Consider the following 55758-nt stretch of genomic DNA (forward strand, 5'->3'; position numbering starts at 1 on the left):
ACCAGGGCCGGGATCTTGGAGTTGGGATTGATCGCGACGAAGCCGCTGGAAAATTGCTCGCCCTCGCCGATGCGGATTAGCCAGGCGTCGTACTCGGCGTCCTGGTGCCCCAGCGCCAGCAATTCCTCCAGCAGGATGGTCACCTTCATGCCGTTGGGCGTGCCCAGGGAATAGAGCTGGAAGGGGTGCTCGCCGACCGGCAGGGCCTTGTCGTGGGTCGCACCGGCGACGGGCCGGTTGATGCTGGCGAAGTTGCCACCGGAGGTGGTGGGGGTCCAGATGCGCGGGGGAGTGTAGGGTTCGGTCATGGTGTCACGCTCCTCGATCAGCATAGATTGGTAGTTCGATCATAACCGAACTTTACGCCGGGTCTGTCCAATGGCTCGCACGCTGGCGATTAACCTGCGGCGGTCATAGGAAAACCAGGATCAGGTTCGGCGGGTGATCAGGGTCTCTCGTCGCCGCTCGGCCGGCGATCAGGCGTTCTGCTCGGTCAGCCGCTGTACCGTCAGGCTCCGGTACTGGCGCGGTGTCATGCCCTTGAGCTGATGGAAGCGCCGATTGAAGTTGGAGATGTTGTTGAAGCCGGCCTCGAAGCAGATGTCGGTCACCGGCATGCGGCTGTGGGACAGCATCTCGCAGGCCTTGCTGATGCGCAGGCTGTTGACGAATTCGACGAAGGTGCGCCCCGTGGCCTGGCGAAAGAACCGCGAGAAATAGGTGGGCGTCATGCCGAGGTGCTCGGCCGCTTCCTCCTGGCTGAAGTCGCGCTGGTAGTGATCGAAGATGAAATTCAGCGCCCGGTTGGTGCGATCCACCGCCTGTTCAGTGGCGGTGCCGGGTTCCACCGCGCCAGACAGCAGCTGGTAGCGCTCCGAGGTGGCCAGCGCCTCCATCAGCACCAGGAAATGGCCGAGACGGGTGGCGCCGCCGCTGTCGGCGATGTGTTGCAACAGCTCGCCGGCCCGCCCGATCAACTCTGGATCGTGGAATTCGATGCCATAGCGCGCCCGCTCCAGCAGGGGCGCCAGGCCACTGAGTTCAGGGAAGACGGCGGTGGCATTGTCCACCGTCTCGTCGGTGAAATTGACCAGCATGTCGCGCTTGACCACCACCTCGCCCTCGGCGATGCGGCTGATCCAGTTGTGCGGCAGGTTGGGGCCGGTCAGGAACAGGCTGCCGGGATAGAAATTGCCGATGTAATCGCCGATGAAGGCCGTGCCGGAACTGGCCACGATCAGGTGCAGCTCGTATTCCTTGTGGAAATGCCAACGCACCAAGGGGCAGGGGAAGCCATGCTCGCGGTAGATCACCGAGTGGCCACTCAGGTCCTCCATCAACTCATAGGAGGGGCTGCTCTTGCGTAAGGACTGACTCATGGGTCGACCCATCGTTCTTGTTGGCCTTGATCGTGGCCCTGTTCGACGTCCAGTACAACCCCGGGTTCAGCCGGCCCTTCGGTCCTGTACGAAAAGTGCCTGCGCTCGGTGATGCTTCGTTGAAAAAGGCCTGGATCGCCAGCCCGGTCGCAATGCTCATTTACCACTCGTAAACCCGAGCGCGGGTCCGATCCGCTTCCTCAGCCTTTTTCGCCTCGCCTGACCTTCGCTCGGCGACTTTTCGTACAGGACCTAGGATCACCGCCGCCCTGAGCTTGCCGCGGCCGAAGCGACTCATCTTGTCGAATTCGGCGTGGGAGACCGGAATGTGCTGGCAATCCAGCTCACGCCGATGCTGGCTGTGGTCCACGTCGGGGTCATGCAGGTAGACGAAATCATCGTCGCAGTCGGTGACCAGCACCCAGTGCGGTCCCTTGGCCTTGGTCAGGCGAAAGGAGCTGATCAGTACCAGCGGGAAGGCGCCTTGGTCGACCCAGTGGGCGATGTCCAGGCGCGTCCGGTAGAGGCGCTCGATGGGCGACTGCTTGACCTCGGCACTGAAGTCCTCGTGCACTAGGCGCATGACTTCCTTCTTCTCCTCGCTGCGCACTCCGTCGAGGAACAGCGGCCCGCGGGTGTTGACCTGCAGCGTCACCTGGAAGCCACGGCGCTGGGCGGCCAGGGCCAGGCCATGGGGTCCGCAGCCGCCGTGGCCGGCGGTCATGAAGATGGTGGTGGCCTCGCGCCACAGGCGTAGCTCCTCGCGACGCTCCAGCGGACGTCCGGGCTGCAGGGCGCCCATGGCCATCAGCAGGCTGGCCGGGCCACAGGTGAAGTCGGTGGTCTGGCGGTAGAAGGGTACCGGGCGCGCCTGGCCTTCGCGGGGCTGACGGATGCGCTTCTCGAAGCGCAGCGCCTGGCTGTGGTCCTCGTAGTAATCCTCCACCGTGGCGAACGGCAGGTAGCCGTTGCGCTCGTAGAGGGCGATGGCCGCCGCGTTGTCCGGTCGCACCTCCAGGCGCAGGTAGGCGCAATCGCGTTCCACCGCTTCGGCCTCGGCCGCGTCCAGCAGCCGCTGGCCCAGACGATGCCCGCGGGCGGCCGGGTCAACGGCGATGGAGTAGAGGCGGGCGAGGGAGGTGTTCTGGTGGAACAGCACCAAGGCATAGCCGGCGACCTGCTGGTCGCTTTCCGCTAGGACCAGGACGGCGTTTGCCCGGGTCAGCATCCAGTGGAAATTGCGCCGGGAAAGACGGTCATAGCTGAAGCAGCGGGCTTCCAGATCGACCAGCGCCGCCAGATCGTCCAGCCCGGCGGGCCTGAGCGTGAAACTCATCGCGAAGGATTCTCCTGGAACGGAGCGGGCAGCCTGCCATGGTTAAGCTGTGGTTAATAGCGCCCGCGTTACAACCTTTGGAGTGGTCCGGCGGCATCCAGGTTTCCGTCGGCACCCGGTCCCGTCACTAGGAGGTCCAGTGAGCAAGCTGTATATCGTCGTGGAGCGCAAGGAAGACTGGTCGTCCTACTATCCCAGCGAAGATGTCATCACCGCCCAGGAATACCTGGAGCAATCCAACGAGCAGGACAACGGCAAGCGGGTGCAGGTCATCAACCTCTGCCGCAGCCAGAAGTACCTCGGCCACGGCTATTATTGCTCGCTGCTGGCCGAAGCCCGTGGGCACAAGGTCATTCCCTCGGTCCGGACCATCAGCGAGCTGGCGCGCAAGGCCCTCTATGGCCTGGCGCTGGAGGATCTCGACAAGCTGCTGACCAAGGCCCTGGCCGGTCATCCCTATGGCAGCGCCGATGGCTTCACCCTCACGCTCTATTTCGGCACCACCGACATCGAGCCCTTGCAGGACCTGGCGCGCCAGCTGTTCGAGGCCTTTCCCTGTCCGCTGCTGCTGGTGGAATTCCGTCGCCACCGCGCCGGCTGGCACATCGGTGGCCTCAAGCTGGGCAGCATCCACAAGCTGCACGAGACCCAGGAAGACCTCTTCGCCAACGCCCTCGATCGTTTCAGCCGGCGCGTCTGGCTCAAACCCGGGCGGCGCGAGAAATACCGCTTCGACCTGGCCATCCTGCACGACCCCAAGGAGGCCTTCCCGCCGTCCGACGCCAAGGCGCTGAAGAACTTCGTGCGGGTCGGCAAGCACCTGGGGCTGGACGTAGAGCTGATCGAGAAGAAGGACTATGCGCGACTGGGCGAATTCGACGCCCTGTTCATCCGCGAGACCACCGCCATCGATCACCACACCTATCGCTTCGCCAAGAAGGCCGAGAGCGAGGGCCTGGTGGTCATGGACGATCCGCGTTCCATTCTCAGGTGCACCAACAAGGTCTACCTTGCCGACCTGCTGCGGGCCCACAAGCTGGACATGCCGGCCACCGAGATCCTCTACAAGGACAATCCCGCCCAGCTCGAAGGCTTGGGCGAACGCCTGGGCTTTCCGCTGGTGCTGAAGATTCCCGATGGCTCCTTTTCCCGCGGCGTGATCAAGGTCGAGGACCAGGCCCAGCTACGTAAGGCCAGCGCCGAGCTGTTCGAGCGCTCGGTCCTGCTCTTGGCCCAGGAATTCTTCTACACCGAGTACGACTGGCGCATCGGGGTGCTCAACCAGGAGCCGGTCTTCGCCTGCCAGTACTTCATGTCCAAGGGCCATTGGCAGATCTACGACCATAGTGCCAGCGCCACCGAGGTCAGCGGCGATTTCCGTACCCTGGCGGTACAGGACGCGCCCCATGCCGTGGTGGAGCTGGCGGTACGCACCGCCAACCTGATCGGCGATGGCCTCTATGGCGTGGATCTGAAGCAGGCGGGCGACAAGCTGGCGGTGATCGAGGTCAACGACAACCCCAACATCGACTGCGGGGTGGAGGACCTGGTGCTCAAGGACGATCTCTACGCCCTGGTGCTGGAGGAGTTCATCCGGCGGCTGGAGTCGCAGCGCGGCGGGCAGCCCTGGTAACGGGCCAGGTACGCGGCGCGGACAGGGCTGCGTCCCGTCCGCGCCTCAAGGCGCCGTCAGGCGCCGTGGCACTTCTTGAATTTCTTCTCGCTACCGCACGGGCAGGGATCGTTGCGGCCGACTTCCTTCAGCGGATTGCGCACCGGCTCCTGGGCATGACCGTGGTTGCAATGCGGGCCGTGGACGTGATGCGCATGGCCATGGTCGTGATCGTGGTCGTGATTGCAATCGGGACCGTGGACGTGTTGGTTCATTTCATGACTCCGGGGATGTAGGCGCCAGGAACGAACTGTCCCTGGCGAGAAAAATGGACACTGCGCCCGAACAGCCAGCCGGTCTTGACCAGGCCGCGCAGTCGGTAGTTGATCGGCTGGTCGCTGTCTTCCAGCATGCGCCCCACGTCCTTCACGTAGCGCCACAGGTTGGTCTGTACCGGCACGGCGAAGCTGCGCTGGCCGTGGGCCGGCACCGAGGAGTGCAGGCCAGCCGTGCCCTGGGACAGCAGCAGATCGTTCAGGTAGACCGTGTAGGCCAGGCTGCGGATGGGCAGGGCGCTGTCGTTGGGATTCTGGACGCGGAAGTGCAGCACGAAGTCCTGACTCCACAGCCGCGCGCGGATCAGTTCTACGCCGGTAAGCTCCACCTGGGGTTCGTCGTAGCTGCGCCCGATGTAGGTACAACCACCGAGGCTGCTCAGCAGAACCCCAAGCAGGGTAAGAATCAAAGCCTGGCGAAGCATGCGGCACTCCCGTTTTCTGCGCAGTTTAACGAGCACCGCTTGCTGCACAAGTCGGGGCCGCTTCGGCACAGGCTAACAAAAAAACGCTAGGTCCCGACGACTCCGTGGGCTGGACCGCTCGCGTCCGGCGTTGCATCCTGCGCCTCTCGTCGTGACCGAGGAGGTCGTCATGTCCGCTGCTCTCTACGAAATCGCCTTCCAGGGCGAACTGATCGCCGGCGCCGACGCGCAGCAGACGCGACAGAATCTGATGCGCCTGTTTCAGGCTGATGAACAGCGCATCGCCGTACTGTTTTCCGGTCGTCGCATGATCATCAAGAATCGCCTGGACGCCGCCACCGCCGAGCGCTATCGCGCCACCCTGGCCCAGGCCGGGGCCCTGGTCGAAGTGGCACCCATGGCCGAGACGGGCGAGCCGGCTGCTGCACCTGCCGAGACGCGCACGCCGGCCACGTCGCCGGTTGCTGCCGTGTCCGGCGAGCGTACCTCCCTGAATGTCGCCCCACGGGATGCGGTGATGGCCGCCTTCAGCGAGGTGCGGGCGCCTGACTTCGGGCTGGCGCCGGTCGGCGCCGACCTCCAGGACGCCGCTGAATCCGCGCCCGCTCCCCGTGTCGATACCGCTCACCTGAGCCTGGCGCCAGTGGGCAGCGACCTTGGGCCGGCCACCGAGGCGCTGCCGGTGGCCGTGCCGGATACCGATCACCTGACGCTGGTCAGGCAATAGCGACGCTAGAGATAGTCGGCGCAGCACTTCTTGAACTTGGCGCCGCTGCCGCACAGGCAGGCGTCGTTGCGACCGGGCAGGGGGCGCACGGTAGGGTCAAGAAAGTACCAGCGCCCGTCCCGCTGGACGAAACCCGAGCGCTCTTCGTGCCGATGGGCGCCGCGCCCATCCTCCCAGCGCGCCACGAAGGCGACCCGCGCATGGGCCGGATCGCCGGGCTCGGCGTGGTGCTCCAGCACCTGCAGACCCTGCCAGCGGCTGCCCAGGCTCCAGGCCGTCAGGGCCTCCCGATCCAGCCGCTGCTGCTGCGCCGGAGTGGTGGTGGCCACCAGATAGTCGATCAGCCCCAGCACGTAGGCGCTGTAGCGCGAGCGCATCAGCCGTTCGGCATCGGGCGCTGGCGTGCCGGCATGGTAGCGGCTGCAACAGTCGCCCAGCGCGCGTTCCGAGCCACAGGGGCAGGGGGCCAAGGAATCCATCTCACCACCAGTACTTGCCGAAATTCTGCGGATTGGCCCAGAACTTGGCATTGAGCCAGTCCGGGACCTGCTTGTAGTCGTGCAGATCATAGCTGAACAGAGTGACCACCTGGCCGTCGCGGGCGAAGCGCTCGCTGGCCTGGAGGGCGAGGGCATAGAAGTCCGTCGCCTGCCATTCGCTGGCCGCCAGGTCCACCAGCACGGCCAGCCGCGAGGTGTTGAAATTGCGCAGGCCGCCCAGCAGCTCGCGGCCCTGGCGCAGCGGTAGGTGTTCCAGGCAGTCGGCGACGATCACCAGATCATAGCGCTCGGCCAGCAGGGCGAGATCGTCCAGGGGTACCGAGGCCTGTACCAGGCGGCATTGGGGGTGGGCGTCGACATAGGCCTGCAGCGCGGGCAGGGGCTCACGCGCGACGCAGAGCAGGCGAGACGGCTGATGATGCGCCAACAGGCTTGCCAGAGCCTGCTGTGGGGTACGGGACGAGAATAAATTTGCCATTAAGGGAACCCTAATTAAATCTCTGTTGACTAAGCAACCAGCGTTGTCAAGACGTGTACGCCACCATTAGTCTGACAGCGCAATAAAGCCAAAGACGAGCACAACTCGCGGTACCTGGTCTATAGGAGACCCCTTCATGAGCAAGAGCATCGCAAGGACAGCTTTACCCCTCATTCTGGCGAGCACTGTGCTGGCCGGTTGCGCGGGCGGCGTACAGAAATCCGATTGGCCCGTGTGTGCGGCCGTTGGCGCCCTGGTAGGCGGCGCGGCTGGCGCCACCCAGAACGGCAACGTCGCTGGCATGGCAGCCCTGGGCTTCGGCACCACCGCCGGCGCCTATTGCTGGGTGCATGGCAAGGGCAACGAGCAGGTCGCTCGCATGGAACCGGCTCCCGCCCCGGCGCCGGCGCCCGCACCGGCCCCCGCTCCGGCTCCGCTGCCCAAGCAGGAAGTGATCACCGCACGTGACCTGCACTTCGCCTTCGACTCCGCGAAGATCAATCCGCGTGACCAGGCTCAGCTCGATGGCATCGCCGGACGTCTGCGTGGTGAAGCGGCCAGTACCCGCCTGTCGATCACTGGCTACACCGACAGCGTCGGTACCAACGCCTACAACCAGCGGTTGTCCGAGCGTCGTGCCAAATCGGTCAGCGAGTACCTGATCCAGGCCGGCGTGCCTTCCGCCAGCATCGTCTCGGTGAAGGGCCTGGGTGAATCCAACCCGGTCGCCACCAACGAGACCGCCGAAGGGCGTGCCCAGAACCGCCGCGTCGAAATCCAGATCGACCGCGAGTGATGCAAAGGCGGCGGACTTCGGTTCGCCGCCTTTACTTTTTCCAGCCACAGGCGTTATGGTCCAATCCATCTCGTTCTCCTGCTGGAATCCATGAAAACCCTGTCCCTTACCGGCAAAATCCTTCTCCTGCTGTTCTGGCTCGCTGCAGCCGCCGCTCTTGCCTTGCCCCTCGCGCGTCCCTTCCCTCAGTTGCTCGCCCTGGTTGCCCTGGCCCTCCTGCTGTTGCACCTGGGAGAACTGTTCGCCAGCCGCCGTGCCCTGCGCCTGCGTCGCCACCCCTGGCTCGACCGCCTGAGCCTGCTGGTCTTCGGCGCCTTCCATCGCCTGCCTCCGCAGTTGCCTGGCGCCTGATAAACGCCCGTTCGAAGGCTCGCGAGCTATTTCCAACGCCGTCTGGCCGACGCTTAGTAGTAGCCTTTGAACAGGCGCGTCGCCTGCGACCATAACGTGGGCCCCATCCTGACGACAGGCGCGTTATCATAGCGCCCTAGATCCATTACTGTAGATGCATACAGCGCTCGTCCGCCGGACGGGGCGCTTTTTTGCCATCGCCCGGAACCAGGCATGCTCAGCACCGAACTCAAGACCCAGATCCAGGGCGCCTACACGCGTTTCCTCGAAGCCAAGTCGCTCAAGCCACGCTATGGCCAGCGGCTGATGATCGCGGAAACCGCCAAGGGCCTGGGCGCCATCGCCCAGGACGAGGAAGGCCATCGCGAAGGTGAACCGGCGGTGGTGGCGGTGGAGGCGGGCACCGGCACCGGCAAGACCGTCGCCTATGCCCTGGCGGCCATTCCCGCGGCCAAGGCGGCCGGCAAGCGCCTGGTGATCGCCACTGCCACCGTGGCGCTACAAGAGCAGATCGTGCACAAGGATCTGCCGGACATCCTGCGCAACAGCGGCCTGTCCTTCAGCTTCGCCCTGGCCAAGGGCCGCGGGCGCTATATGTGCCTGTCCAAGCTGGACATGCTCTTGCAGGAAGGCCAGGCGCAGAACGCTACCGCCCAGCTGTTCGCCGAGGATGGTTTCAAGATCGACGTGGACGACGCGTCCAACGAGTTGTTCGGCAAGATGATCGAGCGCCTGGCCGGCAATCGCTGGGATGGCGACCGCGACAGCTGGCCGGAGGCCATCGAGGACGTGCAGTGGTCACGCATCACCACCGACCACAGCCAGTGCACCAATCGCCATTGTCCCAACTTCCAGCAGTGCGCCTTCTACCGGGCGCGCGAAGGCATGACCAAGGTCGATGTCATCGTCACCAACCATGACTTGGTGCTGGCCGACCTGGCCCTGGGGGGCGGCGCCATCCTGCCCGACCCGCGTGACACCCTCTATGTGTTCGACGAGGGCCACCACCTACCGGACAAGGCCATCGGTCACTTCGCTCATTTCACCCGGCTGAGATCCACCGCCGAATGGCTGGAGCAGATCGCCAAGAACCTCACCAAGCTGCTGGCCCAGCATCCGCTACCGGGCGATCTCGGTCGCCTGGTGGAGCAGGTGCCGGAGCTGGCGCGGGAGATCAGGACCCAGCAGCAATTCATGTTCACCGCCTGCGAGGCGCTGGGCGATTTCCGCGCCGGCGAGGACATGGAAGGCCGTGAACGTCCCCGTCATCGCTTCGTCGGCGGGGTGATCCCCGAAGACCTGCGCGAGATGGGCATCGAGCTGAAGAAGGGTTTCGCCAAGCTCACCGATCTGTTCACTCGCCTGACCGAGATGCTCAAGCAGGCCATGGACGGCGAGTCCAGCATCGGCCTGGCCAGCTACCAGGCCGAGGAGTGGTATCCGCTGTTCGGCAGCCTGCTGGCGCGCGCCCAGGGCAACTGGGAGCTGTGGACGGCCTTTACCTGCGAGGACCCGGAAGACAGCCCGCCCATGGCGCGCTGGATGACCCTGGCGGAAACGGGCTCGCTGTATGACATCGAGGTCAACGCCAGCCCCATCCTGGCGGCGGAGATGCTGCGCCGCCACCTGTGGAACGTCGCCTATGGCGCCCTGGTGACCTCGGCGACCCTGACCGCCCTCGGCACCTTCGATCGCTTCCGCATGAGATCCGGCCTGCCGCGCTCGGCGGCCACCGCCGTGGTGCCCAGCCCTTTCCGCCATGCCGAGGCGGGGGTGCTGCGGGTGCCCGACCTCAAGGCCGATCCGCGCAATGCCGCTGAACACACCGCGGCCATTGTCCGCGAATTGCCGGCCATGCTCGAAGGCGCCCGCGGCGCCCTGGTGCTGTTTTCCTCGCGGCGGCAGATGCAGGACGTCTTCGACGGCCTGGAGCGCGACTGGCGCAAGCGGGTGCTGATCCAGGGCAACCTGTCCAAGCAGGAGACCCTCAACAAGCACAAGAAACGGGTCGACGACGGTGAGGCCAGCGTGCTGTTCGGCCTGGCCAGCTTCGCCGAGGGCGTCGACCTGCCCGGGGCCTATTGCGAGCACGTGGTCATCGCCAAGATCCCCTTCGCCGTGCCGGACGATCCGGTGGAGGCCGCCCTGGCCGAATGGATCGAGGCGCGCGGCGGCAATCCCTTCATGGAGATCGCCGTGCCCGATGCCTCGCTGCGCCTGATCCAGGCCTGCGGCCGGCTGCTGCGCACCGAACAGGACAGGGGCACCATCTCGCTGCTGGATCGTCGCCTGGTCACCCAGCGCTACGGCAAGGCGATCCTCAATGCCCTGCCGCCGTTCCGGCGGGAGATTCAGTAGCGGTCATCGCGGCCATGGACCGCTCCTACAGGGGATGACGCTTCGGTAGGAGCGGCCCATGGCCGCGATGCGTGCCAAACTTTTAGCAAGGAAATCCCCATGACCGTCCACGGCTACCACGACCTGAAATTCGAATCCGTCCGCGAGGCCTTCGCTGAGTTGCTCGCAGCGGGCCAGACCCGGGGCGCGGCCCTGTGCGTCCAGGTCGGCGGGGAAACCGTGTTGGATCTCTGGGGCGGCCTGGCCGACAAGGACGGCCAGACACCCTGGCACACCGACACCCTGTTGAATCTGTTCTCCTGCACCAAGGCCTTCACCACGGTGGCCGCCCTGCAACTGGTGGAGGAGGGCAAGCTGGCCCTGGATGCGCCGGTAGCCGAGCGCTGGCCGGAATTCGCCGCCGCTGGCAAGGCCGAGGTCACCCTGCGCCAGTTGCTCAGCCATCGCTCCGGCGTCTCGGCCCTGCGTGAGCGCCTGGCGGGCGATGCCCTCTATGACTGGGCGCAGATGACCGCCGCGGTCGCCGCCGAGGCGCCCTGGTGGACGCCCGGCACCGCCCATGGCTATGCCCCCATCACCTTCGGTTGGCTGCTCGGCGAGCTGATTCGCCGCGCCGATGGTCGTGCGCCAGGTGACGCCATCGTCGCGCGCACCGCCGGACGGCTCGGCCTGGATTTCCACATAGGCCTGCCGGCGAGCGAGGACGAGCGCGTCGCCCACATCGTCCGTGGCAAGGGCGTGCTGGGCGATGCCGCGGCGCAGCGCCTGCTCAAGACCAGCATGAGCGATCCTGCGGCCTTGCCGACCCTGGCCTTCGGCAATCCGTCCGGGGTACTCACCAGCACCAACAAGCCCGAGTGGCGTCGTTTCGAACAGCCGGCGGCCAACGGCCACGGCCATGCGCGCAGCCTGGCCGGCTTCTATGCCGGCCTGTTGGCGGGCGATCTGCTGGAATGGGACACCCTGAGCGAGGCCTTGCGCGAGCACAGCCAGGGCGAGGATCGCACCCTGCTGACGCCGACCCGCTTCGGCCTGGGCTTCATGCTCGATCAGCCGCAGCAGGCCAACGCCACCTACGGCCTCGGCCCTCAGGCGTTCGGCCATCCGGGTGCTGGCGGCTCGACCGGCTTCGCCGATCCGGAGCGTGAGGTGGCCTTCGGCTTCGTCACCAACACCCTGGGGCCCTTTGTACTGATGGACCCGCGTGCCCAGGCCCTGGCCAGGGCAGTGAAGGACTGCCTCTGAGAACCTTTTCACGATCTCGCGAGCCAGAGCCAAACAAGGTCTAGGCGGCCCCACGAAAACGGCTGAGGAAGCGGATCGGACCCGCGCTCGGGTTTACGAGTGGTAAATGAGCATTGCGACGGGGCCGCCCAGGCCGGGCTGGCGGCCCAGGCCGTTTTCAACGCCGTTTGGCCGACGCGCAGCAGATCGTGAACAGGTTCTGAGGTCTGGCGGTCGCTGCGACCTTTGGCGCCAGGCGCCCGCTTATGCTTAGCTAAGCGGCTGCAGGGACCGGCAGGGTAGCGGCGCCGGTGCCATCCACCTTCCGCAGGGAGTCCGTCATGACCTCTGGCGCGCCAGCGCGCGGCACCATAGCCACCGAATTGCTGCGCGAGGCGCTGGCGGCCTACGTCACGCCCGAGCGCTCCGCGGCGGAGCTGCTCGTCGAGTTGGGCCTGAGCCCGGCCTGCCTGGCCGAGTCGCGGGTGCCGGTGGTGCTCTATGGTCGGATCTGGCGCCGCCTGGCGCTGCGCTTCGATGACGAGTTCTTCGGCATGGACCCGCGCCGCCTGCGCTCCGGCAGCTTCGCCTTCCTCTGCCGCCTGTGCCTGACCCAGCCCCGCCTGGGCGATGCCCTGGAACTGGCCCTGGGCTTCCTGAACCTCGGTTTCGATGAGCTGGAGGCGCAGCTGGTCCGTCAGCGCAGCCTGGCCTCCATCCAGCTGCGCGAGCCCGAGGCTCGGGAAAGCCGCGCCTTCACCTACTTCACCTATTGGCTGATCCTGTACGGAGTGGCCTGCTGGTTGATCGGCCGGCGCATACCGCTCTTGGCGGTGGAGCTGCGCTGTCCCGAACCGGCCTTCACCGACGACTACCGGGTGCTGTTTTCCGACAACCTCAGATTCGGCCAGCCGCAGACCCGGCTGATCTTGGCCGCCGAGGTGCTGGATGCCCCGGTGCGGCGTAGCCAGGCGGACGTGGCGCGCTTTCTCGCCGGGGCGCCGAACAACATCCTGCAGCGCTATCGCGATGCCGAGAGCCTGGCCGAGCGCCTCAAGGCCCGGCTGCGCGACTTGCCCGGCGACCAATGGCCGACCGGCGAGGCCATGGCGCAGCAGTTGCACCTGTCCTCGGCCACGTTGCGCCGTCGCCTGGCGGAGCAGGGGCAGTCCTACCAGGCGCTCAAGGACAGCGTACGCCGCGAGCGCGCCATCGCCTGGCTGGCCGATCAGGGCCGCAGCCTGGACGACATCGCCGTGGACCTGGGCTTCTCCGACGTGCGCGCCTTCTACAAGGGCTTTCGCAAATGGACCGGGACCAACCCCGGCCACTATCGCCAACTGATCCTGGCCGGTGCCGTCCCGGCCTGACTGTCCAAACCGCTCAACCCGGTTGCAGCTAAAGGTCATTGCCTGGCGCGGGGCGCGCGCTAGAGTCGATCTCATTCGATAACAACAAGATCGAGGAAGGGATCATGCAGGACTATGCCGACGTCTATGCCCGGTTCGATTACCGCGCCACCGTCGCGGCGCGCCTGAGTGGCTCGCTCGCAGCCCTCAACGCCTGCGTCGAGTGCTGCGATCGCCATGCGCTGCCGGGCCGGATCGCCCTGTTCTGGGAAGGCCGCGACGGCCAGCGGGAGTCCTGGACCTTCCTCGAGCTACAGCAGCGCGCCGCGCAATTCGCCGGTTTTCTCGCCAGCCAGGGCATAGGCCCCGGGGATCGGGTGGCCGGCCTGTTGCCGCGGACCCCGGAGCTGCTGATCGCCATTCTCGGCACCTGGCGGATTGGCGCTGTCTATCAGCCGCTGTTCACCGCCTTCGGGCCCAAGGCCATCGAGCACCGCCTGGCGGTCTCCCAGGCGCGACTGGTGGTGACCGATGCCGGCAATCGCGGCAAGCTGGCCGAGGTGCCTGGCTGCCCCGCGATCCTCACCGTGGGCCAGCGGCGCGGCCAGGGCATCGAGCGGGGCGATTTCAGCTTCTGGCACGAGCTGGAGCGCCAGCCGACCCTTTTCGAGCCCGTGCTGCGTACCGCGGACGATCCCTTCCTCTTGATGTGTACCTCGGGCACCACCGGACCGGCCAAGCCGCTGGCGGTGCCGCTCAAGGCCATCGCCGCCTTCATGGGCTATATGACGGAGGCCGTCGACCTGCGACCCAGCGATGCCTTCTGGAACCTGGCCGATCCGGGCTGGGCCTATGGCCTCTACTATGCGGTCATTGGCCCCCTGGCGCTGGGTCATCCCACACTGTTCTACGACGGCCCCTTTTCGGCGGAAAGCACCTGTCGCCTGGTGCGGGAGCATGGCATCACCAACCTGGCCGGTTCGCCCACCGCCTACCGCCTGCTCATCGCGGGCGGCGAGGCGGTCGGTAAGCGTCTGCGCGGGCGGCTGCGGGTGGTGAGCAGTGCCGGCGAACCGCTCAATCCAGAGGTCATCCGCTGGTTCGCCGAGCAACTGCAGGCGCCGATTCACGATCACTATGGCCAGACCGAGCTGGGCATGGTGCTGTGCAACCACCACGCCCTGCGCCATCCGGTACGGCCGGGAACGGCCGGCTTCGCCAGTCCCGGTCACCGCGTGGTAGTGCTGGACGAGGGGACGCTGCAGGAATTGCCGGTGGGGGTCCCCGGCATCCTGGCGCTGGATCTCGAACGCTCGCCGCTGTGTTGGTTCGGCGGCTACCTGAGCGGCCCGACCCAGGCCTTCGTCGATCACTACTACCTGACCGGCGACACCTGCGAGCTGAATGCCGACGGCAGCATCAGCTTCGTCGGCCGCGCCGACGACGTCATCACCACCTCCGGCTATCGCGTCGGTCCCTTCGAGCTGGAAAGTGCGCTCATCGAGCATCCGGCGGTGATCGAGGCGGCGGTGATCGGCAAGCCGGACCCGGAGCGTACCGAGATCATCAAGGCCTTCGTGGTGCTGCAGCCCGGCTACCCGCCGAGCCCGGCGCTGGTCGAGGAGCTGCGGCTGCATGTGCGCCAGCGCCAGGCCGCCCACGCCTATCCGCGGGAGATCGAATTCGTCACCGAGCTACCCAAGACGCCCAGCGGCAAGCTGCAGCGTTTCATCCTGCGCAACCAGGAAATCGCCAGGGCCGAGCCGTCCCGGCAAAGCGCCTAGCCCTATAGTGTGGTGTTTCAGAAGTTACCTACACAATTTTGGCGGCGCTTTTTTGGCCGCAGCGGCGGACCGTCTGGGCGGCGTTGCCACTCCTCGCCATAGCCCTGCTATGACTCGTCGCGGCGCCTAGCCCAGTCGGAACGCCGAACCGCCAAAAAATCACTCGCCAATTCTTGTGCGAACTTCTGAAACACCACACTAGCCTCGCGAGGAGACCCTCCATGCTGATCACCGAAGAACAACAAGGCATCGTCGACATGGCCCGTCGCTTCGCCCAGGAGCGCTTGCAACCCCAGTCCGCCGACTGGGACCGCACCGGCAGCTTTCCCCGCCAAGCCTTGCGCGAGATGGGCGAGCTGGGCTTCATGGGGATGCTGGTGCCGGATACCTGGGGCGGCTGCGATACCGGCTACGTGGCCTATTCCCTGGCCCTGGAAGAAATCGCCGCAGGTGATGGCGCCTGCTCCACCATCATGAGCGTGCACAATTCAGTGGGCTGCGTGCCCATCGACCGCTTCGGCAGTGATGAGCAGAAAGCGCGCTTCCTCACGCCCCTTGCCAGTGGCGAGATGATCGGCGCCTTCGCCCTCACCGAACCCCAGGCGGGCTCCGATGCCAGTGACCTGCGCACCCGGGCGCGGCGCGACGGCGACCATTACGTCATCAGCGGCGCCAAGCAATTCATCACCTCCGGCAGCCAGGCCGGGGTGGTGCTGGTCTTCGCGGTCACCGATCCGGCAGCGGGCAAGAAGGGCATCTCCGCCTTCCTGGTGCCCACCGACAGCCCTGGCTACCAGGTGGTGCGCGTCGAGCACAAGCTCGGGCTGCACGCCTCCGACACCTGCCAGATCCAGCTCGATGACGTGCGGGTGCCCGCGGCCTATCGCCTGGGCGCCGAAGGCGAGGGCTATCGCATCGCCCTGGCCAACCTGGAGGGCGGACGCATCGGCATCGCCGCCCAGGCGGTCGGCATGGCCCGCGCGGCGTTCGACTATGCCAAGGGTTACGCCCGCGAGCGGCAGACCTTCGGCAAGCCCATCGTCGAGCACCAGGCGGTGGCCTTCCGCCTGGCCGACATGGCCACCGAGATCGCCGTGGCCCGGCAGATGGTGCTGCACGCAGCGGCGCTGCGCGATGCTGGGCGGCCGGCGTTGGTGGAAGCCTCCATGGCCAAGCTGTTCGCCTCGGAGATGGCCGAGCGGGTCTGCTCCGCGGCCTTGCAGACCCTGGGCGGCTACGGCTACCTGAACGACTATCCGTTGGAACGGATCTATCGCGACGCCCGCATCTGCCAGATCTACGAAGGCACCAGCGACATCCAGCGGCTGGTCATCGCGCGTCATCTGGGGGACTAGCCGGTGGTCGCCGTCGCGTCGCACCCGGCCGGCGACGGCAGCGGCGAGCGCCTGCGTCAGGCCGCCCTGGAGTTGTTCAGCCGGGACGGCTATCACGGCGTCAGCCTGCGCCGCCTGGCGAATGTCGTCGGCCTGCTGCCCGGCTCGCTCTACCACCATTTCGAAGGCAAGCAGGACCTGCTGTTCGAGTTGATCGAGGACTACGAACTGGACGTCCTACAGCTGTTCAGGAATGCAGGGCGGGGCCGGCGATCCGCCCTGACACCCTCGAGTCTGCTCGAGGATTACCTGGTGCTGGTCCAGCGGCAACGGACCTCAGTGCAGGTGGCGCAGCATGAGTTTCGCCACTTGAATCCCAGGCAGCAGGCGCGCATTGGCACGCTCAGGCAGCAGCAGGTGCAGGCCTTCAGCCAGGCACTCGGCGGCGTTTCTCATGACCCTGGCCTGACGTTGGACGCCCTGGCCCAGCTGTTGCGGGCCATGGCCCAGGCACAGGCCGAAGCCGCCGTGGCGACTACCGAGCAGGTAGCGGTCCTGGCTGGCTTGGTCGCGGCGCTAGTGCGCCGTTAGAACCTATTCACTATCTCGCGAGCTAGAGACAAACAAGGCCTAGGCGGCCCCACGAAAATGGCTGAGGAAGCGGATCGGACCCGCGCTCGGGTTTACGAGTGGTAAATGAGCATTGCGACGGGGCCGCCCAGGCCGGGCTGGCGACCCAGGGCATTTTCAACGCGGTTTGGCCGACGCGCAGCAGATCGTGAACGGGTCCTTAGATCTTCCCGCCACCGCTTCAGGAATGGGCTGTGCCGGGTGCCTTGGCCTGCTTCTGACCTTCGAGCATCTCCACCGCGGTACGGGTGGCTTCGCTGGCCCGGATCGCCAGTTTGCGCACCTCGTCGGCGACCACCGCGAAACCACGACCAGCGCTGCCGGCCCGTGCCGCCTCGATGGCCGCGTTGAGCGCAAGCAGGTTGGTTTGCTGGGTGATGCCCTGGATGGTGCTGACGATCCCCGTCAGGCGTTGCAGGGTGGCCTGGGCCCCGGCGCCCTGCTGTTCGTACTCCTGCCGCAACCAGCGTTCTTCTTCCTGACTCTGGATGTCGCTGATGGCGCCAACCGTGCGCAGCGCCGTGCCATCCGTTGCGCGCTGGCTGTCACCACGCCCGCGGAACCAGCGATAGTCACCCGTGCGCAACCGCAGGCGATAGGAGACGTCGAAGGGCGTCTTGCCGCTGCGGTCGCCGACATGGTCGACGAAGGCCTGTACCGCGCGGTCGCTGTCTTCCGGATGGAGATGGGAAAGCCAGCTGTTGAGCACATCGGGAAATTCCGCCACCGACTCGTACCCGAGCAGGCGCCGCATCTGCGGGGAGAACCAGATGACATTGGCGGGATTGGCCGGATCGCCGTTCTTGATGTCGATGTCCCACAAGGCGTCCTGGATGCAGTCGCGGGCGATGTCGAAGCGTGTTTCGAGCAAGGCATGGGCCTGGTCGCGGCTGCGCCGCTCGTGATCGTCCTGCAGCGTACCCAGCAGCAGCGGCGGTTGCCCGGCGCTGCCAGCCAGGCGCCGGCCGTGCAGGGTGAAGCCACGATAGGCGCCAGCACCGTCTGGCAGGCGCAGGGCGAAGGTGAACTCGCCCGGTCCCTGGGGCGCGAGCAGGGCCTGGCGAACGTCCGCGCGCTCGTCTGGATGGATCAGCTCCAACCAGGCGTGCAACCGCGTCGGCAAGGCACCAAGGCCGGGGAGGTCGGCGGACCAGCGCAGGGCTGGCTCATCCCGCGTCTGACCCGCAAGCGGCGGCCTGAACTCCCAGCAGGCGCCCTTGGCCGGGGCCACCCCTTGCCAGCGTTGCTCGGCCAGGGACAGTTGCCGTTGCAGGTCCTGGAGTTGGGCGTCCAGTTGCCCGGTTTGCCGCTGTAGGTCGTTGACGTGCTGGGCAAGGTCGGTCCGCTCGGCAAGCTGCCGCGTGAGGATGCTTTCCAGGCGTTTCAGCCGGGTGTCCGCCGTCACGAGCGGTTCCAGCCTCGCGCCGGTCTCCAGGGCGTCGATGAGGAGATCGAGCTGGTGATTGAAGGTACGACTGAACAGGTCCATCGGCCACTCCTTTGCGATAGGGCCCGGTGCCAACCGTGGCGCCGGGCAGGCAGTCCTGCATTCAAGCGGTTTGATAGAGACGGCGTTCGAGCCAGGCATGGCCTTGTAGGCGGGTAGCGCGTTTGGCCAGGGCCAGCACCCCCAGGTCGACCAGCGGTTCGAGCAGGATGACGCTCAGGTAGGCACCGCCGAAGCTGGTGATCGCGATCAGGTTGCTGCTGCTGAAGCCTTGGCCATAGAGCGCCCAGAAGGCCACCCAGGCGACGATGCCGGCCTGGAAGGCGGTGGACAGGGCCAGCGCCTGTCGATACCTGAGCACGACGTAGGGCGTGCCGGGGGCGATCAGGCGTTTGGCCAGCGCCGCCGTGGCGAACAGCGGTAGCAGCAGGGTGGTGACGTTCATGCCGTACTGCGGCAGGTCGAAGGGCGCGAAGAACAGTCCCTGCAGCAACAGGCCCAAGGCCAGGCCCAGGGCGGCGGGCGCGGCGCCGAACAGCAGGAACAGCGTCGAGCCAAGGATGAGATGGACCTCGGAGACGCCGACGGGGTGATGGGGGAGCACCTCGAAGAAGGCGAACACCAGGGCGGTGGTCGCCAGGCTGCGCGCCAGCAGCGACACCAGGCCACGTTCGCGCAGCGTCGCTCCCAGCAGTTTCAGGCCGTAGGCGCCGGCACCGGCGGCGGTCAGGTAGCTCAGGCCGATCTTGCCGGCATCCACGAGTCCAGGTTCGATATGCATGACGATCTCCAGGCCGCCCAGGGGCGGCACAAGGGTTGAGGGGTGAGGGCTAGCGCGCCTGGCTGACGGCTACCGGCGCGCGACGAGGTGGGTGGTGGTGTACGGCGTGGGGCGGGCAGCTGGCATGGGTCAGCGCCACCGCCTGGCCATGGGGCGTATTGAGATAGGCCTGGCGCCATGCTTCGGTACGCTCGGCGATGGCCGCCGCCGTAGTCAGGCCCAGGCTTTCCACCAGGCGTTCGGTGGCCAGCAACCATTGCCGGTAGTAGGCGTCGTTGACGCTTTCGTTGGCGGTCGCCGGCGTCTCCTGGATCACGGCGCTGAAGATCGCCACCCAGTCCTGCCAGGCGAAGAGTCCGCTGCGGTGCAGATGGACCACCAGGGAAAAGGCCTGGGCCTGCCAGGGGCTGTCGAAGGCCGGGCCCTCGTCGCGGGGCGACAGTGGCGGTACGGGTACGAGAGTCGTCATACGGCCTCCAGATAGCTATCCCAGAGATCGATGCAGATGGAGTCAGGGCTGTCACTGCCCCACAGCTCCCGGGCGCTGAAGCGCACCGCATAGACCTGTTGCGGTTGTTCGCCCAGCCCATGGGCGACGGTGTCAGGCGTGATGAACAGCCCCTGCACCCGCTCGATGGTGCCGAGCTTGCCGCGGGCATAGCGCGGCAGCCGGGTGTGGCCTGTGGGATTGAGGTTGCGGGTGCGCACCTGATCGCCGCGTTGGAAGCGTCCCTGCTCGCCGTGGGTGGTGCGAGCCGAGGCACCACCGAACACCACTGGCTGGACCAGGTCGGGGGTCAGCACCGTGACGGGCTGGGTCGGCGGCGTCGGCTCCATCAGGCCCTGCAGTTCCTCGCGGCTGATCACACCCTTTTCCACCAGGAGCGTCTCGAAGGCATGCAACCAGTGCTCGTAGTAGCTCGATTCCAGGTACTCGCTGGGCGCCATGCGCTCGATGGCGTGGCGGAATTCGTCGACGTTGAAATAGCCGCCGACGAACAGCGAGGGGAAGAGGGCGAACACCCGCCGCTCCCAGTCGGCGTGAAACACCGGCTCGCGGGCGGGTGGGGCGACAGGGCCAAGGCCATGCATGCCGCCGAGATCGTGGATACCGTTCATGGGCTAAGCTCCTCTGCTAGGCGGTCGCTGGCGTCAGCGCCAGCCCGGTGCCGATCATGGAATCGCGGGTGACCAGGGTGGCCAGTCGCTCCTCGGTCCAGCCCGCTGTGCCGTCCGGGCGCTGCGGCAGCACCAGGTAGCGCAGTTCGGCGCTGCTGTCCCAGACGCGGATCTCGCGGTCCGCGGCGATGCTCAGGCCGAACTCCGCCAGCACCCCGCGCGGATCCATGACGATGCGCGAGCGATAGGGCGCGGACTTGTACCAGGCGGGGGGCAGCCCCAGGGTCGGCCAGGGATAGCAGGAACACAGGGTGCAGACGGTGACGTTGTGCACCGCCGGGGTGTTCTCCACCACCACCATGTCCTCGCCCTGGACCCCGGAAAAGCCCAACTCGGCGATGGCGGCGGTGGCATCCTCCAGCAAGCGGCGGCGGTATTCAGGATCGGCCCAGGCCTTGGCCACCACCTGGGCACCGTTGCGCGGGCCGATCTGGTGCTCGTAGGTATCGATCAGGGCGTCCATGGCGACCGGATCGATCAAGCCCTTTTCCAGTAGTAGCGACTCCAGCGCCTTGACGCGCAGCGCGACCTCTTCCGGCGGCTCGGTGTGGTCGTGGTCGTGATGATGCTCATGGCTCATGTTGTCTTCTCCTCGGTGCAACGAAGGCGCTTCACAGGGTTTGCCAATCCACGCTGGCCTCGAAGGCAGCGGCGGCCTGGTAGAGGATGCTCTCGGCGTAGTGCCGCCCCACCAGCATCGCGCCCACCGGCAGGCCGTCCACGGTGCCGCAGGGCAGCGATAGGGCCGGATGACCGGTGATATCCAGGGGCGCGGTGTTGCCGATCATCTCGAAGGCGCGGGCGATGTAGTGGGCCAGGGGAGCGTCGCTGGGCGGCAGCGGCTGGGCGACGATGGGCAGGGTGGGCAGCAGCAGCAGGTCGTAGCGTTCCAGTGCCTGGTCATAGCCGGCCCGGGCCCGGCGGGCCAGGTTCTGCGCCTTGGCATAGAAACGCCCGCGATAGCGCTCGAGGCCGTACTGGCCGACGAACATGCACAGCTTGAGGGTTGGCGACAGGGCATCGGCCCGCTCGCGCCAGGCGCTATGGGCATCCAGCAGGCCGACGTCGTAGAGACCCTTCCAGTTAAAGCCCATGCCATTGCCGTGCATCATCTGGGCGGTGAGCCCCTCGCAGCCGATGGGCTGCCAGAGCGCGCCGGCCAGCAGGTGTTCGGGTATCGAGACTTCCTCGATCCTGGCCCCCAGGCCTTCCAGCCGAACGGCGGCATCGCGCACCTTGGCCGCTACCCGTGGGTTCATGTTGGCCAGCTCGAAGCCCTCGCCGAGCAGCCCGATGCGCAGGCCTTCCACCCCACGTCCCAGTGCCTGGGTATAGGGCGTCACCTGGGGAGCATATTGGCGCGGATCGAGGCCATCGGTCCCAGCGATCACCTCCAGCATCAGGGCGTTGTCGGCCACGTTGGCGGTGATGGGGCCGAGGTGATCCACGGTCGCCTCGATGGGCATCGCCCCGGTGTAGGGCACCAGGCCATGGGTAGGCTTCATGCCATAGGTGCCGCAGAAGGCAGAGGGGATACGGATGGAGCCCCCCTGGTCGCCACCGATGGCCAGGTCCACCATCCCGGCGGCCACCAGGGCGGCGCTGCCGGAGGAAGAGCCGCCGGCACTGTAGCCATGTCGGCGTGGGTTGTGCACCGGCGCGGGGTCCGAGGTGTGGCTGCCGCCGGACAGGCAGAAATGTTCGCAGGTGGCCTTGCCCAGGATGGTGGCGCCGGCTTCCAGCAGGCGGGTCACCACGGTGGCGTCATGGCTCGGTACGAAGCCTTCGAGGGTGGTGGAGCCGTTCATCATCGGCACCCCGGCCAGGGCGATGTTGTCCTTGAGCGCCACGGTGCGCCCGACCAGCTTGCCCTCGGTGGCACCCTGGACTTCGGCCCGGTAGTACCAGGCGTTGAGTGGATTTGCCGCCGCGCTGGGACGATGCCCGGCACCGCGGGCGAAACGCACCGGCGGTATCTCGTCGGGCAGGCCGTCGATCAGGTCGTAGGCGTCGAAACTGGCCTGCATCAGCGCCAGGTAGTCCTGCGCCTGGGCGGCGCTCAACTGCATGTGCAGGCGGCCGGCGAGGGCCTGGAGTTGGGCGGGAGTGGGGCGGGCTATGGCCATGGAAGGATTTCCTTTGTCGAACCACCGAAGCGGCTGGGCGTTGAGGCCAGGGTGGCTGAGATCAGTCACCCTGGCGTGGTGGCTAGCACGGGCCGGCTGTTGCCGTCAGCCTGGCGCTAGAACACATGGGCGTAGCGCAGATTCAGACGGAAGTCCTCGCGAGTCCCGTTCTCCACCTTGAGATCGCGACCCAGCTGCAGCTGGAGCTGGTCCTTCGCCGTGAAGAACTTGGTGGCGGTGAAGCGGGCGTTGGTGGTCTCTTGCCGGTCGTCCTGGTCCACGCCGGCGATGCGGTTCTCACCACCCCAGTTGTGGCCGAGGCCCACGGCGAGCGACGAGGTCGCATCGGGCATGTAACGCACCATGGCCTGGGCGCCGTAGGAGACGTCCTGCTCGCGGCGTACCGAGGCGCTCCCGTAGTCGTCGTTGTCGCCATACCAGATGCTGTCGCCGACCAGGTCGACGGCCCAGTGCTCGTTGAAGTGCTTGATGTAGGCGGCCTGCAGGTCGACCTTCCAGCGGTTCTCGCCGAAGTTGAGGCCATCGTTCCGGTCGTAGCTGCCGACCGGTACATAGAGGTAGGCGGTGGCGCTGAGCGTGTCTCGTGCGTCGTTCAGGCGATACTTGATGGGCGCGGTCAGGATCAGATCGCCGATACCCGTGGTACTGCCCAGCGCCGAGGCGTCACCGTGCCCTTGCAGGTGGCCGAAGGGCAGCAGGAACTGGGGGTCGACGGTGATACGGTCGGTCAGCTGGTAGACGTGCAATAGGCGCAGGATGCTCACGTTCGACGTCAGGTCGAAGTCCGAACTCGTCTTGTGTCCCTTCGCATAGAGGGCATCCGTCGTTGCGTACTGGTAATAGAGGACGCCAATGGTGGCGCCGCTGGGATACTGTTCGTAGTCTCCGGGTGCCACCTCTACCGCAGTGGCGGACAGCGACGTCAGTACGCTGGCGAGAGTCAGGGAAAAACGGACGGCTTTCATGGCGAAGTTCCTTTTTCGGGCAAGGGAGTCCCTCGTCTACAAGAGGCAGACGGGGCTCAAGGCGTCAGGGTTTTCGTTAAGGCGTCGGGCGCTTGGCGTCGCGCAGCATTCCCGTGGCGGGGTGACAGTTGATGTACTCGAATTGCTGGCTATTGCCGTCCGAGACCGACACCTCGTGGTACAGCCGCAGCTTGGAAAGGCCGCCGATCACCCGGAAGAAGGTGGTGAAGATGCGCAGGTGGGTCGGATGGGATTCCGCCCAGCGCTCCAGCTTGTCCAGTGAGCGCCAGTGGCCGATGTCGTAGGCGATGTCCAGCAGGTTGCCGTCCAGGTCGATGTTGCGCACGAACCTGTTGCTGTAGCAGCCGAGCGCCTGACCTTCATCGCGCAGGAAATCCATGCCCGCCTGCAGTGGCGGCAGCAATTCGTTGAAGTAGATATCGCGCTCCTCCTGGCCGGCCTCGACCCAGTCCTGGCCGGAGCGGATCAGCGTCAGGTTGTCGTGGCCGCGGATCACCACCCGCCCTCCCTGCTGGGGATCGCCGGAGATCACCTGCAACTCGGCGTCGGGCTGCATCCAACTGGTCTGGGAGACCGGGAAGCGATCCCGCGCCGAGCCCCAGTAGCCGTGCTCCTGGATATCGCCGCTGATGCCATCCATCAGCGCGCCGACCCCGGGCAGGTCCTCGGTGAAGGCATACAGCGTCTCGAACTGCTCGGCCCGCGGCGCTATCACCTCGCGGAAGTAGCCCAGATCCTCGTGCAGCCGTGCATCGGCGGCCCACCAGTCGGCGACTGCGGGCGAACGCAGCCAGCGACAGTAGGCCGCTGGATCGCGCCAGTAGCCCACTACGATGAAGTTGCCGTAGCCCTGGGCATCTGCGTGATAGGTGAGGTCGTGATTGCCGGGGCCATCGGTGCCCGCGAAGCTGGCGACCAGGGTACGTAGTGCTTCTAGCGCCGCGGCGCGCCGCTCCGGGCGGAACTGCACGCCGAGGTAGGCCATGACGACCTGGGTGAGGTCTTCGTTGGCACGGGCGACGAACATGGGGTAGGGCGGTTCGTACTCATCATGCACGCGACGACTCAAGGTACGGGGGCATTGCAGGTGCTTGGCGATGGCGGATTCCATGGCGAACTCCTCGAAACACGGCTGGACGGGGTGTTACCGGCGAAGGCTCGCTCGGCAACTCAGGCACAGCACCAGGTGCTGCCAGGCCGTTACGATCAGTAGCGCCAGGGCTTCTTCAGCCACCGGTTCACCGGGATGGGCAGCGGCCCATTCGGCGGTGGAAAGAGCGGGAGCGGTGTTGATCATCTCGGTACCTGCGGCGCTGGGCTTCGCTTGGTAGCCAAGGTAAGGCGCAGCCGTCTGGCGGGCTTGTTCCAGCTGGACAGGTGCTTGACTGGGAGGGACAGCGACGCGGATCAGCGGTGGTCTGCACCAGCGCGGAACGGCGGAGAGGGGCCTTGCATGCATTGGGTGCAGCGTCAGCCATGGCTGGACGGACGCAAGAGTCGATTGCTGGTCCGCCTGGCCGCTTGCCGGCTGTGCTGCCGGTGGAGCATGGTGCGCCGAGGCCACAGCGCCGAGCGGTCTAGCCTGGGCGTGGCATGGTTGTTGCCCAATCTCGTCAGCAAAAGATCGGGTTGGTCACAACGAGGATGAGCAGCATGGCTAGCACGAGCTACTCCACTCTGGTCGTTTCTGCGGAACGGCGCTTCGAATACTGGAAGGAAGTGGTCTGCCGGCATTGCATCCCGGCGTCCAGCCGGCCCGACTCCAGCCTGGGCTTCGACGCCCGGCTCCAGGTCACGCCACTGGGTTTGCTGGACATCTGTACCCTGTCCGCACCCTTGCATCATTGGCGCCGGAGCGCCAACCACCTGCGCAGCGGTCCCGATGACGACCTCTGGCTCGGCTTCAGCCAGGCCGGGCATGGGCAATTGGAACAGGGCGGACGGCAGGCGGTATTGGCACCGAATCGCCTGTTTCTCTACGACGCCGATCAGGCCTTCGATTTCAGCCTTGGCGGCGACAACCGCCTGGTGCGCATTCCACGCTACCTGCTCGGTACCCGGTTACCGGGCGTGGAGCGACTCACCGCCACGGTGCTCGACGAAGCGCGCCCGGGCATCGTGCCGCTGCGGGAAATGCTGCGCCAGGCCGCCGATGGCTCGCCGGCACTGGAAGACGAAACCTACGCCCTGCGTTTCTCCCAAACCCTGCTCGACTTGCTGGTGCTGAGCCTTGAACTGCAGGGGTCGGAGCGGGCCGTGGCCGAGCGGGATCTCTATCCTCGCCTGATGAACCATGTCCTGCGCCACCTGAGCGACCCGCAACTCAGCCTGGAGAGCGTCGCCCAGGCGCACCACGTCTCCACCCGTACCGTGACCCGCGCTTTCGCCCGTCACCAGAAAACCCTGATGAGCGTGATTCTCCAGGAGCGGCTCCTGGCCAGCCGCCAGGCCATGGAGCAGGGGCGTTGCCGCAGCGTGTCCCAGGCGGCACTGGATTTCGGCTTTTCCGACTTCTCGCATTTCAGCCGTGCCTTTCGCAAAGCCTTTGGGGTCGCGCCCCACTCGTTGCTACAGCGGCACTGAGGCACGCTCGGGCTCGTCCAGCTGCTGGCCCGGCCGATAGGCCAGGTGATAGCCCAGGCCGACGAACACCGCGCCGCCGACCAGATTGCCGAGGAACACCGCGACGAGATTGGGCAGGATCAGCGCCCAGTCCAGCGTCCCGGCGAAGAGGGCGGCGGGCAGGATGAACATGTTCGCCACTACGTGTTGGAAGCCGATGGCGACGAAGGCCATGATCGGGAACCACATCGCCAGGATCTTCCCGGTCACGTCCTTGCCGGCGAAGGCCAGCCAGACAGCGAGGCACACCAGCCAATTGCAGCCGACCCCGGAGATGAACGCCTGCAGGAAACTGGCGGCCACCTTCGCCTGGGCGATGGCCGTGGTCTTGGCCAGGAAGGCGCCTTCGGTGAGCCCCAGCAGATGGCCGAAGCAATAGGCGACCGCCAGGGCGCCGAGCAGGTTGGCCAGGGTCACCCAGAGGAAGTTGCGCAGCACCGCCAGCAGGCCGATGCGCCGGGCGAACCAGGCCATGGGCAGCACCAGCATGTTGCCGGTGAGCAGTTCGCCGCCCGCCAGGACGGTGAGGATCAGACCCAGCGGAAAGACCATGGCGCCGAGCAGGGCGCTGAGCGACCCCCAGTTGCCGGGCAGCGTACCTATGACGTGGATGTCCAGCAGGAAGCCGAGGGCGATGAAGGCGCCAGCGAGAAATCCCAGTACCAGCAGATTGCCGATGGACAGGCGACTCTTGAGGATGCCGGCCTGGACGGCCAGGAGCGCGATTTCCTTGGGGGTATTGAGCGACATGGTGACTCGGGGAGGGACAGGGACGCGCGGACTGTAAGAAGCCACGAGAGGCGCCACAAGCTACCTCTGCCTATGATGCTCATAGCTAAATAATATGACTAATCACTGCTGCCGCTGGTCGGCGAATTCGCAAAATTCGTGACTCCACCGCTTTGCCAGCCGTAGCTTTGCGGCCACAATCTCGAAACTACTTTAAGTTCGCTCGCGTCACTGGCTCTGGCTGGGGGCGCTGGATTCCTCCGTCCTCCGGTTCGCCGATGGGAAACATTGCATGAAGCTGATCAAATCCACCACCCTGATTCTCTGCATGGGCGTTTCCGCCTGTAGCTCGTTCCAAGGCCAGGATGCCCAGACCCAGGCCGCTGCCAAGCCGGGCGATGTTCACGCCGCCACCGCTGCCAGCGGCGGTCACTGGTGGTGGCCCTTCGGCGGGGCCGACAAGCCGGCCGAGCCGGCCAAGCCGGTCGCCAAGGCGGTCGAAGCCAAGCCTGAACCCAAGGCCGTGGCCAAGGCACCGGCGGCCAAGCCCGAGCCTGCCACTGCCACCGGCGAGAAGGCCAGCCATTGGTGGTGGCCGTTCGGGGGCGAGGATGCCAAGCCGGTCGCCAAGGCCGAAGAGCTCAAGCCGGTGCCGGTCAAGGTCAGCAAGGCCTGGCTGGACGAGCACGAGCAGAAGCTGCGCGTCGCCGTGGCCGGCAGCAACGTCAAGGTCGAGCGCCGCGACGATGCCCTGGTGCTGGTGACGCCGGTGGATGGCTCCTTCAACCCGGATCGCGCCGAGATGCTGCTGCCGGTGATGCTCGGCCCGCTGTCCCGCTCGGCCAAGTCGGTCAGCGTCGACGAAGACAGCGCGGTCATCGTGCTCGGCTTCAGCGACAGCACCGGTGCCGCGGCGCTCAACGACAAGATCAGCCTGCAGCGTGCCCAGGCCGTGGCGGCGATCTTCCGCCTCAGCGGCTACAGCGGCAATCGCCTGATCGTGCGGGGCCTGGCCGCTGCCCATCCGCGCGCCGACAACGCCACCGCCGCTGGCCGCGCCGCCAATCGCCGCGTCGAGGTGCTGATCCAGCCGCGCGCCACGGTGCTGGCCAGCCTGCAGTCGCTAGCATCGCGTTAAGAACGCAAAGCTTGTCCTGGAGCAGGCGAGCGGGGCGGGACTTGGTTAAGCTAGGTCGCTGACGATCCACGTTGGAGACCACCATGTCACCGTCCCTCGCCGATATGCGTCGCGACTACACCCGCGACGGCCTGACCGAGCAGCAGGCACCCGCCGATCCCTACGCCCTCTTCGGCCAGTGGTTCGAAGAGGCGGTACGCACCGAGCAGCCTCCCGTCGAGGCCAATGCCTGCTGGCTCGCCACCGTCGACGACGAAGGCCAGCCCCATTGCCGGGTGTTGCTGCTCAAGGGCGTCGATGCCCAGGGGTTCGTCTTCTACACCAACTACGACAGCGCCAAGGGCCAGCAGCTGGCCAGCCAGCCGCGTGCCGCCATGACCTTCTTCTGGCCGGCGCTGGAGCGCCAGGTGCGCATCGAGGGGCTGGTGGAGCGGGTATCCGCCGAAGAATCCGACGCCTACTACCGGGTACGACCCCTGGGCAGCCGCCTGGGCGCCTGGGCTTCGCCGCAGAGCGAGGCCATCGCCGATCGCCATGCGTTGGAGCAGCGCCTGGCCGAGGTGCAGCAGCGCTTCGCCGACGGCGAGCCCAGCCGGCCACCGTTCTGGGGCGGTTATCGCCTCAAGCCCCAGCGCATCGAATTCTGGCAGGGCCGCTCCAGCCGCCTGCACGACCGCCTCGACTACCGGCGCGGCGAGACAGGATGGCAGCGGCAGCGCCTGGCTCCTTAAGGCTTTCGCAAGGTGCCCTCGCTACAGTCGCCGGAAACCTCCCCGGGTGCCCTGGGTCAAGGATAGTAGCGATCCGCGGTCCAGACTCGTCGGGCGCGGCTTCCGGTCTTTCAACTGCCTTTGGAGTAGCTTCATGAACAGAATCCTGCAACTCGCCGCCTCCCTGACCGCCGTTGCCTTGCTGGCCGGCTGTGCATCCGACCAATCTGGCGACGTCTATTCGCGCGATGAAGCCCGCCAAGTCCAGACCGTGCGCACCGGCACCATCACCGCGCTGCGCCCGGTCACCATCGAGGGTACCAAGTCGCCGGTCGGCGCCGGTGCCGGAGCCGTGGTGGGTGGCATCGGCGGCAGCGCCATCGGTGGCGGCCGCGGCAGCTTCGTCACCGCCATCATCGGTGCCGTGGCCGGTGGCCTGCTGGGTGCGGCGACCGAAGAGGGCTTCACTAAGGCCAACGGCGTCGAGATCACCGTGAAGGAAGACGATGGTGGCACCCGTGCCTATGTGCAGGCGGTGAACAAGGGCGAGATGTTCCGCGTCGGCGAGCGGGTACGCATCCTGACCGTCAACGGCACCAGCCGGGTCGCCCCCAACTGATCGTAGGCTCGGCTGCCGCCAGCCGAGCTGCGTGCTTTCAGACGAAGTCCGGGCGATGGCCGCTCGGTCCGAGCCCTTTGCCCTTCCAGAGCGGGCGTCCGAATCGCTAGACTGCGAATCGGATGCCCGTTTGCGTTTTCGCCCGTAAATAGTTGTCGCCTGGGCGCAATGCCGCACCCGAGGCTCGTCCTACAATCCTTTTCAGCGACCGCCGTGATCGGCAGGAGAAACCCCGATGTCCGCTTCTCAACCCAATGTGCAACGCGCCGCCTTCGATGAGGTGATGGTTCCGACCTACGCCCCTGCCGCGTTCATTCCGGTGCGAGGAGAGGGCTCTCGCGTCTGGGACCAGGCTGGGCGTGAATACGTCGACTTTGCCGGTGGCATCGCCGTCAGCGCCCTGGGGCACGGTCACGCTGCGCTCGTCCAGGCGCTGACCGAGCAGGCCAACAAGCTCTGGCACGTGTCCAACATCTACACCAACGAGCCCGCTCTACGCCTGGCGCGCAAGCTGGTGGACCATACCTTCGCCGACCGTGTCTTCTTCGCCAACTCCGGCGCCGAAGCCAACGAGGCGGCCTGCAAGCTGGCCCGGCGCTACGGCCACGACGTCAGCGGCGGCAGCCGCTACGAGATCGTCGCCGCCACCAACAGCTTCCACGGGCGGACCCTGTTCACCGTCAGCGTCGGCGGCCAGCCCAAGTATTCCGATGGCTTCGGTCCCAAGATCGAAGGCATCCGCCATGTGCCCTACAACGACCTGGCTGCCCTCGAGGCCGTGGTCTCGGACAAGACCTGCGCGGTCATCCTCGAACCCATCCAGGGCGAGGGTGGCGTGCTGCCGGCCGACCAGGCCTACCTCGAAGGCGCTCGGCGCCTGTGCGACGCCCATGGTGCCCTGCTGATCTTCGACGAGGTGCAAAGCGGGGTAGGCCGCAGCGGCCACCTCTATGCCTACCAGCACTACGGCGTGGTACCGGACATCCTCACCAGCGCCAAGAGCCTAGGCGGTGGTTTCCCGCTGGCGGCCATGCTGACCACCGAGAAGGTCGCCCAGCACTTCAGCGCCGGCGTGCACGGCAGCACCTACGGCGGCAACCCGCTGGGTTGCGCCGTGGGCGCCGCGCTGCTCGACATCGTTGCCACGCCGGATACCCTGGCCGGCGTCGCCGTCCGCCACGAGCGCTTCCTCGCTGGCCTCGAGCGCCTCAACGCCCGCTATGGCCTGTTCCAGCAGGTACGGGGCCTGGGTCTGCTGCTCGGCGCCGTGCTCAACGACGCCTGGAAGGGGCGCGCCAAGGACATCGTCACTGCCGCCAACGAAGAGGGCCTGATGATCCTCCAGGCCGGTCCGGACGTGCTGCGTATAGCGCCGAGCCTGATCATCCCCGAGGCGGACATCGACGAAGGCCTGGCACGGCTGGATCGCGCCCTGGCGCGCCTCACCCAGGGCTAATCTCCGGACGCGGGACGCGTACCGCTGGCATCCAGGGATGGATCCGTACACAAGGAGTTCTCATGCTGGTAATGCGCCCTGCGCGGGCCGCGGATCTGCCCCTGGTCCAGCGGCTCGCCGCGGATAGCCCGGTCGGTGTCACCTCGCTGCCCGACAACCCCGAGCGGCTGCGCGACAAGATCCGCACCTCCGAGGCGTCGCTGGCGGCCGAGGTGGGCTTCCACGGCGAGGAGAGCTATTTCTTCGTGCTCGAAGACAGCGCCAGTGGCGAGCTGCTGGGCTGCTCGGCCATCGTCGCCTCGGCCGGCTTCTCCGAGCCCTTCTACAGCTTCCGCAACGAGACCTTCATCCACGCCTCGCGCGAATTGAAGATCCACAACAAGGTCCATGTGCTGTCGCTCTGCCACGATCTCACCGGCAACAGCGTCCTGAGCAGTTTCTACGTCCAGCGACCGCTGCTGGACACGCCCCACGCCGAACTCAACTCCCGTGCCCGGCTGCTGTTCATGGCGGCCCATCCGGAGCGCTTCGCCGAGTCCGTGGTGGTGGAGATCGTCGGCCTGTCGGACGAGGCCGGCGAATCGCCGTTCTGGAACGGGGTAGGGCGCAACTTCTTCGACCTCGACTACGCTTCCGCCGAGCGCCTGTCCGGCCAGAAGAGCCGTACCTTCCTCGCCGAACTGATGCCGACCTATCCGCTCTATGTGCCCCTGCTGCCGGACAGTGCCCAGGAGGCCATGGGCCAGGTGCACCCGCGGGCGCAGATCACCTTCGACATCCTCAGTCGCGAAGGCTTCGAGACCGACAACTACATCGACATCTTCGATGGCGGCCCGACGCTGCACGCCCGCACCACGGCCATCCGCTCCATCGTCGAGAGCCGCCTGGCACCGGTGCAGGAGGGCCCGGCCTCGCGCGACGACGCGCCCTGGTTCCTCGTCGCCAACGATGGCCTGGAAAACTTCCGGGCCCTGGCCGCCCCGCTGCACTGGGTGCCAGGCGCAGCCGTCACCCTTTCCGCCGAGCAGATCGCCGCCCTGGAGATCGCCGAAGGCGACCGGGTTCGTCTGGTAGCGCTGTAGCCGACCCTTGCGTCTTTGGAGGTCCGATGATCGTCCGTCCCGTCACCCGTGCCGATGTCCCCGCGCTGCTGCAACTGGCGCAAGCGGCCGGCGCCGGTCTCACCACCCTGCCGGCCAGCGAGGAACGCCTGCTGCAGCGCGTCGAGAACGCGGAACGCAGCTTCCTGCAGCAGGCCCAGCCCGCCGACGCGGACTATCTCTTCGCCCTGGAAGAAGACGGTGAAGTCATCGGCATCGCCGGTATCGCCGCTGCCCTCGGCTTGCGCGAGCCCTGGTACAACTACCGCGTCGGCCTGACGGTGAGCGCCTCGCGCGAGCTGGACATCCACCGGCAGATCCCCACGCTGTTCCTCGCCAACGACATGACCGGCAGTTCCGAGCTGTGCTCGCTGTTCCTGCGGGCCGATCGCCGGGGCGGCGCGGCCGGGCGGCTGCTGTCCAAGTCACGCTTCCTCTTCATCGCCGAATTCCGTGAGCTGTTCGCCGAGCGGATCATCGCCGAATTGCGCGGCATGTCCGACGGCAATGGCCAGTCGCCGTTCTGGGAGGGGCTGGGCCGGCACTTCTTCAAGATGGAGTTCTCCCAAGCGGATTACCTCACCGGCATCGGCAACCGAGGCTTCATCGCCGAGCTGATGCCGCGCTTCCCACTCTACACCTGCTTCCTCACCCCCGAGGCCCGCCAGGTGATCGGCCGGGTCCACCCGGACACCGAGGCCGCCCGCCGGCTGCTGGAGGCCGAGGGCTTCAACTACCAGGGCTACGTCGACATCTTCGACGCCGGTCCCACCCTGGAAGCCGAAACCGCCAAGGTCCGGGCGATCCGCGACAGCCAGCGCCTGGTACTGGCCGTGGGCACGCCGGGTGACGACGCGGAGGTCTACCTGATCCACAACCGCAAGTGCCAGGACTGCCGCATCACCAGCGCCCGGGCGCGATTGGCCGCCGGCACCCTGGTGGTGGACCTGGCCACCGCGCGGGCGCTGCGGCTGATGGCGGGTGCCCAGGTACGCGCCGTGCGGCTGATGCCCTGAGGAGACGTCATGGATAGCCTGTACATTGCTGGCCAGTGGCGCCCCGGCCAGGGCGAGACCTTCACCTCGCTCGATCCTTATGCCGGCTCGGTGCTCTGGCAGGGTGCCGCGGCGAGTGCCGCGGATGTCGATCAGGCCATCGCGGCCGCGCGCCAAGCCTTTCCCGCCTGGGAAGGCCGCGGGCGGGCCGCGCACCTGGACATCCTGCAGGCCTTCGCCCAGGTGCTGCAGCAACGCCGTGCGGACCTGACGCGTGCCTTGGGCGAGGAAACCGGCAAGCCGCTCTGGGAGGCCGATACCGAGATCGGCAGCATGATCGCCAAGGTGGCCATCTCCGCCCAGGCCGAGGAGGCCCGCGGCGGCGAGCGCTCCGCCGCCCTGGTCGATGCCCGCAGCGTGACCCGTCATCGGCCGCACGGGGTTCTGGCAGTATTGGGTCCCTACAATTTTCCGGGCCATCTGCCCAACGGCCACATCGTGCCGGCGCTGCTGGCCGGTAACACGGTGGTGTTCAAGCCCAGCGAACTGACGCCGCGCTTCGCCGCCCTGACCCTGGAGTGCTGGATCGCCGCCGGTCTGCCGGCCGGGGTGCTCAACCTGGTCCAGGGCGGTCGCGCCACCGGGGAGGCCCTGGCCGGCCATGCCGGCCTGGACGGCATCCTCTTCACTGGCTCCAGCACCACCGGCGCCGCCCTGCATCGGCTCAACGCGGACCGTCCCCAGCGGCTGCTGGCCCTGGAGATGGGCGGCAACAATCCGCTGGTGGTGGCGCCCGTGGCCGACCTGGACGCGGCCGTAGTGACCATCGTCCAGTCGGCCTTCCTGTCCGCCGGGCAGCGCTGCACCTGCGCCCGCCGCCTGATCGTGCCCGCGGGTGCCTGGGGCGATGCCCTGCTGGAACGCCTGGTGACCGTGAGCAGCCAGCTCACCGCCGGTCGCTTCGACGCCGACCCCGCGCCCTTCATGGGTACGGTGATCTCCCTGACCGCGGCCGAGGCCCTGCTGCGCACCCAGGCCCAGCGCCTGGCCCAGGGCGCGCGCGCCTTGCTGGAGATGCGTCAGCCGGAACCAGGTCGCGCGCTGCTCACGCCGGGGATACTCGAGGTATCCGGGGGCGCCGAGCTGCCCGACGAAGAGGTCTTCGGCCCGCTGTTGCAAGTCCAGCGCTATGGCGATTTCGCCCAAGCCCTGACGCTGGCCAACGCCACCCGCTTCGGCCTCGCCGCCGGCCTGCTGGCCGACGATCCCGCCACCTACGAAGCCTTCTGGCAGGGCGTGCGCGCCGGCATCGTCAATTGGAACCGTCCCCTTACCGGCGCGGCCAGCGCGGCGCCCTTCGGTGGGGTCGGCGCCTCCGGCAACCATCGTCCCAGTGCCTACTACGCCGCGGATTACTGCGCCTTCCCGGTCGCCTCGCTGGAAAGCGACGCCTTGCGCCTGCCCACCCAACTGCCACCAGGACTACAGCTATGAGTCACGTCGCCCCCGTTGCTCGGGAGGTCAACTTCGACGGCCTGGTCGGCCCGACCCACAACTATGCCGGCCTGTCCTACGGCAACGTGGCCTCCCAGGCCAGCAAGCAACTGCGTTCCAATCCGCGCGAAGCGGCGCGCCAGGGCCTGGCCAAGATGCAGGCGCTGATGGAACTGGGCTTCGAACAGGGCGTACTGGCACCCCATGAACGGCCCGACATCGCCTCGTTGCGCCGCCTGGGCTTTGCCGGCAGCGATGCCCAGGTGCTGGAAAGCGCCGCGCGCGAGGCCCTGCCACTGTTGCTGTCCGCCAGCTCCGCCTCGGCCATGTGGACGGCCAATGCCGCTACCGTCAGTCCCAGCGCCGACACCCGCGATGGCCGCGTCCACTTCACCCCGGCCAACCTGGCCTGCAAGTTCCATCGCAGCCTCGAACCCAGCACCACGGCGCGCATCCTCCAGGCGATGTTTCGCGATCCCGCGCATTTCCAGCACCATGCGCCGCTGCCCTCGGTGGCCCAGTTCGGCGACGAGGGTGCGGCCAACCATACCCGCTTCAGCCGTGACCATGGTGCTCCGGGGGTGGAGTTCTTCGTCTTCGGCCGCAGCGCCTTCGATCCGCGCTATCCGGAACCCCATCGCTACCCGGCGCGGCAGACCCTGGAAGCTTCCCAGGCCATCGCACGGCTGCATGGGCTGAGCGAGGAGGGCGTGGTCTTCGCGCAGCAGAATCCGGCGGTGGTGGACCAGGGGGTCTTCCACAACGACGTCATCTCGGTGGGCAACGCCCAGGTATTGTTCCATCACGAGGACGCCTTCCTCGACAGTCCGCGCATCCTCGACGAGCTGAGCGAGAAGCTGGCACGGCGTGGCGGCCAGTTGCAGCGGCTCTGCGTACGCCGCAGCGAGATCAGCGTCGGCGATGCGGTGCGCTCCTACCTGTTCAACAGTCAGTTGCTGGATAGGCCTGGCCAGGGCGCACTGCTGGTAGTGCCGGACGAGTGTCGGCAGAACGCCGCGGTCTGGGACTATCTGCAGGCCCAGGTGGACGGCCGGGGGCCGCTGGGCGAGGTCAAGGTCTTCGATCTCAAGCAGAGCATGCAGAATGGCGGTGGTCCCGCCTGTCTGCGCCTGCGGGTGGCACTCAAGGCCGAAGAACTGGCGGCGGTGAATCCCGGAGTACGCTTCACCCCGGCGCTGCATGCCCAGTTGCTGGACTGGGTGGATCGGCACTACCGTGATCGCCTGGACCCGGCCGACCTCGCCGATCCGCTGCTGCTGGGCGAGGTCCGCACCGCCCTGGACGAGCTGACCCAGCTGCTCGGCCTCGGCTCGGTCTATCCCTTTCAATTGCCCTGATGTCCGGAGTCTCCATGAGCGACCGTCTCGATCTCATCCTCGAAGCCAATGGCGACCAGCAGCAGGAGTTGCAGGTCCAGCGCCTGGCCATCCGCCTGGCCGGCCGCGACCTCTGGCTGGAGGCCGACGGTGCCGGCGGCCTCAATATCTTCGCCGACTCCCAGGACGACGAAGACCAGACCCCGGTACTGGTACTGCGGCCCCAGGCCCTGAATGCCCTGGGCCTGTCCATCGCCTTCGAGACCTTCGCCGACGACGGCGATGAGAATCATGTCCATGACGCCGATTGCGGTTGCGGCCACGATCATTGAGTATCTAGGCACAGATCGCTCAGCGGAGTAGAGCATGGCTGCACCTGAACGTTATCGGTTGGCCCTTGGCCGCCTGCTGGACCTGACCCTGGCCGGCCGCGAGCCGACCGAGAAGATTCAATTGACCGCCGACGGTACCCGTCTCCACTGGCTGACCGAGGGCGTCCTGGAAGTGACGCCGCCGGTGGCGCGGGACAATGGCATGGACCTGCTGCTCTCGGCCGGCATCCATGGCAACGAAACGGCGCCCATGGAGTTGCTGGACGACCTGCTCGGCGCCATCGCCAGTGGTGCCCTGCGCCCGGCCAGTCGCCTGCTGTTCATGTTCGGCAATCCCGACGCCATGCGGCGGGGTACCCGCTATCTGGAACAGGATCTCAACCGCCTGTTCAATGGTCGCCATGCCCAGGCCGAAGGCCCCGAAGCCCAGCGCGCCAATGATCTCGAGCGCCTGTCCGCGCAATTCTTCAGCAAGCCCGACCGTGCCCGCCTGCACTACGACCTGCACACCGCCTTGCGCGCCTCGGCGCTGCCGCGCTTCGCCCTCTATCCCTGGAGCGCCGGTCGCCAGCATTCCGAAGCCGAGCTGCAGCGCCTCGAAGCCGCGGGCATCGAAGCCGTGCTGCTCTACGACAAACCCGGCATCACCTTCAGTGCCTACACCTACGCCGAATGCCAGGCCGAGGCCCTGACCCTGGAGCTGGGCCAGGCGCGGCCCTTCGGCGAGAACAGCGAACTGGACCTGAGTCGCCTGCGGCTGATGCTCGAGGCGCTGATCGAAGGCCGCGAAGCCGAATTGCCGCCACCCGAGTCGTCGCTGCTGCGCTTTCGCGTGGCACGCCAGGTGTACAAGTCCAGCTCGCGCTTCCAGCTGCACCTGGCGGACGACGTGGCGAACTTCTCGCCGCTGCGCCAGGGTTCGCTGCTGGCCGAGGATGGCAGCGAGCGCTGGGTCGTCGACGAAGCCGACGCCCGCATCATCTTCCCCAATCCCAAGGTCGCCGTCGGCCTGCGGGCCGGACTCATCGTAGTCCCAGCATAAGAGCCTGTTCAAAGGCTGCTGCGCGTCGGCCAAACCGCGTTGAAAATGGCTTCGGAATGCTCATTTACTACTTGTAAACTCCGCTTCCTCAGCCATTTTCGCCTTGTCTGGCTCTAGCTTGCGAGCCTTTGAATAGGCTCTAAGAGGCATTGCATGATCGACCTGCGCAGCGACACCGTCACCCGTCCCACCCAGGCGATGCGCCAGGCCATGCTGGATGCCGAGGTCGGGGACGACGTCTATGGCGAAGATCCCACCGTCACCCGTCTGGAGCAGCGGCTCGCCGGCGATTTCGGCCTGGCGGCCGGACTCTTCGTGCCCAGCGGTACCATGAGCAATCTGCTCGGGCTGCTGGCGCACTGTGAACGCGGCGATGAGTACCTGGTCGGTCAGCAAGCCCATACCTACAAGTACGAAGGCGGTGGTGCCGCCGTGCTCGGCTCGATCCAGCCGCAGCCGATCGAGATGGCCGCCGACGGCAGCCTGGATCTCGACCTGGTGCGTAGCTACATCAAGGCCGACGATTTCCACTTCGCTCGTACCCGCCTGCTGGCATTGGAAAACACCATGCACGGCAAGGTGCTGCCGCTGGCCTATCTCGCCGCGGCGCGGGCCTTCACCCGGGAGCACGGCCTGGCGCTGCACCTGGACGGCGCGCGGCTGTACAACGCCGCGGTCAAGCTGGGCGTGCCCGTGGGCGAGGTAACCCGGCATTTCGACTCGGTATCGGTCTGCCTGTCCAAGGGCCTCGGTGCCCCGGTCGGCTCGGTACTCTGCGGGGATGCCGCGCTCATCGCCAAGGCGCGGCGCTGGCGCAAGGTGGTCGGCGGCGGCATGCGCCAGGCCGGCCTACTGGCGGCGGCAGGTCTCCATGCCCTCGATCACCACGTCGAGCGTTTGGCCGAGGATCATGCCCACGCCGCGCAACTCGGCGCGGCCCTGGCCGGGCTCGGCTACCCGGTGGAGCCGGTGCAGACCAACATGGTCTATCTCGCCATGGGCGACGGGGCACCTGCCCTGCAGGCCTTCCTCGCCGAACGCGGCATCCGCATCAGCCCGGCACCGCGGCTGCGGCTGGTCACCCATCTGGACGTCAGCGCCGGCGATATCGAGGCGGTGATCGCCGCTTTCGCCGCCTACCGTCGTCACTAGTCCCGGCGACGACGTTTTTTCCTGCGCAACCGGGCGACACCGGGGCGCGGGCGTCGATATACTCCCGAACATGCGTGTCCGTTTTCCGCACGTGCCGCGTCTGCGGCGCCCGCTCCGTTCGTCTCGTCTGCGATCCAATCGGATGCCCGTCACGCGCGTCGAAAAGCCCATTGTCTGGAATGAATATGAAAAGCGCCGAAATCCGTGAAGCCTTCCTCCGCTTCTTCGAAGAGAAGGGGCACACCCGCGTCGCCTCCAGTTCGCTGATCCCCGCGAACGACCCGACCCTGTTGTTCACCAATGCCGGGATGAACCAGTTCAAGGACTGCTTCCTGGGCATGGAAAAGCGCAGCTACACCCGCGCCGCCACCAGCCAGAAATGCGTGCGCGCCGGCGGCAAGCACAATGACCTGGAAAACGTCGGCTACACGGCGCGCCACCACACCTTCTTCGAGATGCTGGGCAACTTCAGCTTCGGCGACTACTTCAAGCGCGACGCCATCCATTTCGCCTGGGAATTCCTCACCTCGCCGAATTGGCTGGGCCTGCCCCGGGAAAAGCTCTGGGTCACCGTCTATGCCACCGATGACGAGGCCTACGACATCTGGACCAAGGAAGTCGGGGTGCCCGAGGCGCAGATGGTGCGCATCGGCGACAACAAGGGCGCGCCCTACGCTTCGGACAACTTCTGGACCATGGGCGATACCGGTCCCTGCGGCCCCTGCACCGAGATCTTCTTCGACCACGGTCCCGAGATCTGGGGTGGCCCGCCCGGCTCGCCGGAAGAGGACGGCGATCGCTATATCGAGATCTGGAACAACGTCTTCATGCAGTTCAACCGCACCGCCGACGGCGTCCTGCATCCGCTGCCGGCGCCCAGCGTCGACACCGGCATGGGCCTGGAGCGAGTGAGCGCCGTGCTGCAGCACGTGCATTCGAACTACGAGATCGACCTGTTCCAGAACCTGCTGGCGGCCTCCGCCGAGGCCATCGGCTGCGCCAACGACGACGCCCCGTCGCTCAAGGTGGTGGCCGACCACATCCGCTCCTGCAGCTTCCTGATCGCCGACGGCGTGCTGCCGTCCAACGAAGGCCGCGGTTACGTGCTGCGCCGCATCATTCGCCGCGCCTGCCGCCACGGCAACAAGCTGGGTGCCAAGGGCACCTTCTTCCACAAGATCGTCGGCGCCCTGGTGGCCGAGATGGGCCAGGCCTATCCCGAGCTGGTCCAGCAGCAGGCCCACATCGAGCGCGTGCTGCGCACCGAGGAAGAGCAATTCGCCAAGACCCTGGAGCAGGGCCTGAAGATCCTCGAGCAGGATCTGGCGCAACTCCAGGGCGACACCATCCCCGGCGACGTGGTGTTCAAGCTCTACGACACCTACGGCTTCCCGGTGGACCTGACCAACGACATCGCCCGCGAGCGCAACCTGACCCTCGACGAGGAAGGCTTCGAGCGCGAGATGGAGGCCCAGCGCGAACGCGCCCGTTCCGCCAGTGCCTTCGGCGTCGACTACAACAGCCTGGTCAAGGTCGAGGGCGAGACTCGTTTCCTCGGCTACGATACCACCAGCGCCTCGGGCACCATCGTCGCCCTGTACCGCGCCGGCCAACCGGTGGACAGCCTGGCCCAGGGCGAGGAGGGCGTGGTCATCCTCGACCAGACGCCCTTCTATGGCGAGTCCGGCGGCCAGGTCGGCGATACCGGTACCCTGGAGAGCGCCGGCGTCGGCTTCGCTGTGCGCGATACCACCAAGACCCAGGGCGCCTTCCTGCACCACGGCGTGGTGACCAAGGGCAGCCTCAACGTCGGCACCGCGCTGATGGCCCAGGTCGACGCCGGCCGCCGCCAGGGCATCGCCCTGAACCACTCCGGCACCCACCTGCTGCACGCGGCGCTGCGCCAGGTGCTGGGCGATCACGTCCACCAGAAGGGCTCCCTGGTCAACGACCAGCGCCTGAGATTCGACTTCAGCCACTTCGAGGCCATCAAGCCCGAAGAACTCAAGCGCATCGAGGCCATCGTCAACGAAGAGATCCGCAAGAACAGCGCCGTGACCACCGAAGTCATGGCCATCGACGAAGCCAAGGCCCGGGGCGCCATGGCGCTGTTCGGCGAAAAGTACGGCGACGTGGTGCGCGTGGTCGGCATGGGCGGTGAATTCTCCGTCGAGCTGTGCGGCGGCACCCATGTGGCCCAGACCGGCGACATCGGCCTGCTCAAGCTGGTCAGCGAAGGCGGCGTGGCCTCCGGCGTGCGCCGCGTGGAAGCCATCACCGGCACCGCGGCCCTGGCCTACCTCAACGGCGCCGAGGAGCAGCTGCGCGAAGCCGCCAGCCTGCTCAAGGGCAGTCGCGACAACGTGCTGGACAAGCTGGCCGCCCTGGTCGAGCGCAATCGTCAGCTGGAAAAGGAAGTCGAGCAGTTGAAGGCCAAGGCCGCCAGCGCGTCCGCCGGTGACCTGGTCGACCAAGCCGTGGACATCAAGGGCGCCAAGGTCCTGGCCGCGCGCTTGGACGGCCTCGACGGCAAGGCGCTGCTGGCGCTGGTCGACCAGCTCAAGAACAAGCTGGGCAGCGGCATCATCCTGCTGGGCGGCGAAGCCGACGGCAAGGTGGTGCTGGTGGCCGGGGTCACCGCCGACCTCACCGCCAAGCTCAAGGCCGGCGAGCTGATGAAGCGCGCCGCGGCCGTGGTCGGTGGCAAGGGTGGCGGTCGTCCGGACATGGCCCAAGGCGGCGGCAGCGATGCCAGCCAACTCGAGGCAGCCCTGGCCTGTGCTGGCCAGTATGCCGAGGAAACCCTCTAGGGCGGCTCAGGGGCGCCGGGGAGGCTGCCCCGGCGCCTCAGCTAACACTATGAATCAGATTTTTCTGCGGACGGGCAGCAAGCAATGGCATTGATCGTACAGAAATTCGGCGGTACCTCGGTGGGTACGGTGGAGCGTATCGAGCAGGTCGCCGACAAGGTGAAACGTTTCCATGAAGCGGGCGACGAGATCGTGGTGGTGGTGTCGGCCATGAGTGGCGAGACCAACCGCCTGATCGGCCTGGCCAAGCAGATCATGGAGCAACCCGATCCGCGAGAGCTGGACGTCATGGTCTCCACCGGCGAACAGGTCACCATCGGCCTGCTGGCCATGGCGCTGCTCAAGCGCGGCGTCCAGGCGGTGTCCTATACCGGCAGCCAGGTACGCATCCTCACCGACAGTGCCCATACCAAGGCGCGTATCCAGCAGATCGACGACGCTCGCATCCGCGCCGATCTCAAGGCGCGCAAGGTCGTGGTCGTGGCTGGCTTCCAGGGCGTCGACGAGCAGGGCAACATCACTACCCTGGGCCGGGGTGGCTCCGACACCACCGGCGTGGCCCTGGCGGCCGCACTGAAGGCCGACGAGTGCCAGATCTACACCGACGTCGACGGCGTCTACACCACCGACCCCCGCGTGGTGCCCCAGGCCCAGCGCCTGGACAAGATCACCTTCGAGGAGATGCTGGAAATGGCCAGCCTCGGCTCCAAGGTGCTGCAGATCCGCTCGGTGGAATTCGCCGGCAAGTACAACGTGCCGCTGCGCGTGCTGCACAGCTTCCAGGAGGGTCCGGGCACTCTCATTACCCTTGATGAAGAGGAATCCATGGAACAGCCGATCATCTCCGGCATCGCCTTCAACCGTGACGAAGCCAAGCTCACCATCCGCGGTGTGCCGGATACTCCCGGCGTGGCCTTCAAGATCCTCGGCCCGATCAGTGCCGCCAACATCGAAGTCGACATGATCGTGCAGAACGTGGCGCACGATAACACCACCGACTTTACCTTCACCGTGCACCGTAACGACTACCAGAGCGCCCTGGAGATCCTCAAGCGCACCGGCGTCGAGATCGGCGCGCGGGAGTCGGTGGGCGACACCAAGATCGCCAAGGTCTCCATCGTCGGCGTCGGCATGAGATCCCATGCCGGCGTGGCCAGCCAGATGTTCGAAGCCCTGGCCAAGGAGAGCATCAACATCCAGATGATCTCCACCTCCGAGATCAAGGTGTCGGTGGTCATCGAGGAGAAATACCTCGAGCTGGCCGTGCGTGCGTTGCACACCGCCTTCGAACTCGACGCCCCGGCACGCGGCGCCGAGTGATCATGAAGCGAGGCCCCTGCCACAGGGGCTTCATCTATCGCCCGGGCTGCGGAACTTTCCTTGCATGAATGCAGGTCAATAGCGACTAGAGGGTCCATTCAGGGATCGTTCCGAGTTTTTCGTGCAGACTGGATTCAAAGCTAAAGGAGAATGGAATGCTTATTTTGACTCGTCGGGTTGGTGAGACCTTGATGGTGGGTGACGAAGTCACCGTGACGGTACTGGGAGTCAAGGGCAACCAAGTCCGGATCGGCGTCAACGCGCCCAAGGAAGTCGCGGTTCATCGCGAGGAAATCTACCAGCGCATCCAGAAGGAAAAGGACCAAGAACCAAACCACTGATTTTTTTTGAATTTTTCTCTTTGCAAATGGGCAAACCTTCGATATAGTTTCGCCCCGTTGCGGTGAGGTGGCCGAGTGGCCGAAGGCGCTCCCCTGCTAAGGGAGTACACCTCAAAAGGGTGTCGAGGGTTCGAATCCCTCCCTCACCGCCATTTGCAAGACCTGGCTCCGCGGTACTGACCTAAAGAGGTAAGTACCTGATAAACAAGCAAATTTGCTTGACATGTCAGAAGCGGTAGCTAGAATACACGGCTTCAACGCACTCGTAGCTCAGCTGGATAGAGTACTCGGCTACGAACCGAGCGGTCGGAGGTTCGAATCCTCCCGAGTGCGCCAAATCGACGAAGCCTCTGGCTTCAGCAGTACCAGCGGTGTTCTGGCTAAACGCACCGAAACGCACTCGTAGCTCAGCTGGATAGAGTACTCGGCTACGAACCGAGCGGTCGGAGGTTCGAATCCTCCCGAGTGCGCCAAACATGAAGAAGGGCCTGCAGCGATGCAGGCCCTTTTTTATTGCCCATGGATTAAGGTTTATTGCTGCAGATCCCATGGATCTAGGTTTATTGGCCGTGCGGTCTATAGCCTGGTGTTTATTGTCTGGGCTCGGCCCGATAGCCACGGCCAATGAATTCTTCGAAGCGCCACCTTGCCTTTATCCGAATATTGCATTGCCAGTGAGGGTCGCATCATGCAGTGGGACAGACCCGCTCCCCATCTCATGCCACTGCGCATCGATGCCGAGCACATCGACGGCCTGGGGCACGCCAACAACGCTGCCTACGTCACCTGGCTGGAGCGATGCGCCTGGCAGCACTCCAGCGCCCTGGGGCTGGATCTCGCGACCTTCCAGCGGCTGGATCGGGCGATGGCCGTCATCCGCCACGAGATCGACTACCTCGTCAGCGGCCGCCAGGATGACGAGCTGCTGTTGGGTACCTGGCTGGTGGACTGGGATCGCCGCCTGCGCATGACGCGCCAGTTCCAGCTGCAGCGTCCGGCCGATGGCGTGACCCTGCTGCGTGCCCGGACGACCTTCGTCTGCATCGAGCTGTCGTCCGGCAAGCCAAAGCGCATGCCGGCCGAGTTCCTGGCCGGTTACGGCCAGGCCCTGCCAGGGGAGGGGGTCTGACCATGGAGATCGCCCTGGCACCCATGGAGGGCCTCGTCGACGACATCCTGCGCGAGTTGCTGACCGAAGTCGGTGGACTCGACTGGTGCGTGAGCGAATTCATTCGCGTCTGTGACCGCCTGCTGCCTGCGGCGGCCTTCGCCAAGCTGGCGCCGGAACTTGCGCAGGGCGCACGGACGCCCTCGGGTACGCCCATGCGGGTGCAGCTGCTGGGCTCCGACCCGGCTTGCCTCGCCGACAACGCCGCCTTCGCCTGCACCCTGGGTGCGCCGGTGATCGATCTCAACTTCGGCTGCCCGGCCAAGACCGTCAACAAGTCCCGTGGCGGGGCGGTGCTGCTCAAGGAGCCGGAGCTGCTCAACCGCATTGTCGAGAGCGTGCGCCAGGCCGTTCCGGCGCACATTCCGGTCACCGCCAAGATGCGCCTGGGCTATGACAGCCCGAACGCCGCCCTGGCCTGCGCCGAGGCCCTGGCGGCCGGGGGCGCGGCGCAACTGGTGGTCCATGCGCGGACCAAGGTGGAGGGTTATCGGCCGCCGGCACATTGGGAGTGGGTAGCGCGGGTCGCCGACCGGGTAGCCGTACCGGTGCTGGCCAATGGCGAGATCTGGACCCTGGACGACTACTGGCGCTGCCGCAGCGTCAGTGGCCAGGCCTCGGTGATGCTGGGTCGTGGCCTGGTATCGCGCCCTGACCTGGCGGTGCAGATCGCCGCTGCCGTGCGCGGTGGGGAGGCGCGCCCCCTTGGCTGGGCCGAGATCCTGCCGCTGCTGCAGCGGTTCTGGCTGATGGCCCGGCGCAAGCTGGCACCGCGCTACGCGCCAGGGCGACTCAAGCAATGGCTGGGGATGCTGACGCGCAGTTATCCCGAGGCTGTGGCGCTGTTCGCCCAGGTGCGGCGCGAGTCCGATTGCGCCCTGATTGATCGCCTGCTTGGCCTGCAAGAACCAAGTCCCGCCAATCTTGATCTCGATCAATACGCGCCCGCGCAGGTGGTCTAGGCTGCCAAGGGTGGTGACGGCGGAGCGTCGTCGCCGCGAGCACGCAAGGCAATTCAGGCGACCCCGGGTCGCCTTTTTTTCGTCTGCGGCACCGGCCGGAACTTAGCCTGCGCAGCGCGGCCTATGCTGGACTCCCGGCAATCCAAGAACCTAAGTGCGCCTACCCTGGACGGTCTTTCTGGCACCTTCGCCCGCGGCGCTCGTCTTCGCCGGCAAGACCCTGTTCGCCGCCGGTCTGGCGCTCTGGCTGGCCTTTCGCTTCAGTCTCGAACAACCGGTCTGGGCCTGCATGACGGTGATGATCGTCTCCCAGCCGCTGTCGGGCATGGTGCTGGCCAAGGGATTGTTCCGCCTGCTCGGTACCCTGGTCGGCACCTGCATGGCGGTGGTGCTCATGGGGCTGTTCGCCCAGACGCCCTGGCTGTTCCTGCTGGCCCTGGCCGGCTGGATGGCGCTCTGTACGGCCGCTTCCACGCTACTGCGCAATCACTTCGCCTATGGCTTCGTGCTGGCCGGCTATACGGTCGCCATCATCGGCCTGCCCGCCATCGCCCAGCCGCTGACGGTGTTCGACCAGGCGGTGGCCCGCTGCACCGAGATCTGCCTGGGTATCGTCGTGGCCTCGGCGGTGAGTGCGCTGTTCTGGCCGCAACGGGTGGAGCAGAATCTGGCCGTCCAGGCACGCCGCACCTGGGAGCAGGGCGTGGCTGCCGCCCGGGCGGAGCTGGCCGAGGCCCAGGATGCCACCCAGGGGCTGCTGGCCATGCTCGGCCAGGTGGTGGCGGTGGATGCCCAGCGCGATCACGCCTGGTTCGAAGGCCAGCGCGGCCGGCAGCGCGCCAGGGCGTTGCGGCTGCTGTCGCGGGACCTGCTCAGCCTGCTGCGGACCGCTCGCGGCGCCATGCGCCAGTGGCGTGGCCTGGACGAGCCGCGGAGGGCCGTCCTGCAGCCCTGGCGCGACGAACTGCTCACGACCCTGGCCGACCCCCAGGCCCTTGCTCTGGAAGCCCTCCTGCAGCGTCTGCGAGAGGCTGCCGGCACCTCGCCGCAACTCGACAACGACCAGCGCTACCTGCTGGCCCGTTTCGCCATCCTGCTGGACAAGATCCTGCTCGCCGGGCGCGCCCTGGACAGCGTCCATACGGCCCGGCTCAGCGCCGTGGCGCCCTCGGCCCTGGCTCGCCATCGCGATGTCCAGACGGCGCTGCTCTATGGCCTGCGCAGCGCCTGTGCGTTGCTGGCCGTGGGGGTGTTCTGGCTGGCCAGTGCCTGGCCGTCCGCGCCAGGCGCCATGCTGATGGCCGGCGTCATCTGCAGCCTGTTCGCCAATCGCGACAACGCCGCCGCCATCGGCCTCGGTTTCCTGCGCGGTATCCTCTATGCCGCACCGGTCGCCATCCTCATCAGCCAGGTGCTGCTGCCGCAGATTTCCGGCTATCCCTTGCTGTGCCTGGTGCTGGGGGTGCCGCTGTTCTTTGCCGCCCTGGGGATGGCCGGGCCTCCCAGCGTGGTGGGAACCGCGACGGCTTTCGCCATCCATCTGCTGGTGCTGGTTTCGCCCAACAACCACGGCCAGGTGGAGATGGGCGCCTTGCTCAACCAGCTGCAGAGTCTGCTGATCGGCGTCGGTTCGGCCGTGCTCATGTTCCGCCTGATCAGTCTGCGCACGCCGCGGCGCACCAGTCGCCGCATCTTGGAAGCCACCACCTACGACCTGCAGCGGCTGACCACGGTCCCCCTGGCCAATGCCGAGACCTGGTTCGGCGGGCGGATGGCGGATCGCCTGTTGCTGCTGGCGCGGCATATCGAGCAGTTGTCCGCCGGTGAACGCGGCCGCTGGGAGCAGGGGCTGCTGGCGCTCGATCTGGGCAACGAGCTGCTGCACCTGCGAGCCTGCCTGGCGGGTGCGCAGGGCGAAGTGGCACGGGCGCGGGATGCCTTTCTCGGGCGCTTTGCCGAGCAACTGGCGGTGGGCTTCGGCGCCTTGCAGCCTGACGCCCTGGACGAGGCAGCGAGTCGCCTACGCCTGACCCTGGACGGGGCGCCGGACGATGAGCCCCATCGGCTCGCCCGCGGCGCCATCGGTCAACTCCAGCAGACCTGGCGCGGCTGTTGTCTGAAGGCGGAGCAGGAGGAGGGTACCTATGAATCTGCATGAATGGGCGATCGGTGGGGTCTACCTCGGGCCGCTGTTCGTCTACGGCGTCCTGGCCCTGCTCCTGACCGCGCTGTCCCTGTGGCTGCTGCAGCGCAGCGGGCTGGGACGCTACCTGTGGCATAGCGCCCTGTTCGGCTGCGCCCTGTTCGTGCTCTGGCTGACCGGCATCGTCGCCGTCCTGGCCACCTGAGCTGACCTGACAAGAGGATCGAGACGGCGATGCACAAGACCCTGCGTGTGGCGATAACCTTGGTCGTGGTACTGCTCGCGGTGCTGGCCGGCACCTGGCTGTGGCATTTCTATCTCTATACACCCTGGACACGTGATGCACGGGTGCGCGCCGATGTGGTGGTGGTCGCGCCCGACGTGTCCGGCTGGGTCACCCGCCTGGCGGTGATGGACAACCAGCTGGTGAAGCCCGGGGACCTGCTGCTGCAGATCGACCAGCAGCGCTACCAGGCCAATCTGGACCACGCCAAGGCGGTGGCCGAGACCCGCCAGCAGCAGCTGCGCCTGCGCGAGAGCGAGGCCGCCCGCCGTCAGCGGCTGGGCACCAGCGCCATCAGCGCCGAGGATCGCGAGACGGCCCAGGTCAATGTCGCCGTGGCCCGCAGCCAGTATCAGGAGGCCCTGAGCGACGTCAACCTGGCGCAGATCAACCTGGACCGCAGCCGGGTGCTGGCACCGCGTGAAGGTCGCATCACCAACCTCAGATTCGCCGAAGGCAACTACGTGCAGACCGGCCAGGCGGTGATGGCCCTGGTGGATACCCGGTCCTTCTACGTCATGGCCTATTTCGAGGAAACCAAGATTCCCCATATCCATCCGGGTGACGCGGTGCGGGTACGGTTGATGAATCACGCCGCACCGCTGCAGGGGCGGGTGGCGAGCATCAGCAGCGGCATCACCGATCGCAATGCGGCCAGCGATGCCCAGCTGCTGGCCAACGTCGAGCCGACCTTCAACTGGGTACGCCTGGCCCAGCGCATCCCGGTGCGCATCGAATTGCTGGACGTTCCGCCCGAGATCCACCTCAGCGCCGGCATGACCGCCAGCGTATCGGTGCTCGATGGCGAGGGTCATCATCCGCTGCAGGGCTGGCGCGGGCTCTGGGATTACTGAAAGCCTCGAATGGGGTTGAACAGTCACCGAGCGAAGGCGAGGCAAGGCGCAACGACCAACTTGAGTAACAGCCAACGACTGGCCTGTAGGGTGAGCGTCAGCGAATCAGATTCGCGAGGAAGCGGACCGGGCTCGCGCTCGAGTCTACGAGTGGCAAATGAGCATTCCGAGCGAATTTCCAACGCGGCATGACCGAGCGCAGGCCCTTTTCAGTACGACTAAAGTCGTCTGGAAGCCTTACCGGGCGCGCCTAGAGTAGAGTTCGACGCTCCCGTCATGCTGTAAGGAACAACAATAATGAATGACAGCACCTACCGGCGGATTGAAGCCAGTCCGCGTTTCCAAGAGCTGGTGACCAAGCGCGGACGCTTCGCCTGGACGCTCTCCGCCATCATGCTCGGACTCTATTCCGCCTTCATCCTCCTGATCGCCTTCGCCCCCAAGGTCCTCGGCACCCGTATCCATGCGGAGACCGCCATGACCTGGGGCATTCCCCTGGGCGTCGGTCTGATCCTTTCGGCCTTCATCCTGACCGGTATCTATGTACGCCGGGCCAATGGCGAATTCGATCGTCTCAACGCGGAAATCCTCCGGGAGGTGCAGCCATGAGACGTCTTTCCCTGGTTGCCACACTGCTGGCCCTTTCGCCTTCGCTCTGGGCCGCCGATGCCATCAGCGGCGCAGTCCAGCGCCAACCCCTGAACGTCTCCGCCATCCTGATGTTCGTGGTCTTCGTCGGCGCCACCCTGGGCATCACCTACTGGGCCTCCAAACGCAATCGCTCCGCCGCCGACTACTACGCCGCCGGTGGGCGCATCACCGGTTTCCAGAACGGCCTGGCGATCGCCGGTGACTACATGTCGGCCGCCTCCTTCCTGGGCATTTCCGCCCTGGTGTTCACCTCCGGCTACGACGGCCTGATCTACTCCATCGGCTTCCTGGTGGGCTGGCCGATCATCCTGTTCCTGATCGCCGAGCGCCTGCGCAACCTGGGCAAGTACACCTTCGCCGACGTGGCGTCCTATCGCCTCAAGCAAAAGGACATCCGTACCCTGTCCGCCTGCGGCTCCCTGGTGGTGGTCGCCCTCTACCTGATCGCCCAGATGGTCGGTGCCGGCAAGCTGATCCAGCTGCTGTTCGGCCTGGACTACAGCATCGCCGTGGTGCTGGTGGGCATCCTCATGGTGCTCTATGTACTCTTCGGCGGCATGCTGGCCACCACCTGGGTACAGATCATCAAGGCGGTGCTGCTGCTGTCCGGTGCCAGCTTCATGGCCTTCATGGTGATGAAGCACGTCGGCTTCGACTTCAACCGCCTGTTCGCCGAAGCCATCGCCGTGCACCCGAAGGGCGAGGCCATCATGAGTCCCGGCGGTCTGGTGAAGGATCCGATCTCGGCCTTCTCCCTGGGTCTGGCGCTGATGTTCGGCACCGCCGGCCTGCCGCACATCCTGATGCGCTTCTTCACCGTCAGCGACGCCAAGGAAGCCCGCAAGAGCGTGTTCTACGCCACCGGTTTCATCGGCTACTTCTACATCCTGACCTTCATCATCGGCTTCGGTGCCATCCTGCTGGTCAGCACCAACCCGGCCTTCAAGGACGCCGCCGGCGCCCTGCTGGGCGGCAACAACATGGCCGCGGTGCACCTGGCCAACGCCGTGGGTGGCAGCATCTTCCTCGGCTTCATCTCGGCGGTGGCCTTCGCCACCATCCTGGCGGTGGTGGCTGGCCTGACCCTGGCTGGTGCCTCGGCGGTCTCCCATGACCTCTATGCCAGCGTGATCAAGCAGGGCAAGGCCAACGAGAAGGACGAGATCCGCGTTTCCAAGATGACCACCGTCGCCCTGGGCGTGGTCGCCATCGCCCTGGGTATCCTCTTCGAGAAGCAGAACATCGCCTTCATGGTGGGCCTGGCGTTCTCCATCGCCGCCAGCTGCAACTTCCCCATCCTGCTGCTCTCGATGTACTGGAAGCGCCTGACCACCCGCGGCGCCATGATCGGTGGCTGGCTCGGCCTGATCACCGCAGTGGCCCTGATGGTGCTCGGCCCGACCATCTGGGTGACCATCCTTGGTCATGCCAAGCCGATCTACCCCTATGAATACCCGGCGCTGTTCTCCATCGCCGTGGCCTTCATCGGTATCTGGTTCTTCTCCATCACCGACAAGTCGGCGGCGGCCGAGGAAGAGCGTGCGCGCTTCTACCCGCAGTTCGTCAGATCCCAGACGGGCCTGGGTGCCAGCGGTGCCGTCGCTCACTGACGGTCTGTCCCGTTAGGCCAAAGCCCGGATCGAACCATCGATCCGGGCTTTTCATTGGAGTTGGGAAAGGTCGGACTTAATAATTCGTCGACCCGGCCAGACCGGCGGGATTTTTCGACAGTCATGACAGGTCCATGGAATAAGCCCATCGCTTCGTATCCTGATATGACGACGATGGTCGATTCCTGGACTTCTTGGAGAATGGCAGATGACTCTCTCGACCATCCTGGTTCTGGTGCTGCTGGTCCTGCTCATCGGCGGACTTCCGGTGTTTCCGCACTCGCGTAGCTGGGGTTACGGCCCGTCCGGTATCGTGGGCGCCATCCTGGTCGTCCTGCTGGTGCTGCTGCTCTTGGGCATGATCTAGCGCCGCGGCAGGCAGCAGAAATGCCCTGAAAAGGTGCGCGCGACAAAGTTCTTGCCCATTGCGGTGCATCGCGGTAACGTCAGCTTTCCGGCCTGCCTTGCCGAGTGTTGTAGACAAAACGGGAGCCTGTGCGAACAGGCTCCCGTTTTGTTTTGCGCCTCGTAACGCTTGAAAGAGCGTAGCGAACGGTGGCCGGGCGAATACGCGCGGCGCGCCGGGCTCGCGCACCAGTGCAGGCGCCCGTCTGGCAGGCGCGCGGTAGTCTGGTCCGCCGCGCTCAGTTGGCGACGCTACCGTCCTGGCGACTGCGCAGATAGAGATCCAGCACCACTTCGTCCAGGATCGACGAGGCGCCCCAGGGGCGGTTGCTGTTGAGAATAGCCACTACTACCCAGTTCCGGGCATTGGCGTCCCGCACGAAGCCCGCCAGGGCCCGTACGTTGTTCAGGGTACCGGTCTTCATGTGCGCCTGGCCGGTCAGCGGCGAGTTCTTCATGCGCTTGCGCAGGGTCCCATCCATGCCGGCCAGTGGCAGGGAGGCGATGAATTCCGGCCCATAGGGGCTCTGCCAGGCCGATCTGAGGATTTCGGCCATCTCCCGGGCGCTCACCCGCTCGGTGCGCGACAACCCCGAGCCGTTCTCCATGATCAGGTGGCTGGCATTGATGCCCTTGCGCGCCAGCCATTGGCGAATCACCCGTAGCGCCGCCTTGCCGTCGTCCGCATCCGCCGAGGTGCGGAATTGCGCGCCGATGGAGAGGAACAGCTGCTGGGCCATGGTGTTGTTGCTGTACTTGTTGATGTCGCGAATGATCTCCACCACGTCCGGGGAGAAAGCCCGCGCCAGCAGCTCGGCGTTGCGCGGCACGCTGCCCTCTCGGGTGCGGCCCTTGATGCTGCCGCCCAGTTCCTGCCAGATGGCCCGCACGGCGCCGGCGGTGTAGGCGGGGTGATCCAGCAGGGAGAGATAGCTCTGGGCGTTGCAGCCGTCCGGCAACTGGCCGCTGACCACCAGGCTGGTGCTGCCATCGGCCTGAGGCACCGGATTGAAGCGCACGTCCGGCCAGGCCGGGCAGCCGCTCTTGGCGGTGGCGCGCATCTGGTTGTCGATGTTGACGTTGGTCAGCGGCGGGTCCATGGAGACGCTGACCCGGCCATCCGCCGAGCGCACCACCATACGTACCGATTTCAGGTTCACCAGTAGCGAGTCCGGGCCGACCAGGAAGGTCTTGTTCTCGTCTTCGCCATCGTCGTTGAAGGCCGGCAATTCGGGCTTCACGAAGCGCCCGCGATCGAGCACCAGGTCACCGGTGACTTCCAGCACGCCGTTGGCACGCAGGTCGCGCATGAGCAGCCAGAGCCGCTCCATGTTCAGCTTGGGATCGCCACCGCCCTTGAGATAGAGGTTGCCGTTGAGGATGCCGTCCTTGAGGGTGCCGTCGGTGTAGAACTCGGTCTTCCACTGGTAGGTGGGGCCGAGCAATTCCAAGGCGGCATAGGTGGTAATCAGCTTCATGGTCGACGCCGGATTCACCGAGACGTCAGCGTTGTAGTAGTCGTTCTCGCCCGGCCCGTCGAGGGGCAGCATCACCAGCGACAGATCGCTGCCGGGGATCTTGTTGGTCTGCATGGCCTTCTCGATCCGCGGGGGCAGGAAGGAGGTATCGGCATTGACGGGCAAGGAAAAGCCCAGGGCGCAGCAGCTCAGCAGCAGGCCCAGGGAGCGGAAGGGATTTCGCATGGGAACACACACCTTTGCAGGGTACCGGCCGAGATGGAGAGGAAAGGGGCCGGTAGACGTCGGAGTGTGGGCATTATGCAGTAAGGAGGGAGGAACGAGCCAACCCCGCAGGACGCGGTGCGGACAAAGAAACGACCGCCGTGGCGGTCGTTTCGCAAAAGTGCAGGATCAGTTGTAGCCCGTGGCGTCCTTGGTGCGGTCCGGGCTGTTGGGCGATGGCGGATCGCGTCCGTCATCGGTCTTGGCGTGCTCGCTGCGCAGGGGTTTCTCATCCTTGGGCAGCTTGCGTTCATCGGCTTTGCGCTGTTCTTCGGCCATGGAATCCTCGTCTGCGTGGTTGCCGGTCAAGGTGTGACCTGCGCCGGCGCAGCGCCGTTCCCCGCGGGCGAGGAGTGGTCGGCGAAGGCACCGCTGGCCTGCAACTGCTTGAGGGCATCGTTGACCTGGCGGGCGAAGGTTTCCTCGATGGCGGTGCCGGCCGAATGGCTGGCGGCCAGCGGCAGGAACCAGACACCCATCCAGGTACGTACCGAGGCCGCGTTCCTCGCGCGCTCGGGCGCCTGGCCGCCGGGTGCCAGCCATTCGGCGGTCAGCACATAGTCGTCCTTGGCGGTACCTGGGACCAGGAAGAAGGTCGCGCCGGTGATCAGGCCGCTGGCGATGGCGGCGGCATAGGAGGTGCTGTTGTAGAGCTTGAGGCGCAGCAGGGCGTCGTCGGGTCTGCCGGGCTCGGGCACCAGGGTGATGCGCTCGAACAGGCCGGAGCGCTCCAGCACCTCGCGCAGCTTGGGCTTCAAGCCTTCGCGGGCCACGGCGATGGAGGTGGCGTCCTGGTCCTGGGCTTCGCCGCGATAGAAGTTGAACTCCACCAGGACGTTGGGTCGATGCTGTTGCTCGCTCGCGGGGGCGCGGAACGGCTGGGACGGGAGTTCGTCGCCGGGAAAGGCGGCGCAACCGGCGAGCAGCAGGAGGCAGAGCAGAGTGGCTGGAGTCTTCACGAAACGCACCTCATCCCTAAGCGACGCTAATGATAGGTAGCGCGCAGCTACCGATGGGCCAAAAAAAAGCCCAACCGGGGGTTGGGCTTTTTTCGAGAAGGCGGGTGATTAGATCACCTGCACCTCATCGGCCTGCAGACCTTTCTGGCCTTGCACGACCAGGAAGGAAACGGCCTGGCCTTCTTGCAGGCTCTTGAAGCCGTTACCCTGGATGGAGCGGTAGTGAACGAACACGTCCGGACCGCTCTGGGGGGTGATGAAGCCGAAGCCTTTCTCGTCGTTGAACCACTTGACGGTGCCAGTTTGGCGAGTAGACATGGATTTCTCCTTGAACAAAGTTGGACAACGGCACTGGACCGCCCAGGCCGCGACTGAGTGCAAAGAGTCAAAGAACCGAGCCGTAAAGTGGATCGAGACGAACCAGGTCGATTTTCGGTACACAAGCAACACAGTGCGGGCACTCTAACGCTTTCCGTGGCCCCGTGCGACAGTTTTTCGGTGAATTTTACCTATCAAGACAGCGGCTTTGATGGGCGCGGTAAAATGGTCCGTTTTCTACAGGAGTCTCCATTCATGGCCTTGCTGGGTCGCTTCAACAGCTTGCAGATCTTGCGTAACACTCCCATTGGCCTGTTCCTCGATGCCGGCAGCGACGGCGAGGTTCTGCTGCCCCGTCGCTATGCCCCGCGCGACGAGCCCTGCGCCGAAGGCGACTGGCTCAACGTCTTCCTCTATCTGGACAGCGAGGACCGCCTGATCGCCACCACCGAGAAGCCGCGGGTACAGGTCGGCGGCTTCGCCAGCCTGCGCGTGGTCGCGGTGGAGCGGGTCGGTATCTTCCTCGACTGGGGGTTGCCCAAGGACCTGCTGCTGCCCCATTCCGAGGAGAAGCGGCCGCTGCAGGTCGGCGATCACTGCGTGGTGCACGTGCACCTGGACGCCCGTACCCGGCGGATCGTCGCCACGGCGCGCCTGGATCGCTACCTGGATCGCGAGCCGGCACGCTATAAGGTCGGCCAGCCGGTGCCGCTGCTGGTGGTCGAGCAGACCGACCTGGGTCACAAGGTCATCGTCGACAACAAGCACTGGGGCCTGGTGCATCGCAACGAGGCGTTCAAGCCGCTGCGACCGGGGCAGCGCGAGCGCGGCTTCATCCGTGAAATGCGGGCGGACGGCAAGATCAGCCTGACGCTGCAGCCCCAGGGCGCCGCGGCCGGCGCCGATCTGGCCGAGCAGATCGTCGGCTTGGCGAAGGCTCGAGGTGGCGTGCTGGAGGTCAGCGATGCCAGTCCGCCGGCGCTGATCCATCAGCTGTTCGGTGTCAGCAAGGGCAACTTCAAGAAGGCCATCGGCCATCTCTATCGCCAGGGGCGCATCGTCATCGAGGACGACCGGATTTCCGTTCGCGAGGACGCCGCGGACTAGCGGAGCGACGTGGCGTCAGGTCGCTGTCGTGGTGCGGCTGAACCAGGGATTCGGGGTCGAAGGCGCGGGCGCGCTCGTCCGGGCCGGCCTCGCGCTCGAGGTCGCCGACCAGGCGAGTGATGCGGTCGGCCAGTTTCTCCGAGCTCAGGCTCTCGCGCAGTCGCTCCACCATGAGCGGCAGGGCGAAAGGCGAGGGGCGCTCCAGGGTGACCAGGCGTAGCGGCAGGGCGCCGGTGCGGATCAGCGTCTGCTGCAGGCGGTCGGCATCCAGCTCCTGGCGCAGCACTTCGTTCTGCGCCTGGCCGAGCAGCAGGTTGTCCGGGTCGTACTGGCGGAACACCTGGTAGAACAGGCTGCTGCTGGCCTGTAGCTGGCGATTGCTCTTGTGGGCACCGGGATAGCCGGAAAAGATCAGGCCGGAAATGCGGGCGATCTCGCGGAAGCGGCGCTGGGCCAGTTCGGCCGCGTTGAGGCTGGCGAGGATGTCACCGAGCAGGTCGTCGGTGGTGAACAGGCTGGCATCGAGCAGCTGTGGCCAGTCCAGGCTGACCGGCGAGACCAGTTCCAGGCCATAGTCGTTGACGGCGATGGAGAAGGTGCAAGGTCGTCGCTGCGCCAGCCGCCAGGCCAGCAAGCTGGCGAGCCCCAGGTGGGCGTGGCGACCGGCGAAGGGATAGAGGAACAGATGCGAGCCCTCGCGGGACTCCAGGGTCTCGGCGAGCAGGTAGTGGGCGCTGGGCAGCGCCGACCATTGTCGCTGGATGTCCAGCAGCGGTTGCAGCAGGCGCATCTCCGGGCTGTCGTAGCGATCGGCCTCGGCTTCTTCCAGCAGCGCCAGGACGTGCTTGGCGAGGGTGCCCGATAGCGGCATGCGGCTACCGCTCCAGCGCGGGATGGCCGCCTTGCGCCCACTGGCCCGGCGCACATAGACCGTCATGTTCTCCACCCGCACCAGTTCCAGGGTACGGCCGGCGAAGAGAAAGTGATCACCGGGACGCAGGCGGGCGATGAAGCCTTCCTCGATGTTGCCCAGGCGATTGCCGCCGCCGCCTTTGGACCAGAACTGCACGTTGAGGCTGGTTTCGCTGACGATGGTGCCGATGCCCAGGCGATGCCGCTTGGCCAGCTGTTTGTCGGGGACACGCCAGATACCTTCGGCATCCGGCTCGGCGCGGCGGTAATCGGGGTAGGCCGACAGCGA

54 protein-coding genes, 3 tRNA genes and 2 pseudogenes (2 of these 59 cut by a window edge) are annotated in these 55758 nt (G+C 66.2%); 37 read left to right on the top strand and 22 right to left on the bottom strand.

Annotated features, from left to right (window positions below; all coding sequences use genetic code 11):
* The 3 genes and pseudogenes from yghU to RND78_RS12825 all read right to left on the bottom strand — a co-directional run.
* On the bottom strand, positions 1-308 hold the 5' end (the start) of the coding sequence (yghU, locus tag RND78_RS12815; protein ID WP_312729236.1) for a glutathione-dependent disulfide-bond oxidoreductase. 526 nt of this gene lie to the left of the window's left edge; only the first 308 of its 834 coding nucleotides appear in the window; its start codon is at positions 306-308; its stop codon lies beyond the left edge, outside the window.
* Between the two features lie 168 nt (positions 309-476).
* Positions 477-1379 (bottom strand): AraC family transcriptional regulator, encoded by a 903-nt coding sequence (locus tag RND78_RS12820; RefSeq protein WP_312729237.1) that lies wholly within the window; start codon positions 1377-1379, stop codon positions 477-479.
* Between the two features lie 253 nt (positions 1380-1632).
* Positions 1633-2715, bottom strand: a pseudogene (locus RND78_RS12825) (GNAT family N-acetyltransferase/peptidase C39 family protein); the annotation flags it as partial.
* 139 nt (positions 2716-2854) lie between these two features.
* On the opposite strand from RND78_RS12825, the gene RND78_RS12830 reads away from it, so the two are divergent.
* Positions 2855-4348, top strand: a complete 1494-nt coding sequence (locus RND78_RS12830; RefSeq protein WP_312729238.1) for a RimK family protein — start codon at positions 2855-2857, stop codon at positions 4346-4348.
* Between the two features lie 56 nt (positions 4349-4404).
* Here RND78_RS12830 and RND78_RS12835 read toward each other — a convergent pair whose 3' ends face one another.
* Complete coding sequence (locus RND78_RS12835; RefSeq protein WP_058762382.1) at positions 4405-4602, bottom strand: SEC-C metal-binding domain-containing protein; 198 nt, start codon at positions 4600-4602, stop codon at positions 4405-4407.
* Entirely contained in the window at positions 4599-5087 is a 489-nt protein-coding gene (locus RND78_RS12840) for an LEA type 2 family protein (RefSeq protein WP_312729241.1), read from the bottom strand. The genes RND78_RS12835 and RND78_RS12840 overlap by 4 nt, the downstream gene beginning before the upstream one ends.
* Positions 5088-5256: 169 nt before the next feature.
* On the opposite strand from RND78_RS12840, the gene RND78_RS12845 reads away from it, so the two are divergent.
* Complete coding sequence (locus RND78_RS12845) at positions 5257-5814, top strand: hypothetical protein (protein ID WP_312729243.1); 558 nt, start codon at positions 5257-5259, stop codon at positions 5812-5814.
* 5 nt (positions 5815-5819) lie between these two features.
* On the opposite strand, the gene RND78_RS12850 is transcribed toward RND78_RS12845, so the two are convergent.
* Together RND78_RS12850 and RND78_RS12855 are read right to left on the bottom strand one after the other, a co-directional pair.
* Complete coding sequence (locus RND78_RS12850; protein WP_312729244.1) at positions 5820-6293, bottom strand: YchJ family protein; 474 nt, start codon at positions 6291-6293, stop codon at positions 5820-5822.
* Position 6294: 1 nt separating this feature from the next.
* On the bottom strand, positions 6295-6792 hold the full coding sequence (locus tag RND78_RS12855; protein ID WP_312729245.1) for a DUF6231 family protein: 498 nt from the start codon (positions 6790-6792) through the stop codon (positions 6295-6297).
* A gap of 136 nt (positions 6793-6928) precedes the next feature.
* Between RND78_RS12855 and RND78_RS12860 the strand changes: the two genes are divergently transcribed.
* The 8 genes from RND78_RS12860 (at position 6929) to RND78_RS12895 (ending at position 16579) form a co-directional block, all read left to right on the top strand.
* Positions 6929-7588 carry an OmpA family protein gene (locus RND78_RS12860; RefSeq protein WP_295464077.1) on the top strand — a complete coding sequence of 220 codons (660 nt, stop codon included), beginning with the start codon at positions 6929-6931 and terminating at the stop codon, positions 7586-7588.
* A 90-nt stretch (positions 7589-7678) separates the two neighbouring features.
* The gene (locus tag RND78_RS12865) at positions 7679-7939 is read left to right on the top strand and encodes a DUF1145 domain-containing protein (RefSeq protein WP_312729247.1); all 261 of its coding nucleotides are present in this window, start codon (positions 7679-7681) and stop codon (positions 7937-7939) included.
* A 213-nt stretch (positions 7940-8152) separates the two neighbouring features.
* Positions 8153-10297: an ATP-dependent DNA helicase DinG gene (dinG, locus tag RND78_RS12870; protein WP_312729248.1), complete on the top strand. Its 2145-nt coding sequence runs from the start codon at positions 8153-8155 to the stop codon at positions 10295-10297.
* Between the two features lie 99 nt (positions 10298-10396).
* Entirely contained in the window at positions 10397-11542 is a 1146-nt protein-coding gene (locus RND78_RS12875; protein ID WP_312729250.1) for a serine hydrolase domain-containing protein, read from the top strand.
* A 320-nt stretch (positions 11543-11862) separates the two neighbouring features.
* Positions 11863-12891, top strand: a complete 1029-nt coding sequence (locus RND78_RS12880) for an AraC family transcriptional regulator (protein WP_312729251.1) — start codon at positions 11863-11865, stop codon at positions 12889-12891.
* A 104-nt stretch (positions 12892-12995) separates the two neighbouring features.
* Entirely contained in the window at positions 12996-14654 is a 1659-nt protein-coding gene (locus RND78_RS12885; RefSeq protein WP_312729252.1) for an AMP-binding protein, read from the top strand.
* A gap of 221 nt (positions 14655-14875) precedes the next feature.
* Entirely contained in the window at positions 14876-16009 is a 1134-nt protein-coding gene (locus tag RND78_RS12890) for an acyl-CoA dehydrogenase family protein (RefSeq protein ID WP_312729254.1), read from the top strand.
* Between the two features lie 3 nt (positions 16010-16012).
* Positions 16013-16579, top strand: coding sequence for a TetR/AcrR family transcriptional regulator (locus RND78_RS12895; protein ID WP_312729255.1), 567 nt, complete (start codon positions 16013-16015; stop codon positions 16577-16579).
* 220 nt (positions 16580-16799) lie between these two features.
* On the opposite strand, the pseudogene RND78_RS28270 reads toward RND78_RS12895, so the two are convergent.
* The 9 genes and pseudogenes from RND78_RS28270 to RND78_RS12940 form a co-directional block, all read right to left on the bottom strand.
* A pseudogene (locus RND78_RS28270) lies at positions 16800-17540 on the bottom strand (methyl-accepting chemotaxis protein); the annotation flags it as partial.
* Between the two features lie 628 nt (positions 17541-18168).
* The gene (locus RND78_RS12905) at positions 18169-18846 is read right to left on the bottom strand and encodes an energy-coupling factor ABC transporter permease (protein ID WP_312729259.1); all 678 of its coding nucleotides are present in this window, start codon (positions 18844-18846) and stop codon (positions 18169-18171) included.
* 49 nt (positions 18847-18895) lie between these two features.
* Positions 18896-19315, bottom strand: coding sequence for a nitrile hydratase accessory protein (locus RND78_RS12910; RefSeq protein WP_312729261.1), 420 nt, complete (start codon positions 19313-19315; stop codon positions 18896-18898).
* Positions 19312-19965, bottom strand: coding sequence for a nitrile hydratase subunit beta (nthB, locus tag RND78_RS12915; RefSeq protein ID WP_312729263.1), 654 nt, complete (start codon positions 19963-19965; stop codon positions 19312-19314). Before nthB ends, RND78_RS12910 begins: the two co-directional genes overlap by 4 nt.
* A gap of 16 nt (positions 19966-19981) precedes the next feature.
* Complete coding sequence (nthA, locus tag RND78_RS12920) at positions 19982-20605, bottom strand: nitrile hydratase subunit alpha (RefSeq protein WP_312729265.1); 624 nt, start codon at positions 20603-20605, stop codon at positions 19982-19984.
* Between the two features lie 31 nt (positions 20606-20636).
* A complete protein-coding gene (locus tag RND78_RS12925; RefSeq protein ID WP_312729266.1) occupies positions 20637-22151 on the bottom strand; it encodes an amidase in 1515 nt (504 codons plus the stop codon).
* Between the two features lie 116 nt (positions 22152-22267).
* Positions 22268-23137 carry a transporter gene (locus RND78_RS12930; RefSeq protein ID WP_312729268.1) on the bottom strand — a complete coding sequence of 290 codons (870 nt, stop codon included), beginning with the start codon at positions 23135-23137 and terminating at the stop codon, positions 22268-22270.
* Between the two features lie 76 nt (positions 23138-23213).
* On the bottom strand, positions 23214-24269 hold the full coding sequence (locus tag RND78_RS12935; RefSeq protein ID WP_312729269.1) for a phenylacetaldoxime dehydratase family protein: 1056 nt from the start codon (positions 24267-24269) through the stop codon (positions 23214-23216).
* Positions 24270-24302: 33 nt separating this feature from the next.
* Positions 24303-24455: a hypothetical protein gene (locus RND78_RS12940; RefSeq protein WP_312729270.1), complete on the bottom strand. Its 153-nt coding sequence runs from the start codon at positions 24453-24455 to the stop codon at positions 24303-24305.
* Between the two features lie 356 nt (positions 24456-24811).
* Here RND78_RS12940 and RND78_RS12945 point away from each other — a divergent pair, with 356 nt between their 5' ends.
* Positions 24812-25741, top strand: coding sequence for a helix-turn-helix domain-containing protein (locus tag RND78_RS12945; RefSeq protein ID WP_312729271.1), 930 nt, complete (start codon positions 24812-24814; stop codon positions 25739-25741).
* On the opposite strand, the gene RND78_RS12950 is transcribed toward RND78_RS12945, so the two are convergent.
* The gene (locus tag RND78_RS12950; RefSeq protein WP_312729272.1) at positions 25727-26530 is read right to left on the bottom strand and encodes a formate/nitrite transporter family protein; all 804 of its coding nucleotides are present in this window, start codon (positions 26528-26530) and stop codon (positions 25727-25729) included. The two genes, RND78_RS12945 and RND78_RS12950, sit on opposite strands and share 15 nt — an antisense overlap.
* A gap of 271 nt (positions 26531-26801) precedes the next feature.
* Here RND78_RS12950 and RND78_RS12955 point away from each other — a divergent pair, with 271 nt between their 5' ends.
* The 25 genes from RND78_RS12955 (at position 26802) to RND78_RS13075 (ending at position 50393) form a co-directional block, all read left to right on the top strand.
* Positions 26802-27647 (top strand): OmpA family protein, encoded by an 846-nt coding sequence (locus RND78_RS12955; protein ID WP_312729274.1) that lies wholly within the window; start codon positions 26802-26804, stop codon positions 27645-27647.
* 83 nt (positions 27648-27730) lie between these two features.
* The gene (pdxH, locus tag RND78_RS12960; RefSeq protein WP_312729276.1) at positions 27731-28378 is read left to right on the top strand and encodes a pyridoxamine 5'-phosphate oxidase; all 648 of its coding nucleotides are present in this window, start codon (positions 27731-27733) and stop codon (positions 28376-28378) included.
* A gap of 133 nt (positions 28379-28511) precedes the next feature.
* Positions 28512-28976, top strand: coding sequence for a hypothetical protein (locus RND78_RS12965; RefSeq protein ID WP_312729277.1), 465 nt, complete (start codon positions 28512-28514; stop codon positions 28974-28976).
* 235 nt (positions 28977-29211) lie between these two features.
* Positions 29212-30432 carry an aspartate aminotransferase family protein gene (locus RND78_RS12970; protein WP_312729278.1) on the top strand — a complete coding sequence of 407 codons (1221 nt, stop codon included), beginning with the start codon at positions 29212-29214 and terminating at the stop codon, positions 30430-30432.
* 62 nt (positions 30433-30494) lie between these two features.
* Positions 30495-31514: an arginine/ornithine succinyltransferase subunit alpha gene (aruF, locus tag RND78_RS12975; RefSeq protein WP_312729279.1), complete on the top strand. Its 1020-nt coding sequence runs from the start codon at positions 30495-30497 to the stop codon at positions 31512-31514.
* A gap of 26 nt (positions 31515-31540) precedes the next feature.
* Positions 31541-32548 carry an arginine N-succinyltransferase gene (gene astA, locus RND78_RS12980; protein WP_312729280.1) on the top strand — a complete coding sequence of 336 codons (1008 nt, stop codon included), beginning with the start codon at positions 31541-31543 and terminating at the stop codon, positions 32546-32548.
* Positions 32549-32557: 9 nt separating this feature from the next.
* Complete coding sequence (gene astD, locus RND78_RS12985) at positions 32558-34021, top strand: succinylglutamate-semialdehyde dehydrogenase (RefSeq protein WP_312729281.1); 1464 nt, start codon at positions 32558-32560, stop codon at positions 34019-34021.
* Positions 34018-35379 carry an N-succinylarginine dihydrolase gene (astB, locus tag RND78_RS12990; RefSeq protein WP_312729282.1) on the top strand — a complete coding sequence of 454 codons (1362 nt, stop codon included), beginning with the start codon at positions 34018-34020 and terminating at the stop codon, positions 35377-35379. Before astD ends, astB begins: the two co-directional genes overlap by 4 nt.
* Positions 35380-35393: 14 nt before the next feature.
* The gene (locus tag RND78_RS12995) at positions 35394-35690 is read left to right on the top strand and encodes a GTPase (protein WP_312729283.1); all 297 of its coding nucleotides are present in this window, start codon (positions 35394-35396) and stop codon (positions 35688-35690) included.
* Between the two features lie 34 nt (positions 35691-35724).
* Entirely contained in the window at positions 35725-36732 is a 1008-nt protein-coding gene (gene astE / locus RND78_RS13000) for a succinylglutamate desuccinylase (protein WP_312729284.1), read from the top strand.
* A gap of 153 nt (positions 36733-36885) precedes the next feature.
* Positions 36886-37884 carry a low-specificity L-threonine aldolase gene (gene ltaE, locus RND78_RS13005; protein WP_312729285.1) on the top strand — a complete coding sequence of 333 codons (999 nt, stop codon included), beginning with the start codon at positions 36886-36888 and terminating at the stop codon, positions 37882-37884.
* Between the two features lie 185 nt (positions 37885-38069).
* Positions 38070-40694: an alanine--tRNA ligase gene (gene alaS, locus RND78_RS13010; protein ID WP_312729286.1), complete on the top strand. Its 2625-nt coding sequence runs from the start codon at positions 38070-38072 to the stop codon at positions 40692-40694.
* 84 nt (positions 40695-40778) lie between these two features.
* A complete protein-coding gene (locus RND78_RS13015) occupies positions 40779-42014 on the top strand; it encodes an aspartate kinase (protein ID WP_059227222.1) in 1236 nt (411 codons plus the stop codon).
* 155 nt (positions 42015-42169) lie between these two features.
* Positions 42170-42355: a carbon storage regulator CsrA gene (csrA, locus tag RND78_RS13020; RefSeq protein ID WP_007159101.1), complete on the top strand. Its 186-nt coding sequence runs from the start codon at positions 42170-42172 to the stop codon at positions 42353-42355.
* A gap of 61 nt (positions 42356-42416) precedes the next feature.
* Positions 42417-42507, top strand: a tRNA-Ser gene (locus RND78_RS13025).
* A 107-nt stretch (positions 42508-42614) separates the two neighbouring features.
* Positions 42615-42691 (top strand) — tRNA-Arg (locus RND78_RS13030).
* Between the two features lie 60 nt (positions 42692-42751).
* Positions 42752-42828: transfer RNA gene (locus tag RND78_RS13035), tRNA-Arg, on the top strand.
* 215 nt (positions 42829-43043) lie between these two features.
* Positions 43044-43484 carry a thioesterase family protein gene (locus RND78_RS13040; RefSeq protein ID WP_312729288.1) on the top strand — a complete coding sequence of 147 codons (441 nt, stop codon included), beginning with the start codon at positions 43044-43046 and terminating at the stop codon, positions 43482-43484.
* A gap of 2 nt (positions 43485-43486) precedes the next feature.
* Entirely contained in the window at positions 43487-44485 is a 999-nt protein-coding gene (locus tag RND78_RS13045) for a tRNA dihydrouridine synthase (RefSeq protein WP_312729290.1), read from the top strand.
* Between the two features lie 154 nt (positions 44486-44639).
* On the top strand, positions 44640-46643 hold the full coding sequence (locus RND78_RS13050) for an FUSC family protein (protein ID WP_312729291.1): 2004 nt from the start codon (positions 44640-44642) through the stop codon (positions 46641-46643).
* The gene (locus tag RND78_RS13055) at positions 46630-46833 is read left to right on the top strand and encodes a DUF1656 domain-containing protein (RefSeq protein ID WP_312729292.1); all 204 of its coding nucleotides are present in this window, start codon (positions 46630-46632) and stop codon (positions 46831-46833) included. The genes RND78_RS13050 and RND78_RS13055 overlap by 14 nt, the downstream gene beginning before the upstream one ends.
* A gap of 29 nt (positions 46834-46862) precedes the next feature.
* Positions 46863-47765 carry an HlyD family secretion protein gene (locus tag RND78_RS13060; RefSeq protein ID WP_312729293.1) on the top strand — a complete coding sequence of 301 codons (903 nt, stop codon included), beginning with the start codon at positions 46863-46865 and terminating at the stop codon, positions 47763-47765.
* A 297-nt stretch (positions 47766-48062) separates the two neighbouring features.
* Positions 48063-48374: a DUF485 domain-containing protein gene (locus RND78_RS13065; protein WP_059227234.1), complete on the top strand. Its 312-nt coding sequence runs from the start codon at positions 48063-48065 to the stop codon at positions 48372-48374.
* Positions 48371-50026 (top strand): cation acetate symporter, encoded by a 1656-nt coding sequence (locus RND78_RS13070; protein WP_312729294.1) that lies wholly within the window; start codon positions 48371-48373, stop codon positions 50024-50026. Before RND78_RS13065 ends, RND78_RS13070 begins: the two co-directional genes overlap by 4 nt.
* A gap of 208 nt (positions 50027-50234) precedes the next feature.
* On the top strand, positions 50235-50393 hold the full coding sequence (locus RND78_RS13075; RefSeq protein ID WP_007159093.1) for a DUF3309 family protein: 159 nt from the start codon (positions 50235-50237) through the stop codon (positions 50391-50393).
* Between the two features lie 277 nt (positions 50394-50670).
* Here RND78_RS13075 and dacB read toward each other — a convergent pair whose 3' ends face one another.
* From dacB to RND78_RS13095, 4 genes are all read right to left on the bottom strand, one after another.
* A complete protein-coding gene (gene dacB, locus RND78_RS13080; RefSeq protein WP_312729297.1) occupies positions 50671-52134 on the bottom strand; it encodes a D-alanyl-D-alanine carboxypeptidase/D-alanyl-D-alanine-endopeptidase in 1464 nt (487 codons plus the stop codon).
* Positions 52135-52302: 168 nt separating this feature from the next.
* The gene (locus tag RND78_RS13085) at positions 52303-52452 is read right to left on the bottom strand and encodes a hypothetical protein (protein WP_167371465.1); all 150 of its coding nucleotides are present in this window, start codon (positions 52450-52452) and stop codon (positions 52303-52305) included.
* 26 nt (positions 52453-52478) lie between these two features.
* A complete protein-coding gene (locus tag RND78_RS13090; protein ID WP_312729299.1) occupies positions 52479-53132 on the bottom strand; it encodes a hypothetical protein in 654 nt (217 codons plus the stop codon).
* 108 nt (positions 53133-53240) lie between these two features.
* Positions 53241-53450, bottom strand: a complete 210-nt coding sequence (locus RND78_RS13095) for a cold-shock protein (RefSeq protein ID WP_007159089.1) — start codon at positions 53448-53450, stop codon at positions 53241-53243.
* A gap of 255 nt (positions 53451-53705) precedes the next feature.
* Here RND78_RS13095 and RND78_RS13100 point away from each other — a divergent pair, with 255 nt between their 5' ends.
* Entirely contained in the window at positions 53706-54557 is an 852-nt protein-coding gene (locus RND78_RS13100; RefSeq protein WP_312729301.1) for a S1-like domain-containing RNA-binding protein, read from the top strand.
* On the opposite strand, the gene RND78_RS13105 is transcribed toward RND78_RS13100, so the two are convergent.
* Positions 54511-55758 carry the 3' portion of a ligase-associated DNA damage response DEXH box helicase gene (locus tag RND78_RS13105; RefSeq protein WP_312729302.1) on the bottom strand. It continues 1374 nt past the right edge of the window, so only the last 1248 of its 2622 coding nucleotides appear in the window; its start codon lies off the right edge, out of view; it ends in the stop codon at positions 54511-54513. The genes RND78_RS13100 and RND78_RS13105 overlap by 47 nt on opposite strands.

Origin of the sequence: Pseudomonas oryzihabitans (assembly GCF_032027545.1) — a bacterium.
GTDB lineage: Bacteria > Pseudomonadota > Gammaproteobacteria > Pseudomonadales > Pseudomonadaceae > Chryseomonas > Chryseomonas oryzihabitans_F.

Bases quoted from the DNA above. Each gene is read 5' to 3' on its own strand.
- RND78_RS12820 (WP_312729237.1), bottom strand. From the start codon at position 1,379: ATGAGTCAGTCCTTACGCAAGAGCAGCCCCTCCTATGAGTTGATGGAG.
- RND78_RS12835 (WP_058762382.1), bottom strand. From the start codon at position 4,602: ATGAACCAACACGTCCACGGTCCCGATTGCAATCACGACCACGATCAC.
- RND78_RS12840 (WP_312729241.1), bottom strand. From the start codon at position 5,087: ATGCTTCGCCAGGCTTTGATTCTTACCCTGCTTGGGGTTCTGCTGAGC.
- RND78_RS12845 (WP_312729243.1), top strand. From the start codon at position 5,257: ATGTCCGCTGCTCTCTACGAAATCGCCTTCCAGGGCGAACTGATCGCC.
- RND78_RS12850 (WP_312729244.1), bottom strand. From the start codon at position 6,293: ATGGATTCCTTGGCCCCCTGCCCCTGTGGCTCGGAACGCGCGCTGGGC.
- RND78_RS12855 (WP_312729245.1), bottom strand. From the start codon at position 6,792: ATGGCAAATTTATTCTCGTCCCGTACCCCACAGCAGGCTCTGGCAAGC.
- RND78_RS12860 (WP_295464077.1), top strand. From the start codon at position 6,929: ATGAGCAAGAGCATCGCAAGGACAGCTTTACCCCTCATTCTGGCGAGC.
- RND78_RS12865 (WP_312729247.1), top strand. From the start codon at position 7,679: ATGAAAACCCTGTCCCTTACCGGCAAAATCCTTCTCCTGCTGTTCTGG.
- dinG (WP_312729248.1), top strand. From the start codon at position 8,153: ATGCTCAGCACCGAACTCAAGACCCAGATCCAGGGCGCCTACACGCGT.
- RND78_RS12875 (WP_312729250.1), top strand. From the start codon at position 10,397: ATGACCGTCCACGGCTACCACGACCTGAAATTCGAATCCGTCCGCGAG.
- RND78_RS12880 (WP_312729251.1), top strand. From the start codon at position 11,863: ATGACCTCTGGCGCGCCAGCGCGCGGCACCATAGCCACCGAATTGCTG.
- RND78_RS12885 (WP_312729252.1), top strand. From the start codon at position 12,996: ATGCAGGACTATGCCGACGTCTATGCCCGGTTCGATTACCGCGCCACC.
- RND78_RS12890 (WP_312729254.1), top strand. From the start codon at position 14,876: ATGCTGATCACCGAAGAACAACAAGGCATCGTCGACATGGCCCGTCGC.
- RND78_RS12905 (WP_312729259.1), bottom strand. From the start codon at position 18,846: ATGCATATCGAACCTGGACTCGTGGATGCCGGCAAGATCGGCCTGAGC.
- RND78_RS12910 (WP_312729261.1), bottom strand. From the start codon at position 19,315: ATGACGACTCTCGTACCCGTACCGCCACTGTCGCCCCGCGACGAGGGC.
- nthB (WP_312729263.1), bottom strand. From the start codon at position 19,965: ATGAACGGTATCCACGATCTCGGCGGCATGCATGGCCTTGGCCCTGTC.
- nthA (WP_312729265.1), bottom strand. From the start codon at position 20,605: ATGAGCCATGAGCATCATCACGACCACGACCACACCGAGCCGCCGGAA.
- RND78_RS12925 (WP_312729266.1), bottom strand. From the start codon at position 22,151: ATGGCCATAGCCCGCCCCACTCCCGCCCAACTCCAGGCCCTCGCCGGC.
- RND78_RS12930 (WP_312729268.1), bottom strand. From the start codon at position 23,137: ATGAAAGCCGTCCGTTTTTCCCTGACTCTCGCCAGCGTACTGACGTCG.
- RND78_RS12935 (WP_312729269.1), bottom strand. From the start codon at position 24,269: ATGGAATCCGCCATCGCCAAGCACCTGCAATGCCCCCGTACCTTGAGT.
- RND78_RS12940 (WP_312729270.1), bottom strand. From the start codon at position 24,455: ATGATCAACACCGCTCCCGCTCTTTCCACCGCCGAATGGGCCGCTGCC.
- RND78_RS12945 (WP_312729271.1), top strand. From the start codon at position 24,812: ATGGCTAGCACGAGCTACTCCACTCTGGTCGTTTCTGCGGAACGGCGC.
- RND78_RS12950 (WP_312729272.1), bottom strand. From the start codon at position 26,530: ATGTCGCTCAATACCCCCAAGGAAATCGCGCTCCTGGCCGTCCAGGCC.
- RND78_RS12955 (WP_312729274.1), top strand. From the start codon at position 26,802: ATGAAGCTGATCAAATCCACCACCCTGATTCTCTGCATGGGCGTTTCC.
- pdxH (WP_312729276.1), top strand. From the start codon at position 27,731: ATGTCACCGTCCCTCGCCGATATGCGTCGCGACTACACCCGCGACGGC.
- RND78_RS12965 (WP_312729277.1), top strand. From the start codon at position 28,512: ATGAACAGAATCCTGCAACTCGCCGCCTCCCTGACCGCCGTTGCCTTG.
- RND78_RS12970 (WP_312729278.1), top strand. From the start codon at position 29,212: ATGTCCGCTTCTCAACCCAATGTGCAACGCGCCGCCTTCGATGAGGTG.
- aruF (WP_312729279.1), top strand. From the start codon at position 30,495: ATGCTGGTAATGCGCCCTGCGCGGGCCGCGGATCTGCCCCTGGTCCAG.
- astA (WP_312729280.1), top strand. From the start codon at position 31,541: ATGATCGTCCGTCCCGTCACCCGTGCCGATGTCCCCGCGCTGCTGCAA.
- astD (WP_312729281.1), top strand. From the start codon at position 32,558: ATGGATAGCCTGTACATTGCTGGCCAGTGGCGCCCCGGCCAGGGCGAG.
- astB (WP_312729282.1), top strand. From the start codon at position 34,018: ATGAGTCACGTCGCCCCCGTTGCTCGGGAGGTCAACTTCGACGGCCTG.
- RND78_RS12995 (WP_312729283.1), top strand. From the start codon at position 35,394: ATGAGCGACCGTCTCGATCTCATCCTCGAAGCCAATGGCGACCAGCAG.
- astE (WP_312729284.1), top strand. From the start codon at position 35,725: ATGGCTGCACCTGAACGTTATCGGTTGGCCCTTGGCCGCCTGCTGGAC.
- ltaE (WP_312729285.1), top strand. From the start codon at position 36,886: ATGATCGACCTGCGCAGCGACACCGTCACCCGTCCCACCCAGGCGATG.
- alaS (WP_312729286.1), top strand. From the start codon at position 38,070: ATGAAAAGCGCCGAAATCCGTGAAGCCTTCCTCCGCTTCTTCGAAGAG.
- RND78_RS13015 (WP_059227222.1), top strand. From the start codon at position 40,779: ATGGCATTGATCGTACAGAAATTCGGCGGTACCTCGGTGGGTACGGTG.
- csrA (WP_007159101.1), top strand. From the start codon at position 42,170: ATGCTTATTTTGACTCGTCGGGTTGGTGAGACCTTGATGGTGGGTGAC.
- RND78_RS13040 (WP_312729288.1), top strand. From the start codon at position 43,044: ATGCAGTGGGACAGACCCGCTCCCCATCTCATGCCACTGCGCATCGAT.
- RND78_RS13045 (WP_312729290.1), top strand. From the start codon at position 43,487: ATGGAGATCGCCCTGGCACCCATGGAGGGCCTCGTCGACGACATCCTG.
- RND78_RS13055 (WP_312729292.1), top strand. From the start codon at position 46,630: ATGAATCTGCATGAATGGGCGATCGGTGGGGTCTACCTCGGGCCGCTG.
- RND78_RS13060 (WP_312729293.1), top strand. From the start codon at position 46,863: ATGCACAAGACCCTGCGTGTGGCGATAACCTTGGTCGTGGTACTGCTC.
- RND78_RS13065 (WP_059227234.1), top strand. From the start codon at position 48,063: ATGAATGACAGCACCTACCGGCGGATTGAAGCCAGTCCGCGTTTCCAA.
- RND78_RS13070 (WP_312729294.1), top strand. From the start codon at position 48,371: ATGAGACGTCTTTCCCTGGTTGCCACACTGCTGGCCCTTTCGCCTTCG.
- RND78_RS13075 (WP_007159093.1), top strand. From the start codon at position 50,235: ATGACTCTCTCGACCATCCTGGTTCTGGTGCTGCTGGTCCTGCTCATC.
- dacB (WP_312729297.1), bottom strand. From the start codon at position 52,134: ATGCGAAATCCCTTCCGCTCCCTGGGCCTGCTGCTGAGCTGCTGCGCC.
- RND78_RS13085 (WP_167371465.1), bottom strand. From the start codon at position 52,452: ATGGCCGAAGAACAGCGCAAAGCCGATGAACGCAAGCTGCCCAAGGAT.
- RND78_RS13095 (WP_007159089.1), bottom strand. From the start codon at position 53,450: ATGTCTACTCGCCAAACTGGCACCGTCAAGTGGTTCAACGACGAGAAA.
- RND78_RS13100 (WP_312729301.1), top strand. From the start codon at position 53,706: ATGGCCTTGCTGGGTCGCTTCAACAGCTTGCAGATCTTGCGTAACACT.